This window comes from Oceanobacillus aidingensis, from assembly GCF_042654105.1.
Taxonomy (GTDB): domain Bacteria; phylum Bacillota; class Bacilli; order Bacillales; family Amphibacillaceae; genus Oceanobacillus; species Oceanobacillus oncorhynchi.
The window spans coordinates 230,260-284,664 of the sequence record NZ_JBHSFT010000020.1; the positions used below are offsets into that span (position 1 = coordinate 230,260).

General features: G+C 38.0%; 49 protein-coding genes and 2 pseudogenes (1 of these 51 only partly in view). 5 read left to right on the top strand and 46 right to left on the bottom strand.

Annotated features, from left to right (window positions below; all coding sequences use genetic code 11):
• The 13 genes from csrA to ACFO3P_RS14310 all read right to left on the bottom strand — a co-directional run.
• Positions 1-93, bottom strand: partial view of a carbon storage regulator CsrA gene (csrA, locus tag ACFO3P_RS14250; RefSeq protein ID WP_040978816.1) — the start only. 132 nt of this gene lie to the left of the window's left edge; only the first 93 of its 225 coding nucleotides appear in the window; the start codon lies at positions 91-93; its stop codon lies beyond the left edge, outside the window.
• Positions 93-539 (bottom strand): flagellar assembly protein FliW, encoded by a 447-nt coding sequence (gene fliW, locus ACFO3P_RS14255; RefSeq protein ID WP_379542455.1) that lies wholly within the window; start codon positions 537-539, stop codon positions 93-95. Before fliW ends, csrA begins: the two co-directional genes overlap by 1 nt.
• A gap of 12 nt (positions 540-551) precedes the next feature.
• A complete protein-coding gene (locus ACFO3P_RS14260) occupies positions 552-1,115 on the bottom strand; it encodes a DUF6470 family protein (protein ID WP_368901344.1) in 564 nt (187 codons plus the stop codon).
• Between the two features lie 178 nt (positions 1,116-1,293).
• Complete coding sequence (gene flgL / locus ACFO3P_RS14265; protein ID WP_042530181.1) at positions 1,294-2,175, bottom strand: flagellar hook-associated protein FlgL; 882 nt, start codon at positions 2,173-2,175, stop codon at positions 1,294-1,296.
• Positions 2,176-2,184: 9 nt separating this feature from the next.
• Complete coding sequence (gene flgK / locus ACFO3P_RS14270) at positions 2,185-3,663, bottom strand: flagellar hook-associated protein FlgK (protein WP_379542456.1); 1,479 nt, start codon at positions 3,661-3,663, stop codon at positions 2,185-2,187.
• Between the two features lie 18 nt (positions 3,664-3,681).
• Positions 3,682-4,164 carry a flagellar protein FlgN gene (locus ACFO3P_RS14275; RefSeq protein ID WP_379542457.1) on the bottom strand — a complete coding sequence of 161 codons (483 nt, stop codon included), beginning with the start codon at positions 4,162-4,164 and terminating at the stop codon, positions 3,682-3,684.
• Positions 4,165-4,191: 27 nt separating this feature from the next.
• Entirely contained in the window at positions 4,192-4,455 is a 264-nt protein-coding gene (gene flgM, locus ACFO3P_RS14280) for a flagellar biosynthesis anti-sigma factor FlgM (protein WP_042530177.1), read from the bottom strand.
• Between the two features lie 74 nt (positions 4,456-4,529).
• A complete protein-coding gene (locus tag ACFO3P_RS14285; protein WP_339233993.1) occupies positions 4,530-4,952 on the bottom strand; it encodes a TIGR03826 family flagellar region protein in 423 nt (140 codons plus the stop codon).
• A 218-nt stretch (positions 4,953-5,170) separates the two neighbouring features.
• Entirely contained in the window at positions 5,171-5,848 is a 678-nt protein-coding gene (locus tag ACFO3P_RS14290) for a ComF family protein (protein ID WP_379542458.1), read from the bottom strand.
• Positions 5,845-7,254, bottom strand: coding sequence for an ATP-dependent helicase ComFA (locus ACFO3P_RS14295; RefSeq protein ID WP_379542459.1), 1,410 nt, complete (start codon positions 7,252-7,254; stop codon positions 5,845-5,847). Before ACFO3P_RS14295 ends, ACFO3P_RS14290 begins: the two co-directional genes overlap by 4 nt.
• A gap of 96 nt (positions 7,255-7,350) precedes the next feature.
• Positions 7,351-8,193 carry a DegV family protein gene (locus ACFO3P_RS14300; protein ID WP_042530170.1) on the bottom strand — a complete coding sequence of 281 codons (843 nt, stop codon included), beginning with the start codon at positions 8,191-8,193 and terminating at the stop codon, positions 7,351-7,353.
• Positions 8,194-8,423: 230 nt separating this feature from the next.
• Positions 8,424-9,116: a response regulator gene (locus ACFO3P_RS14305; protein WP_042530169.1), complete on the bottom strand. Its 693-nt coding sequence runs from the start codon at positions 9,114-9,116 to the stop codon at positions 8,424-8,426.
• Between the two features lie 256 nt (positions 9,117-9,372).
• On the bottom strand, positions 9,373-10,512 hold the full coding sequence (locus tag ACFO3P_RS14310; RefSeq protein WP_042530167.1) for a sensor histidine kinase: 1,140 nt from the start codon (positions 10,510-10,512) through the stop codon (positions 9,373-9,375).
• Between the two features lie 224 nt (positions 10,513-10,736).
• Here ACFO3P_RS14310 and ACFO3P_RS14315 point away from each other — a divergent pair, with 224 nt between their 5' ends.
• On the top strand, positions 10,737-11,387 hold the full coding sequence (locus ACFO3P_RS14315) for a YigZ family protein (RefSeq protein ID WP_042530165.1): 651 nt from the start codon (positions 10,737-10,739) through the stop codon (positions 11,385-11,387).
• Between the two features lie 46 nt (positions 11,388-11,433).
• Here ACFO3P_RS14315 and ACFO3P_RS14320 read toward each other — a convergent pair whose 3' ends face one another.
• Positions 11,434-11,586: a hypothetical protein gene (locus ACFO3P_RS14320; protein WP_175297007.1), complete on the bottom strand. Its 153-nt coding sequence runs from the start codon at positions 11,584-11,586 to the stop codon at positions 11,434-11,436.
• A gap of 411 nt (positions 11,587-11,997) precedes the next feature.
• Between ACFO3P_RS14320 and ACFO3P_RS14325 the strand changes: the two genes are divergently transcribed.
• Together ACFO3P_RS14325 and ACFO3P_RS14330 are read left to right on the top strand one after the other, a co-directional pair.
• Positions 11,998-12,957, top strand: a complete 960-nt coding sequence (locus ACFO3P_RS14325; RefSeq protein ID WP_445376001.1) for an LCP family glycopolymer transferase — start codon at positions 11,998-12,000, stop codon at positions 12,955-12,957.
• A 245-nt stretch (positions 12,958-13,202) separates the two neighbouring features.
• On the top strand, positions 13,203-15,197 hold the full coding sequence (locus ACFO3P_RS14330; RefSeq protein WP_212928327.1) for a penicillin-binding transpeptidase domain-containing protein: 1,995 nt from the start codon (positions 13,203-13,205) through the stop codon (positions 15,195-15,197).
• A gap of 123 nt (positions 15,198-15,320) precedes the next feature.
• Here the strand turns inward: ACFO3P_RS14330 and ACFO3P_RS14335 are convergent, their stop codons facing one another.
• The 15 genes and pseudogenes from ACFO3P_RS14335 to ACFO3P_RS14405 form a co-directional block, all read right to left on the bottom strand.
• Positions 15,321-15,773 (bottom strand): IDEAL domain-containing protein, encoded by a 453-nt coding sequence (locus tag ACFO3P_RS14335; RefSeq protein WP_193064272.1) that lies wholly within the window; start codon positions 15,771-15,773, stop codon positions 15,321-15,323.
• A gap of 127 nt (positions 15,774-15,900) precedes the next feature.
• On the bottom strand, positions 15,901-16,266 hold the full coding sequence (locus ACFO3P_RS14340) for a DUF779 domain-containing protein (RefSeq protein WP_193064271.1): 366 nt from the start codon (positions 16,264-16,266) through the stop codon (positions 15,901-15,903).
• Between the two features lie 113 nt (positions 16,267-16,379).
• A complete protein-coding gene (exaC, locus tag ACFO3P_RS14345; RefSeq protein WP_042530156.1) occupies positions 16,380-17,900 on the bottom strand; it encodes an acetaldehyde dehydrogenase ExaC in 1,521 nt (506 codons plus the stop codon).
• A 303-nt stretch (positions 17,901-18,203) separates the two neighbouring features.
• Positions 18,204-18,386 carry a cold-shock protein gene (locus tag ACFO3P_RS14350; RefSeq protein WP_040978795.1) on the bottom strand — a complete coding sequence of 61 codons (183 nt, stop codon included), beginning with the start codon at positions 18,384-18,386 and terminating at the stop codon, positions 18,204-18,206.
• Positions 18,387-18,704: 318 nt separating this feature from the next.
• Complete coding sequence (locus ACFO3P_RS14355) at positions 18,705-19,442, bottom strand: Cof-type HAD-IIB family hydrolase (protein ID WP_052484911.1); 738 nt, start codon at positions 19,440-19,442, stop codon at positions 18,705-18,707.
• A gap of 265 nt (positions 19,443-19,707) precedes the next feature.
• Positions 19,708-20,076 (bottom strand): annotated as a pseudogene (locus tag ACFO3P_RS14360) (helix-turn-helix domain-containing protein); the annotation flags it as partial.
• A 317-nt stretch (positions 20,077-20,393) separates the two neighbouring features.
• Positions 20,394-20,882, bottom strand: a complete 489-nt coding sequence (locus ACFO3P_RS14365) for a chemotaxis protein CheW (RefSeq protein ID WP_042530151.1) — start codon at positions 20,880-20,882, stop codon at positions 20,394-20,396.
• A 28-nt stretch (positions 20,883-20,910) separates the two neighbouring features.
• Positions 20,911-23,001: a chemotaxis protein CheA gene (locus tag ACFO3P_RS14370; protein WP_379542460.1), complete on the bottom strand. Its 2,091-nt coding sequence runs from the start codon at positions 22,999-23,001 to the stop codon at positions 20,911-20,913.
• 17 nt (positions 23,002-23,018) lie between these two features.
• Positions 23,019-23,846: a flagellar motor protein MotB gene (gene motB, locus ACFO3P_RS14375; protein ID WP_042530147.1), complete on the bottom strand. Its 828-nt coding sequence runs from the start codon at positions 23,844-23,846 to the stop codon at positions 23,019-23,021.
• A complete protein-coding gene (gene motA, locus ACFO3P_RS14380; RefSeq protein WP_042530145.1) occupies positions 23,839-24,624 on the bottom strand; it encodes a flagellar motor stator protein MotA in 786 nt (261 codons plus the stop codon). Before motA ends, motB begins: the two co-directional genes overlap by 8 nt.
• A 166-nt stretch (positions 24,625-24,790) precedes the next feature.
• Positions 24,791-26,446, bottom strand: coding sequence for a glycoside hydrolase family 13 protein (locus tag ACFO3P_RS14385; protein WP_379542461.1), 1,656 nt, complete (start codon positions 26,444-26,446; stop codon positions 24,791-24,793).
• Positions 26,447-26,901: 455 nt separating this feature from the next.
• On the bottom strand, positions 26,902-27,921 hold the full coding sequence (locus ACFO3P_RS14390; protein ID WP_379542467.1) for a LacI family DNA-binding transcriptional regulator: 1,020 nt from the start codon (positions 27,919-27,921) through the stop codon (positions 26,902-26,904).
• 86 nt (positions 27,922-28,007) lie between these two features.
• Positions 28,008-28,847, bottom strand: coding sequence for a sugar ABC transporter permease (locus ACFO3P_RS14395; RefSeq protein WP_193064268.1), 840 nt, complete (start codon positions 28,845-28,847; stop codon positions 28,008-28,010).
• Positions 28,847-30,154 (bottom strand): sugar ABC transporter permease, encoded by a 1,308-nt coding sequence (locus tag ACFO3P_RS14400; protein WP_042530140.1) that lies wholly within the window; start codon positions 30,152-30,154, stop codon positions 28,847-28,849. Before ACFO3P_RS14400 ends, ACFO3P_RS14395 begins: the two co-directional genes overlap by 1 nt.
• Before the next feature lie 98 nt (positions 30,155-30,252).
• The gene (locus ACFO3P_RS14405; protein ID WP_256704991.1) at positions 30,253-31,521 is read right to left on the bottom strand and encodes a sugar ABC transporter substrate-binding protein; all 1,269 of its coding nucleotides are present in this window, start codon (positions 31,519-31,521) and stop codon (positions 30,253-30,255) included.
• Between the two features lie 326 nt (positions 31,522-31,847).
• Here ACFO3P_RS14405 and ACFO3P_RS14410 point away from each other — a divergent pair, with 326 nt between their 5' ends.
• Positions 31,848-33,608 carry a glycoside hydrolase family 13 protein gene (locus ACFO3P_RS14410; protein WP_379542462.1) on the top strand — a complete coding sequence of 587 codons (1,761 nt, stop codon included), beginning with the start codon at positions 31,848-31,850 and terminating at the stop codon, positions 33,606-33,608.
• 283 nt (positions 33,609-33,891) lie between these two features.
• On the opposite strand, the gene ACFO3P_RS14415 is transcribed toward ACFO3P_RS14410, so the two are convergent.
• Genes ACFO3P_RS14415 through ACFO3P_RS14430 form a run of 4 tightly spaced genes read right to left on the bottom strand, consistent with a single transcriptional unit; the run spans position 33,892 to position 37,681 of the window.
• Positions 33,892-34,860 (bottom strand): sugar phosphate isomerase/epimerase family protein, encoded by a 969-nt coding sequence (locus tag ACFO3P_RS14415; protein WP_042530134.1) that lies wholly within the window; start codon positions 34,858-34,860, stop codon positions 33,892-33,894.
• A gap of 16 nt (positions 34,861-34,876) precedes the next feature.
• Positions 34,877-35,911, bottom strand: a complete 1,035-nt coding sequence (locus ACFO3P_RS14420) for a Gfo/Idh/MocA family protein (RefSeq protein WP_042530131.1) — start codon at positions 35,909-35,911, stop codon at positions 34,877-34,879.
• Positions 35,912-35,917: 6 nt separating this feature from the next.
• Positions 35,918-36,946: a Gfo/Idh/MocA family protein gene (locus ACFO3P_RS14425; protein WP_368901338.1), complete on the bottom strand. Its 1,029-nt coding sequence runs from the start codon at positions 36,944-36,946 to the stop codon at positions 35,918-35,920.
• A gap of 27 nt (positions 36,947-36,973) precedes the next feature.
• Positions 36,974-37,681, bottom strand: coding sequence for a ThuA domain-containing protein (locus tag ACFO3P_RS14430; protein WP_042530128.1), 708 nt, complete (start codon positions 37,679-37,681; stop codon positions 36,974-36,976).
• A 192-nt stretch (positions 37,682-37,873) separates the two neighbouring features.
• Here ACFO3P_RS14430 and ACFO3P_RS14435 point away from each other — a divergent pair, with 192 nt between their 5' ends.
• Positions 37,874-38,647, top strand: a complete 774-nt coding sequence (locus tag ACFO3P_RS14435) for an AraC family transcriptional regulator (protein WP_042530125.1) — start codon at positions 37,874-37,876, stop codon at positions 38,645-38,647.
• Between the two features lie 334 nt (positions 38,648-38,981).
• On the opposite strand, the gene ACFO3P_RS14440 is transcribed toward ACFO3P_RS14435, so the two are convergent.
• The 13 genes and pseudogenes from ACFO3P_RS14440 to ACFO3P_RS14500 all read right to left on the bottom strand — a co-directional run bounded on the left by ACFO3P_RS14440 (position 38,982) and on the right by ACFO3P_RS14500 (position 54,297).
• Positions 38,982-40,100 carry a glycoside hydrolase family 172 protein gene (locus tag ACFO3P_RS14440; RefSeq protein WP_256704995.1) on the bottom strand — a complete coding sequence of 373 codons (1,119 nt, stop codon included), beginning with the start codon at positions 40,098-40,100 and terminating at the stop codon, positions 38,982-38,984.
• 27 nt (positions 40,101-40,127) lie between these two features.
• Positions 40,128-40,952 carry a carbohydrate ABC transporter permease gene (locus ACFO3P_RS14445; protein ID WP_042530121.1) on the bottom strand — a complete coding sequence of 275 codons (825 nt, stop codon included), beginning with the start codon at positions 40,950-40,952 and terminating at the stop codon, positions 40,128-40,130.
• 3 nt (positions 40,953-40,955) lie between these two features.
• On the bottom strand, positions 40,956-41,888 hold the full coding sequence (locus ACFO3P_RS14450; RefSeq protein ID WP_332094399.1) for a carbohydrate ABC transporter permease: 933 nt from the start codon (positions 41,886-41,888) through the stop codon (positions 40,956-40,958).
• Positions 41,889-41,909: 21 nt separating this feature from the next.
• On the bottom strand, positions 41,910-43,208 hold the full coding sequence (locus ACFO3P_RS14455) for an ABC transporter substrate-binding protein (RefSeq protein ID WP_379542463.1): 1,299 nt from the start codon (positions 43,206-43,208) through the stop codon (positions 41,910-41,912).
• A gap of 74 nt (positions 43,209-43,282) precedes the next feature.
• Positions 43,283-44,290, bottom strand: coding sequence for a substrate-binding domain-containing protein (locus ACFO3P_RS14460; RefSeq protein ID WP_379542464.1), 1,008 nt, complete (start codon positions 44,288-44,290; stop codon positions 43,283-43,285).
• 470 nt (positions 44,291-44,760) lie between these two features.
• Entirely contained in the window at positions 44,761-45,384 is a 624-nt protein-coding gene (locus ACFO3P_RS14465) for a YesL family protein (RefSeq protein ID WP_379542465.1), read from the bottom strand.
• Between the two features lie 23 nt (positions 45,385-45,407).
• Positions 45,408-46,301: a carbohydrate ABC transporter permease gene (locus ACFO3P_RS14470; protein WP_339179511.1), complete on the bottom strand. Its 894-nt coding sequence runs from the start codon at positions 46,299-46,301 to the stop codon at positions 45,408-45,410.
• Between the two features lie 12 nt (positions 46,302-46,313).
• On the bottom strand, positions 46,314-47,168 hold the full coding sequence (locus ACFO3P_RS14475; protein ID WP_084613013.1) for an ABC transporter permease: 855 nt from the start codon (positions 47,166-47,168) through the stop codon (positions 46,314-46,316).
• A 310-nt stretch (positions 47,169-47,478) separates the two neighbouring features.
• Positions 47,479-49,155, bottom strand: coding sequence for an extracellular solute-binding protein (locus tag ACFO3P_RS14480; RefSeq protein WP_332094402.1), 1,677 nt, complete (start codon positions 49,153-49,155; stop codon positions 47,479-47,481).
• Positions 49,156-49,351: 196 nt separating this feature from the next.
• Positions 49,352-51,088, bottom strand: coding sequence for a cache domain-containing sensor histidine kinase (locus tag ACFO3P_RS14485; RefSeq protein WP_226894996.1), 1,737 nt, complete (start codon positions 51,086-51,088; stop codon positions 49,352-49,354).
• A 16-nt stretch (positions 51,089-51,104) separates the two neighbouring features.
• Positions 51,105-52,640 carry a response regulator gene (locus tag ACFO3P_RS14490; protein WP_368901335.1) on the bottom strand — a complete coding sequence of 512 codons (1,536 nt, stop codon included), beginning with the start codon at positions 52,638-52,640 and terminating at the stop codon, positions 51,105-51,107.
• A 280-nt stretch (positions 52,641-52,920) separates the two neighbouring features.
• Positions 52,921-53,046, bottom strand: a pseudogene (locus tag ACFO3P_RS14495) (LacI family DNA-binding transcriptional regulator); the annotation flags it as partial.
• A 438-nt stretch (positions 53,047-53,484) separates the two neighbouring features.
• Positions 53,485-54,297: an SDR family oxidoreductase gene (locus ACFO3P_RS14500; protein WP_379542466.1), complete on the bottom strand. Its 813-nt coding sequence runs from the start codon at positions 54,295-54,297 to the stop codon at positions 53,485-53,487.
• Between the last annotated feature and the right edge of the window lie 108 nt (positions 54,298-54,405).

The following is a 54,405-nucleotide window of genomic DNA, read 5'->3' on the forward strand; positions in this document are numbered from 1 at the left end:
CTTGACCTGATCCCCTTCAATCGCAATTACTTCTACTTCAATATCGTCACCGATTTGGATAGCTTCATTTCTTTTTCTGGAAAGTACAAGCATTATTTTTCCTCCTTTTCATTGGAAGGCCGGTTGATTGGCGTTCTGGATGAATACGCATCCGTTTGAAGGACGACCTGTTTTGCCAAGTTTTCTTTAACGTGAATCACAATTGGCGCTTTCAGGTTAATGGTGCTGTCCGTAAAAGGTTTATTTACAGTGACAATCGTATAGATAGCTACATCATTGCGATCTTTTATTTTTAACAGGTCAATAGTAGAGGGTTCCAGTTCAAACACATAATCCTGATACAGATAATAGGGGTCGGTAATGATAAAAGCTAATTGCGCATTATCTGCCGATTGTAAAATATGAAACATCTGGTTATCTGGAAATTCCAGTAATACAAATTGTTTGGACTCTGAAAATCCGGGTATTCCGGATGGAAATGTAATTATTTTTGACTCATCGACTTCGATTTCACCTAAGTACGCTGATGTCATCTTCATGGTGCACACTCCTTATATTTTTGTATTGATTACTTCAATTGTTAACTCCGGACGCTGGGCGAGGGAGGATTCTATGCTTCCAGGTGTATATTGCATGATTGGTTTATTTGCTCTTCCTTCAATCACCGGCTGATGTGTTTGCACCTGAATATCTAAATCTGCCGGTTCATAGGAAGTTTTTACAGCAAAGGTAGAAGGTATAAATGTAATCCCCAATCTTTTTTGCTCTGAAAATGCGTTTTCCATCGCCTGTGCCTTGATGGTATCTGCACTATTTTCAATGCGCATTAATGCATTGCCCTGCCGTGCTCTTCTGGCAGTCCCTTGAGCAGCCGCCTGTTCCCCGGCCTGCGCATTTTTGGCGATGCTTTTTTTCGCACTTAATAAATTCATGTCCTCCCATGCCTGGCTCTGATCGATGTTTAGCTTTCCTTGTTTCGTACGCATGGAGATTTCTGCTTTGGGCTGTCTGATGATTAAATCACCAGACGGTTGTGACATATGTAATTGTGCCGGCTCTGTTTGAATTTGTATTTTTGCCGGCTGTGAATGCATTCTAATTTGTGGAATCTCCATCTCTTTTCCCTCTCCATCGCATGATTTAGAAAACATTGGCTTGGCTAAGCCTTTGAGTGAATAACATGCTCACATCCGTCTTATAAAAAAACTGTCCTATTTGCTAAAAACACCCTGCTCCAAACAACGTAGTGGGCAGGGTGTTTTAAACGTAACAAACTTTCACGTGAACTTGTCCTTATCGTAAAAAGTCAACCAGAGAAGGCTGGATAATACGAGAACCTGCTGAAAGTGCTGCCCGATGTAGACTCTCTTGTGTAATCAGGTTCGTAATTGCCTCTGCAAAATCGACGTCTTCATTATCAGATAACGTTTTTGTCGTGACGATTTTTTGATCGGCTAAGCGGTTTTCGACAAGCTCTACCCGATTCATACGGGCACCGATTTCTGCACGTGAATCAAGAACGCCGCCAATCGACGCTTCTAATTCGCCAATGCTTTCTTCGATACCTTCTCCGTCTACAAGGCGTGAAATAAAGCTATCTACCGTTGCAAATAAATCTCCATTCTCGCCAAAAACGGTAGATCCATCTGTATTTGCTTTTACGGTAATCCCGCTTGAAACTTCGATAACCACATCATCATCTGCAAAATCAACCGTCAGTTCTCCATCTTCGCCTATTGTTACTGGTTGTACATCCGAATTTGTACCGTTAAAAATATATTTTCCATTCACACTCGTATTCGCTATATCTACTAAATGCTCTTTTAATTGCTTTGCTTCTTCTACAATACTCTGGTATTCATCACTGCTGTTTGTCCCATTGCTTGCCTTTACTGCCAGCTCTTTTAACCGCTGCATCGCATGATTGGTCTGGTCAATGGCAGCATCTGTATTATCCAGCCAGCTGTTCACTTCAGAGGTATTCCGTTCAAACTGTTCGATTCGTGCTAATTCGGAACGGTAAGAAACGCCCTTCATCGCAATCATCGGATCATCAGAAGGCTTGGATATCTTTTTCCCCGTGTACAGCTGATCCATATATTTATTCATTTGCGTACTGTTATGTGATAAATTACGTAATAAGTTATTGGAAAGCATACTTTGAGTGACACGCATTTTTCTAACCTACCTTCCTACTAATCCCATTCGGTTGATAATTGTATCTATTAATTCATCCATCGCTGTCATTCCGCGGGCAGCTGCATTGTATGCATGCTGGAATTTAATCATGTTCGTCATTTCTTCATCCAGAGAAACTGCACTGATCGATTGACGCTGGTTATTGACCTGGTGCTGTAATGTCGCTGTATTATCCAGCATGGTGATGGCATGGTTAGCATCCACGCCGACTTCACCGATAATGGATTCCAGATAACCGTTCACAGAGACACCATCTAAATCCTCATTAGCACTTGTAAAAACATTCGACAAATCTCTTGCCAGGTCTCCTGAATTTCCTTCTCTTGACACATTAACTTCGGAACGGTCTTTTAAAGCAACTGCCATTTTCCCGGCAGCCCCCCGTGCATCAGTTAATTCTTCAAAAAATGGCAGCCCGGAATCCCCTTCTTGATGCAGTTCATTGATGCTGGTCACAATTGCATATGCCAGATTATCCAGCTTTTCAAGCATTTCCGGGAAATCGCCTTTTGCTACCGCGTTATCCCCTTCGCCCTCCGCATATCCGGAAGCATGTACATAGCTTTGGATAGTGCCTCTGGAGGATGTAATATCCACATCGCCTACATTAATGCTTTCAAAAACTTTCATTCCATTAATTTCTGTATAAACCGGGTCATCGATCTGCCGGGTTTCTCCTGTCACCCCATTTACGATATTCACCGGCGGCTCACCGTCTGCAACAATGATATTCACAATGGCGACACCATCCCCCTGCTTCCCGCCCGGAATATGGTCTTTATTGTATGTCACATCAATATTCACAATTTCTGAAAGCTCATCCAAAATATTATCGCGTCGATCATATAAATCATTGGCAGTATACCCATGCGTTTCGAGCTTTTTAATTTGGGAATTGATATCTTTCAGGTTTTCAATCATACTATTTGCCTGATCAATTGTATTCTCTGTCTCCGTTTGTAAATCCGTACGAATCGTATTCATCGAAGACGACAGATGATTGAACGTATCAGCCAGCGCTTCCCCTCTGCTCAGGATGACTGCACGTCCCCCATTTTCGCCCGGGGTGGTAGATGCAGTCTGCAACGCACTCCAGAAATCACTCATTGCTGCTTCGATGCCTGAATCGCTCGGTTCATTCAATAAATTTTCCATTCTTGAAAGTGCCTCTGTCCGTTGAGACCAATAGCCTACAGAAGCATTCTCCGATCGAAATTGTGTATCTAAAAATTGATTGCGGATACGCTGTACAGACCCGGCTTCTACTCCGGTCCCCATCTGGCCAGGCAGATGCGGACTGTTCATCCCCGGCGTCGGGTAAGGATTCATCGCCTGCATATTAACGCGCTGTCTGGAGTATCCAGGTGTATTGGCATTGGAAATATTATGCCCGGTTGTATATAAAGCACTTTGCTGTGTACTCAGTGCCTGACGTGCCATTTCTAATCCTCGGAACGTGCTCATGCCTTCTTCTCTCCTTTTCTACGCTTTCGAATCAAATAAAGAACGGTTGGACATCTTATCAGAGGATGCAGTTCCGTAATTCATTGAGTTGATGGAAGGATTAACTAATTCCATCGAAAGCTGAACAAACTTCATCGATTCTTCCAGTAATGCTTTATTTAATTGCTCTTGTCTTTTTAGCTCTGTCATTGTATCCGTTAGTGCAGCCGCTGCATCTGCTGCCATTTTCTGCTCTTCTCCATCCAGCCTGTCCAAGATTTCTGTAATGGTCAGTGATGCTGCGGCATCAGGCTGTTCTTGATTCCATGCTTCTGCGGCTTCCTGTCTTTGTTGTTCCTGTTTCTCCAGTTGACGGATAAGCTTCTGCTCTTCTAAAAGCAATGCCTGAAATTCATCCAGCTGATTATTCGTCAAAGCTTCTGTCTTTCGCTTGGATAATCCCAGTAAATCTTTGTGTGTTGCGGTTAAATCATTCATTGCGTGAATCAGCTGTATGCCCACACCGTTTCCTCCTTTGACGGTATTCCCTTACTTACCAGTCCAAAAATCATGCATTTTCTGAGCAACCTTCTCATAATTTATTTCATATTGATTGCTCTCGATTTTTTGTTTTATCTCATTGACATACGCTGCCCGCGTTTCATTGGGCTGCTCCTGCTTCTGCAGCTTTTTCGCTTCCGGCGATATCTCAATACTGTCCTTCTTATATGCTTCAGACTCGACTGCCTGTTTATCCTTAAATGCCTGTTTATATGGATTAAAGTTGGTTGGATTTGGTCCATGTATTTTCAATTTCTGCACCCCTTCCAGTAATGCGTGATTTCTTTGGATACTGCATTACTCTTTCTTTGTTCGATTCTGGTATATTAATCTTTCTTCCATTCTCCTTTTGCATAATACGTTGTTTCACTTTCTTCTTTCAGCGCTTTTTCCTGAATGGATTCCACTGCATCATGCCGCTCCAGTTCTTCCTTCAGCTCTGTCTGGCAAGCATCACATAAAGTCCCTTCTGTAATAGGCCGCTGGCACCTTTCACAAGGATAGGACAAATTAGGGAAGTGAGAAGGCTGGAGCCTTTTTTCCCGGATAAATTTATGAAGAATACTTTCATCTACATCTGTCGCCTCTACAATCTGCCCAATTGTAGCCATCCGGTTTTCCCGTTTTCTTAAAAAGTTATATACCATTCTAAAATCTTCTTCTTCTTTTTTATAGCATTCGTTGCATATTTCTCTAAATTGCTTCACAAACACACGATTACATCGTTCGCAGTTTGCCAGTTCTCCCATTGCCGTTTCTCCTCTCTGCTCTGCATATTGCCAGGAAGGAATTTATCATTTCATATTTTATTTTCACGAAATACTTTTGCCTACTTATATCATCGTCACTATTGCCGCTATTGTTAATAGTAAATTCGATTTATTTTACGTTCGTTACATTTATTATAACAAATCGTTTCGCAGTTTTGGGAGCAGTTCTATTATTCATCCTGTGCAGGCCTGCCCTTCTAACTTCGTGCTACTGTTAAGGAATACACTGCCGGGCAGCCGTGAAGCTTCAGCTGCTGTGCTGCCTGCCGGACAGTTGTACCAGTTGTATAAATATCATCTACAATCAAAGCTGGCTGCTGGAGGGCCTCTGTGATAAAAAAAGGATTCCCTCTTTTTAAACGCGACTTCCGATTTTTCTTTGCCTGCTTTTCCCCGCTGTTTCTTCCCAATGCATGCTTTACTGGAATATCCAGCATTTCTGCCAGAGCTAATGATTGATTAAACCCCCGCTCCTGCATTCGATTTTTACTTAATGGAATAGGCACGGCCGCTATGGATGGCGTAATCGAAGCAAATTGTTTTTCAAAAGCACGCTGCAGGTCCTTCCGAAAAACCTCTCTTAATACATAATCTCCCCGGAATTTCCATTGGGTAATCAGGTCACGCATCGTTTCATTATAATAGTAAATAGAATAATTCCCTTCTATATTTTCTCCTAATTGCCTCCACTGCTGACAATCAGAACAAATGGCGCCGTTCCACGCCCGGCTGCATACCCTACACCGCTTTCCAGAAATTATTTTGAGTTTTGCGGCACATGTTTCACAAAGAACCGAATTCGCTTCTATCGTCAGCCAATTCGACCATGTCAGGGGCTTTTCTAAGGGGGCATAGCAGTATAAACAAATATTCAACGCTTTCTCCCCCTTGCATTCATATCTAAAATCATCTGCCTGGCTTTTTCCATGGCATATGTTTTCCCATCATGGAAAAAGATAACCTCTCCCGATGGGTCATCCGCACTTCTTCCGGCACGTCCAGCAATTTGCACCAGTGCAGCTTCATTAAATACTTCATGGCCGGCACCCAGCACAACTACATCCACAGAGGGAAAGGTCACTCCCCTTTCCAGGATTGTTGTTGTAATCAAGGCGTGTAATTTCTTTTCCCGGAACTGGTTGATTTTTTCTTCTCGATTCTGATCCGCCGCAAAAACGATTTCTAATTCTTCTGCGGCTGCTATCGTATTGGTTTCAAGCAGGCAAGTGGAAATGACTTCCTTTAATTCCTTTGCCATGACGATTTCCGGCACGAATAACAGCAGCTGCCGCTTCGGATTTTTTCTCTGCGTAAGCCATTTTAATAAGACATGGGGAAGCTTTTTATTTGTCAGCTGACTGGTAAGGTAAAAGGAAAATTTAAATTTGGGGACAGGTAAAAGATGTCCATGGTAACGCAAAGGCACAAAAACATGCGGGAGTTTTCCAAGCTTCATTTGCAGCCTGAAGTTTTTACGAGGGGTGGCTGTGAGGTATAATGTCGTAGCCTGCTTCTTAACAGCTTGCTTGGCAGCATACATCAGGCTTCTATCTAAATAATAGGGAAAAGCATCTACCTCATCAATGATTAATACATCAAATGCCTGATAATAGCGCAGCAGTTGATGCGTAGTGGCTAAAATCAATTGGGACCTGCCAGTACGTTGCTCACTGCCGCCATAAAGAGCTTCTATGGTGATGTTTTGAAAAGCCTGTCTCATTCTGGGGAGTAATTCCCGGATAACATCGACGCGTGGAGAAGCCAGAGCAACACGATCCCCGCGCTTCAATGCCGCAGTAATTGCCGGGAACAGCATTTCTGTTTTGCCGGCACCGCAGACAGCCCAGCATAGATAGGATGGAATTATTTCGTTAACGGCTTGCTCCAGGTGCGCCGCAGCCCTGCTTTGAGCTGGCGTTAACTGTCCTTCCCAGGTTAACGGATTGGCATGCACCGGCCACCGTGCCTCTGCGCCATTCCAACTATACAACGGCTTGCATTCGCTGATCCTTCCCATTTGGATACAGTTCCGGCAATATAAATGGGTTTTCTGGCAAATTCCACAAGAGTATTCGGAAAAATAATGCATGGCTGTATTGCCGCAGCGAGTACATTTTGCTGCTCCTTTATTATTTTCAATTGCAGGAATTGGAATGAGCTGCTTCGTAGATCGGAGTACTTGAAAACAGGCTTGAGGTATGGGGACTTCATCTTCTAATAATCGTTTTCCGGATAAAGCCTGAGCGAGGAGTGCAGGGGTTAGGGGAATCTGTTTGTCCATACGTAATATAACACCTCCGTAAATTGTGGGGAAAAGCATCTATTTAGCAGAAAACTTCATTCAGTGCGCTTTTCTGCTGCTGAATGAAGTTTTATTCTATTTTTTATACCAAGCGACGCCAACAGCGCCTTGTCCGAGATGCGTACCAATAACAGGTCCAAAATAACTGATAGATGTTTCGATTTCCGAATGTTTTTCTTTAAAATCCGCTTCGAGCTTCTCGGCATAAGAACGGTCATTTCCATGAATAAACACTACGCGCAGTTCCTTGCCTCCGTCAACCTCTTCTTCCAGCATGGCAAGGATGCGGGATATCGCTTTTTTCTTCGTGCGGATTTTTTCAAAAGGAACAATCAGCTTATCCTCAAAATGAAGAATCGGCTTGATTTGTAACAGACTTCCTAATATCGCTTGGGCATTCGATAATCTTCCGCCTTTTTGGAGGTTCGTTAAATCATCCACCATAAAATAAGCGCGGGCTGATTTTTTTATTTCATCCAATCTCGCTAAAATAGCCTCTGCGGATGCTCCATTTTGAGCCATTGCCGCAGCTTCAAGCACATAAAAGCCCTGCAGCATACAGCTGATTTCCGAATCGTAGGCATACACATCGATTCCTTCCACCATGTCACCTGTACTTACCATGGTCTGATAGGTTCCGCTTATTCCGCTCGATAAATGAACCGAAATAACAGCGTCATAGTCTTCTGCTAATGCTTCTAATTTTTTCGTCATCTCGCCGACAGACGGCTGTGAGGTACTTGGCAATTCTTTGGCGTCAGCAAGCTTCCGGTAAAACTCCTCCGTGGTAATATCTAATTCTTCACGATAGGATCCATCCGGGAAATTGACACTTAACGGAACCATATGAATATTATATTTCTCCCGTTCTTCCGGCGTAATATATGCTGTACTATCTGTCATAACAGCAACTTTCATAGGCAATTACCCCTTTTCTTTTCTGTTACTATACTGTCTTGTTTCTGTATATCCTCATAGAAAACGGCTTACTTGACATTATTCTACACGAAACGGCTGTAAAAATCGAATGCTTTCCGGCAAGATGAACGTCTCTCCTCACCATTATGAAGAAATGAGAGATTCTGCTTGCCCAGAGGGAAAAAAGCGCCCTGACAGACTCAATCAGGACGCTTTTTTGTTTATTATAATTAAATAACCTCTACCCAGCCTTTTCGTATAGCACACACAACAGCCTGCGTACGATCATTCACATTCATTTTTTGAAGAATATTACTTACATGGTTTTTTACTGTTTTTTCACTGATATAAAGCGACTCTGCTACAGCACGGTTGCTTTTCCCCTCTGCCAGCAGCTGCAGCACCTGACATTCACGTCTTGTCAATAAATGAAGCGGCTTGCGGTGCTCTACATGTCTGTTTGCCAGACTGGAAGTATTTTCCCGTGCCAGACGTCGATACTCTTTTACTAAATTATGTGTAATGCGCGGATGTAAATAAGAACCGCCCTCGCTAACTACTTTAATTGCTTCAACAAGTGCTTCTGCATCCATCTCTTTTAGCAGATAGCCTTGCGCCCCCGTTTTCAAAGCATGTGTCACATAATTTTCATCATCATGGATAGATAGAATGATTATTTTTGTATGCGGAAATTGTCTCAGTAAGTCAGCAGTTGCCTGTACCCCGTTAATTTTAGGCATATTGATATCCATTAACACAACATCCGGATTATTATCTCTTACAAGATTAGCTGCATCCGTTCCGTCATCCGCTTCTGCAACTACCTTAAATGCCGGTTCGAATTCTAAAATTCGTTTGACACCTTCGCGAAATAATTTGTGGTCATCAATTAATACGATATTTACTTCTTTTTGTGCGTCCATATATATATCTCCTTTTCTACTAAATGATACTAATTGAACTGTCATGTTGTCTTCATCATTAATAGATAGATAGTTTTCTCTAGATTAAATAAGTCTATTGTAGTATATTTCATCATTATTGTCTCATTTCAGCTCAAACTATTTTTAACAGCTTATTTATTTATGAATGATGACACCCCTATGAAAAAATCCAGATACTTTCTACTTTTCTGCAAAAAGCTCTTTTTTTCTACAATATCTCTTTTTCATTATATACTTAAGTTAACGAATATGGAACATTAATTGTAACCGTTGTTCCTTTTCCTTCCCCTGTCACGATTTCCAGCTTGCCGTCAAGCATCTCCACGCGTTCTTTCATCCCGATTAATCCAAAGGAATTATCACTTTTTTCTTCCGGATTAAACCCTTTCCCGTTATCGGCTACAATCAGAATCAATCTATCTTTTAAAATTTCTAATTTCACTTTGATTGTTGTTGCTTCACTATGCTTTATCACATTCTGCGCAGCCTCCTGCATTAGCCGGAACAAAGCAACCTCATATTTGGAATCTAATCTTTTTTCTTTCCCAAATACAATAAAATCTACATGAATATTATGATATTCGGTCAATCTGTCAACATATTTCCGGATTGTCGGGATAAGTCCCAAATCATCCAAGGCCATTGGACGCAGGTCATAGATAATTCTCCGCACCTCCTGTAAAGAAGCACGAACATTTTTTCGCAGCGATTTAATTTCTTTGCTCACTTCTTCTGGCGACCCTTTTTTTATGACATAGTCCAAAATATCGGACCGTAACAAGACATTAGCCAGCATTTGAGCCGGTCCATCGTGGATTTCCCGGGAAAGCTTCTTCCTTTCCTCTTCTTGTGCTTCAATGATTTTCAAACCAAATTCCTGTTTTTCTCTGGCATCTTCAATCATCTCATTGACCTGTTTCATGTCATCCATCATAAAATTAAAAATAACCGTCATTTTAGCGGTAAGCTCTTCTCCGCGTTGCAATATATGTGTAAGATTTGTCAATCTGAGCTCTATCTCATCACGCCGCTTCCTTAACAGTTTTTCCTCTTCGCGCATAATGACTAATTTTGTTTGCAGATCATGTGTTTTTTCATAAACCTTCCGCACTTCTTCCTCAGAGTATTTCATAAAGTCTCTGCTGACTGCAGCAAGCTTCTTACGGTGATTTTTGACTTCGTTCTCTAACTGATCACCGTTTTTGATATATTCCTTTACTTTCTTTTTCGTTGATTCTAATTCCCCAGAAAGGTATTCATACTCTTTTCTGCCTTCCTCGGTCATTTCAAATACTTCATCCTTACTCTGGTTTACCATCTGCATTACATTCTCTACAATGTTATCTATCGCTTGACTGCTTAATCTTATTGTCATAAGAAACTCACCAACCTATGTTATAATTATTCGTAGCTTTCCTTGGTTTTATAAGGTTATTTAAAAATTAATTTCACCAAAATCCGGTATATATCTGTTAAATTAAATATGAAGCGAAGATAACAGCTGCTCAAGCGGACTTAAACGGCATTCCCAAAAGACACAGCTGGTTACAATGCCTTAGGGATGTTATGTAATACTTAAAATAATGAGGTGAAAATAAAATGCTATCAACTTATTATACCGTAAATAAACAGGGTACAGACGAAATAACCATTCAAAAGTCACGTTTTATCGCAAATGTTAAAAGGGTGGAATCAGAAGAGGAAGCACAGGAATTTATTCAATCTATTAAAAAGGAACACCGGGATGCGACACATAATTGCTCCGCATATATTATCGGGGAAACCGATTATATCCAAAAAGCGAATGATGACGGTGAACCAAGCGGAACAGCTGGTGTCCCAATGTTAGAAGTATTGAAGAAAAAAGGATTAAAGGATACTGCTGTGGTCGTGACAAGATATTTTGGAGGAATCAAACTGGGAGCCGGCGGGCTTATCCGTGCTTATGGCTCAGCAACCACACAAGGCATCCAAACGACCGGAATCGTCCGCAGAGAACTGATGCAAGGTGTTTCCGTCACTGTCGAATATACACTGCTCGGCAAGCTGGAAAACGAAATTCGTCAGCAGTCCAAATATCTTTTGGAGGACATTCATTATCTTGAGAATGTCGCATTTATTATTTATGTCAAAACGGAAGAAACCGATACTTTCCAAGATTGGATAACGGAAATGACAAATGCGCAAGCAGCATTCGAACTGCTCGGCCAGAAATATGTCGACATCGATGTAGAGGATACGCCTTCATAATAAAAAAACTCTGTCAGATTGCTCGATAATCCGACAGAGTTTTTATTTAATAACTTCTTTTTATGTTTGTGGTCGTATTTAATGATAATTCCTTAATAAGTAATTGAATGATTTCATCCATTGAATTTACTTTTTGATTTTCCGTATCATGAATAACCCGTTTCAATATCTTCTGATACTGTTCTTGCTCTCTGCCCATTCATCTACCGCCTTTAAATATTTTTTCTAAAAGTCGTTAACCTATACTCTACATGCAAATATGTAATATTGCACTCTAAGATGAATTTTCTTACTAAACGTAATTCTATATAAAAATAGAAGCGTTGTCTACTAATTTCGATAAATTTTTTAACTCTTTTGATAGATTCATAAATGACAGCGATTTCATCTATTCAAAGGCGTAACCCCCCCGTCAAAACTCCTCTTTACAGCTAATTCAAATCTCACAGCGAATCAAAAGTCCTACCCTCAGGAGAAATAGTACGCACAAAATTTGTTTTAAACATAGACGATTTATCTAATTTTCGATATAATCTATTACAGATTTATTTTTCCTGACAATTAGTAAAAATTTGTTTAAATTAAGGAAAGAATAGAGGAGAATATATTGGTGTCCAGATTAAATGATAGAAGTCGTAAAAGAAAAAAATGGCCATTTATTGTTGGTGGAATCATACTGTTTTTCATTTTAGTCGTCGGCGGCGGGGCCTTTTTTGTGTGGAATCAGGTTGGCAAGGTTGTTGAATCGATGCATAGTCCATTAGAAAGAGATAATGACCCTGAACGGCAGGATGAAATCAACCGGCTCTATAGCGATTCAGATGCAGTTAACATTCTGCTTCTGGGAGTAGATGAACGGGATGGCGATGTCGGACGTTCGGATACGATGATACTGCTTTCCTTAAATCCAAGAACCGACTCCATGCTTATGTTAAGTATTCCTCGTGATACCTATGTAAATATCCCGGATCGGGGAATGGATAAAATCAACCATGCGTATGCATTTGGTGAAGCTGCTCAAACAGGAGGCGGTACTGAATTATCTGTGGAAACAGTAGAAGAAGCCTTTGATTTGCCTATCCACTCCTATGTACGTGTGAATATGGAAGGTTTCCAGCAAGGTATTGATGCATTAGGCGGCGTTACTGTTCAAAACAGCACAGCTTTTTCTCAAGACGGGCATGATTTCAGCGAAGGAAATCTCACTTTAAATGGCGAGGAAGCTCTTTCTTATATCCGCATGAGAAAAGAAGACAGCCGCGGTGATATGGGAAGAAATGAACGCCAACGTAATGTTATCGTTGCTGCAATGGATGAAGCAGCCAGCTTTTCAAGCATTACCAAAGCAGGCAACATCCTGGACATCTTAGGAAATAATGTCCAAACGGATTTAGATATGAAACGGTTGCAAACATTATTTACAGACTATAGCGGAACAAGAAATAATGTCGAAACAATGGAAATAGAAGGAGACGGTCAAACCATCGGCGGAGTTTGGTATTATGTGGTACCTGATGATGAATTTAACCGTATCCGCTCAACGATTACCGACCATATGGAACAAAAATAAAGAAATGTGTCATTACTGAAACTTTTTTCATAGATTTCAGAACTGCAGACAGCTGATTCCAATTGGAAAACAAAACGTCACCTGGTAAATATACAGCGTGACGTTTTTTCACACAGTCTCTTCCTTTTTCTGATTGGATCAATATACTTTTAAAAATTTCATGTCATTCTATCTATTTTTCTAAAAAAAATGTAGAACGTGGTATACTTTTACGTAAAGAGATATTTTTTAATGGGGGTTAGAAAATGTGGAAAAAAAGTTTATGGATGATTCTTTTTATCGCCCTGTTAGCCGGGTGCTCTGAAGAACAAACCGACCCGACAAATACGTTAAATCAATATGCAGAAGCAGTAGAAGAAGGAGACTATGAATCTCTGTATCATCTTTTTTCTCAGGAAACAAAAGATACATATAGCGAAGAAGAGTCCGCTCTGCGCTTAGGAAAATTATATGATGATATTGCTGCTACGGATATTGAAATAAATATACAGCAATTAGAGGAAAGAGAAGTCGCTAACGCATATGACGACGGCATAGCAACGATTCCCTTCACTGTTAGCATGAACACAATCGCCGGTGAAATTTCATTTGATTACCAGGCAGAACTGACTTTAATCGAAAAGGAAGATGAAGAAGACAGCTGGCTGATCAATTGGGATTCCGGCTTTATCTTCCCTGATCTTGCAGATGGCGGAGAAATCCGCATTTCTACCAACGAGCCGGAAAGAGGAGAAATCCTTGACAAAAATCAGATGCCACTGGCAATCAATGATACCGTATACGAATTTGGAGTTATCCCGAGTGAATTGGGAGAAAATGAAGCAAAGCGCGAAGAAATAGCCCGTTTACTCGGAATGTCTGTCGACTCTATTAATTCCAGTATCGAAGCAGAATGGGTGGAAGATGATTTATTTGTTCCGCTGAAAACCATCCTCCCAGATGATTCAGATACCGTACAGGAGTTAAATGCAATCGATGGCGTTTCCTATCGTGAAATAAACGGCAGGGTTTATCCAGAAGGCGAAATAACTGCTCACTTAGTAGGTTATCTCCGCTCCGTAAATGCAGAGGATTTGGAAGAGCTAGACCCGACAGAATACACTTCTTCTGACAGAATCGGAGCACGGGGATTAGAAAGTTTATTTGAAGAAGAGCTTCGCGGTAAAAAAGGAGCGACGATTCAAGTAACAAAAGATGACGGAGAAGATGTGACTTTAGCTGAAACAGAAGCAGTAGACGGAGAGAATATTACAGTAACAATTGATATCAATATTCAGGATGATGTTTTTCAAGGATTTGATGAGGAGCCTGGCAATGCAGCTGTCATCGATCCAAAAACGGGGGAAACATTAGCCTTAGTCAGCAGCCCGTCTTTTGATCCAAACGATATTCTTTATGGCACTGCCCCAAATTATTGGGCAGATATGGAAGAGGATGAGTTACAGCCTATGCTGAATCGTTCTTCCTCCACGTTTGCGCCTGGTTCTGTTATTAAACCGGTCACTGGCGCAATCGGGCTGAAAAACGGTACGATTGAATACGATAAAGGCATTGAAATTGATGGATTGCAATGGGAGGATTACAATGTAACACGTGTATCGACCTCCGACGGACCTGTGGATTTAGATGATGCCCTGGTTCGTTCAGATAATATTTACTTTGCAATGAAAGCCGTTGAAATGGGCGGAGATGCTTTTGTTGAAGGGCTGCATGAATTTGGAGTTGGAGAAGAATTCCCATACACCTATCCGGTTTCAGATTCTACCATTTCTAATTCAGGTGAGTTAGACGACAATTATTTACTGGCACACACAAGCTATGGACAAGGTGAAATTGAAATGAGCGCGCTGCATCTGGCAACTACTTATTCCGCCTTCTTGAATAATGGAGATATGATACAGCCGACATTATTAACAGATGAAGAAACCGGGCAGTTTTGGAAAGAAGGCTTAGTTACGGAAGAACAAGCGAATCAAATCCAAGAGTCCCTTCGTAATGTGGTCACAGAAGGAACTGGTAAACCTGCTGAAGAAGCCGATTTTCCTATCTCAGGTAAAACAGGTACCGCCGAATTAAAATTAACCGGAGAAGACAGCGGAGATGAAAATAGCTGGTTTGTCGGCTACCCGACAGATGACCAGGATCTCATGATCGCCATCATGGTGGAAGGAACCAAAAACAATGACCGCAGCTCCGGAGTGGAGAAAGCTACAGAAATATTAATGGATATTAAAGAGTAGAGCTTCTATAGCAAAAAGGGTTTGAGCAACAATACCAGTGCTCAAACCCTTTTTTTATAAGCAAAAGAAAGCCATTTAACAGAATAGCATCTGTCAAACAGCTGAAATAGAAATATAGTCATTTTATTGATTGTTTAAGGCACTTGTTAATTCTAAGAATGTTTCTTTGTCATCGTTATCAATCGCTTTATCAATCAGCCTTCTGACATTTTCATACTCCATTTCTGCTATCAGCTGGTCTAAAGCCTTTTGCTGTTCGGAAACCTCCTGCGAATCTTCAGGTAAATAATAGGATTCTGCAATACGGTGAAGCATTTCCAAAAAGCCGGGAATCGAAATCAATTGTGACATGGAGATAGTGAGTACTTCTTTCCCTTTTTGAAAAGCAAAGACATCATCGACATTCTCAATTTTTTTCGTCTTGCGATTAATACGAACTTCCGTAGATTTTACAGGGATAAATTGATATACCTTCTTATTCATGATAATGGAGAAGTATTGATATGCTAAAATAATCCGGATATATTTCTCTTCTGTCTTTACATAATAAGGCTTTAACATTTTAACAGTAACCATCTTATCCCCCCTATTTAGGACACACTCTAAATTTTCTGTTAATTTATTCTACCGGATATAGCTGAAAAAATCAAGCAGAGATTTTTAATTGTTTAGAAAACTTGGTTTTTATTAAAAATTGAAATGATCATGGGCTTCCATTTAACGCTTCTGCTTCTTCCTCTGAAAAAACTCTCGAACGAGTTAAAAATCTTTTTCCTTCAGGTCCTTCTAACGAGAACATCCCGCCCCTTCCATTAACAACATCAATAATAAGCTGCGTATGCTTCCAATACTCAAATTGATCTCTAGATATATAAAATGGGATATCGCCTGGCAGTTTTCCTAATAAGACATCCGACTCGCCGGTTTTTAGCTCTCCAAGCGGATAACACATGGGCGAGCTTCCGTCACAGCAGCCTCCTGACTGATGAAACATAAGCGGGCCATGAATGTCTTTCAGCTTCTCCATCAAGTTCTGCGCATCCTGCGTTGCAACCACTCTGTCTACCATGGAAAATACCTCCTTATTTAAGTAACTGCAGACAAGAGAATCCGTATGTTTCGGCAGGCATACGTATCTAACCTATGCCTGCCATTTTGCTGTTCCTATAACCTTTTTTTATTTTAAAATAAACCAGCCGGGCCTTCGCTGTAGCTGACCAGTAAGTTCTTTGTCTGTTGATAATGATCCAGCATCATTAAATGATTTTCTCTGCCGATTCCTGATTTTTTATATCCTCCAAATGCGGCATGCGCAGGGTACTGATGATAACAATTGGTCCATACACGCCCGGCCTGAATGCCGCGTCCAAAACGATACGCTGTGTTCATATCACGTGTCCAGATACCAGAACCTAGACCATATAGTGTATCATTTGCGATTTCCAGCGCCTCTTCCTTATCCTTGAATGTAGTTACGGATAATACCGGGCCGAAAATCTCCTCCTGGAAAATACGCATCTTATTATTCCCTTTAAAAATTGTCGGCTGCACATAATACCCGGAAGCCAGTTCCCCGTCAAGCTTATTAACATCCCCACCGACAAGAACTTCTGCACCTTCCTGCTTGCCAATATCGAGATAAGACTTAATTTTTTCAAATTGTTCTTCCGAGGCTTGGGCTCCCATCATCGTCTCTGTATCAAGCGGGTGACCAATTTTAATTTGATTGACACGTTCAATTGCTTTTTCCATAAACCGGTCGTAGATTGATTCATGCACAAGGGCGCGGGACGGACATGTACAAACTTCCCCCTGGTTCAGGGCAAACATGACCATTCCTTCAATTGCTTTATCTACAAAGCTGTCATCCTTATCTAATATGTCTTCAAAAAATATATTCGGTGATTTGCCTCCCAGCTCCAAGGTTACTGGAATTATATTTTCAGACGCATATTGCATAATGAGACGGCCAGTCGTAGTTTCGCCTGTAAATGCAATTTTCGCGATACGGCTGTTTGTGGCAAGCGGCTTCCCTGCTTCTACTCCAAAACCGTTGACAATATTCACCACACCGTCTGGTAACAAGTCCTTGATTAAATCCAACAGCACATGAATCGAAGCCGGTGTCTGTTCAGCAGGCTTCAATACAACGCAGTTTCCGGCAGCCAATGCTGGGGCAAGCTTCCAGGTTGCCATTAATATTGGAAAGTTCCAAGGAATAATTTGACCGACGACTCCTAACGGCTCATGAAAATGGTAAGCAACCGTATCATTATCAATTTGGCTCAGCGTCCCCTCTTGCGCACGAATCGTCCCTGCAAAATAACGGAAATGATCGATTGCCAATGGAATATCTGCTGCCAAGGTCTCCCGGACTGCTTTCCCGTTCTCCCAGCTTTCTGCTACGGCCAGCTTTTCTAAATTCTCTTCCATCCGGTCAGCAATACGATTTAAAATCAGTGCCCGTTCTGCGACAGATGTTTGACCCCACGCATCTTTCGCCTCATATGCTGCATCAATCGCCGCATCCACGTCTTCCTTTGTGGAACGGGCGATTTCACAAAACACTTCACCTGTAATCGGAGTTGTATTCTCAAAGTAGTTTCCCTTTAGCGGCGGCTGATACTTTCCCCCAATGTAATTATCATAACGCTTTTCATAGTTTACAATAGCACCTTCTGTGTTCGGATTAGCATACCTCATTTAAACTCCTCCTTATTGTAAGCGATTACATTTTGATGTGAATAATATATTAATTTGTTATTACAGTATAGCAAATATTATCTTACATTTACAATAATTTCAACTATTAAATTTTTTATGTATGAAAATCCTTTATATTTCGTTTGCAAACTGCTCAGCTATAGGTATTTAAACTTGACTATACCACCATATTGAAAATATGCTTTCTATTTCCTGTTTAACGAACGCGAAGATGCAGCGGATCAAAATCAACCCGCTGCATCTTCGCTTCGTTCTATCCTCAGTAAATTATAGAGATACTATTTACTTCAATTCAGGAATTACTCGAACTTCTTTTGCCATTTCAGATTGGCATAAAGGGCAGCTCGGCTCAGCTTCAAAACTAAACGATTCTCTCATCCATCCTTGACAATCTTCTTGAGTGCATGACCAGACGTTTGTTTCCACCTCTGGCACTGGTTCCTTAGGTCCACGCGAAAAAGACATTATAGCATCTCCCTTCCTTATATACAGTATACGCTAAAACTTGAAAGAGTGAAACTTTTGAGCATAACAACTTTTCATACTTTTTTCAAATATTGTACCTTTATTTCCATAAATTCATGTGTCAGCTTCTTCTTATAGCTTGTACTACTTTCCATTTTGATATACTGTTTAAAAGCGAAATGCTCTATTTTTATTATATGCGCTGAATAGCTATATATGATAAAAAGATTCATATATACAAAAAAGAATCAGACAGCTTTTTGTATACTGCCCAATTCCTTTTGTATTCCCATACATGAAACATATGGATATCATCAATTATTTCAATGCAAATTTTTCAATTGCTTTACCGACACCGTCTTCCAGATTACTGTCTGTTACAGCATTAGCTGCTTCTTTTATTTTTTCTTGCGCATTGCCCATCGCAACACCTACACCTACTTGCTGAATCATTTTCAAATCGTTCAGACTGTCACCGACTGCCATAATTTCTTCCATGGAAATCCCGGTACGATCGCAAAGAAAGGATAATGCATTTGCTTTGCTTACACCTTCAGGGTTAATTTCAATATTTGTCGGCAAAGAGTTTGTTATTTCTAAACCCTCCAGCTCCTTTAACCTATCTTTAACTTCCTGCAGTCTATCCAGATCCTCTGAAGCACATCCGAATTTAAGCCATTGATAATCTTGTATATTTACTGTTTCATCCCCTTGAAATACTCCTTCCGTAGAAATCATCCATCTGTGTACCCCTGCTTCTTCGGTATATTGCTGCAGTTTTTCTACTGTTTCATTAGCCAACAGTTTCTGCTGGAGCAATTCTTTTTCCATTGTCCACACCTGGCCGCCGTTAGCTGTAATCATAAATGTCTGTAATTTTAACTCTTCTGCATAAGGATAGCATGTATCAATTCCCCGTCCAGTACTTAGTACCACTTGGATACCTTGACGCAATGCCTCCTGGATGGCTTCCTTATTACGCTTTGATACCTCAAGCGCCGGATTTAACAATGTTCCATCCATATCCAAGGCAATTAACTTCACCGATTTTGTCATTTTATTCATACCTCATTTCTCTGTTATCTTGTTTAAGTATACTGGAAACCCGGATGCTTTTACTACTAAAACGCAGCTTGGCGCATCCATTAGATTTTGAACTACCCCCGCTTATCCACCTTATAAGTTGCTTGAAGTGGGAGATTCCTAAGAACACCAACCTACCGGTCAGTTATGGATTAGGCTATCCCCGCAGTCCCTGCGGTTAATCGCAATGCTTCTTTACGAAGATTCCTGCTTGCGTTCCTATCTCTTTGGTGATGGCATTGACATGTTTCGTGGTATAGGATTGAACAGAATTCTTTTTTGATTTAAAACGAGGTGCCTTATTCTGTTTCTTATAATAGCGCGGATAGGAATCATTCACGTTTTCCACCGCTTTTTGAAGGGCAATACTATCGACTTCTTTGAAGAAGGGATAGGTTTTCTTTAATTCCCGAACTGCTTTGATTGCCTTATTTTTATTGAAAAATTCGCTCTTCCAATTATTTTGAAGAAGCTGTCCGTGTTGTATCATTTCATTCACCGTATGCCAATAGTGGTCTTTTTGTTTTCCTGTAAAATAGTTGTAGACAAAGCGGGAGCAGCCGATTGTCTTATGGATGAAGGTGATTTGTTTTTTGTTCGGATAGATACGAAAACAAAATGCTTTTTTACTTTCATAGCTTCTTACCTCTCCTGTCTATTATATCAGAAAAAGGATGTTTTTTTGGAACGTTTGTTCGATTCCATATTGGACAGTTTAGACACTCAAAAGCAATCTTTTGTGCATGGGAGATTCGTCTCCCCCTTACCTCTACGCGCTTGAAGAGGGAGTTTTCTCTCGTTTTTTTATAAAAAACTGCTGTTTCTACAAATTATCCTATTATATTTCCCAGGAAATACTCTGTTTCTCGTTTTCAAAAAGAAAACACCTAATCAGATATTTCTAATTAAGTGCTTTCTAAACAGCTAGCTTTCGATAGTTTTCCCAGATTCATCTATATCATTGATGATTTCCTGAAGCTGATTTTTTTCGGTGAATTGAATAATCTGCTCCAAATCTAACAGTAAAATAAGTTCATCGTCAATCGTTGCTACACCTAATAAAAAGGTATCTTTTATCTCACCGACAAGCTTAGGGGCAGACTTAATGAAGGAAGCTGGTATATCCTTTACCTCTGTCGCCTGATCCACAACCATCCCAATTTGCATCTCATCAACTTGTACAACGAGCGTTCTGGTCTGGTCTGTGATATCAACACCGCCTAGATTCAATCTTTCCCGTAAATCAATAATAGGGGTCATTACTCCCCGCATTTCCGTAACACCTTTCATAAAACCAGGAGTACGAGGTATTTCTGTTAGAGATAATGCCCGCTCTATGGAAACGATTTGCTGCACATGAACAGCAAAGGTCTGTTCTTTTAATCTGAATATAATATGTTTCTCTGTATCCATTTACTTTCCCCCTTTCTTTAAATGCACTTTAATCAATCAGCGCATTAGGATCAATAATCAAAGCGACCTCACCATCACCTAATATGGTTGCTCCTGATACGGCAAATACTTCTCCAAGATAATTCCCTAGCGATTTTAATACAACTTCCTGCTGACCAATCAGTTCATCGACAATTAATCCCAGCAGTTTTTCTCCCTTTTTGATGATTACAGTAGAATAACGATCTGCTTCCGTATCATAATCAGGAACCTTTAGTACCTTACCTAAAGACAAGACAGGTATAATTTTGCCACGATAATCGATAACATCTGCTCCTTGCGCACACATAATCTTTTCTTTAGGAAGCATAATCGTCTCTAAAATAGAAGTTAATGGAATCGCTAATGTTTCCTTCTTAACATGGACAAGCATGGTAGTAATAATCGATAAGGTCAAAGGCAGCTGGATGGAAAAGGTGCTTCCTTTCCCTGTCATAGTTGTTACGGAAATTTTACCGCCTAATGCTTCGATTTTATTTTTTACAACATCTAAGCCAACACCGCGTCCCGATACATCGGAAATCGTATCAGCTGTACTGAATCCTGAACTCATAATTAACGCTGCAACTTGATCATCGGTTAACTCTTCGGCTTCCTGTGGTGTAATAATATTGTTTTCAATCGCTTTTTCCGATACTTTTTCGCGGTTGATTCCCGCACCATCATCTTCTATTTCGACAAAAACATGATTTCCGCTGTGGTAAGCACGTAATACGAGCTTGCCTTCCTCCGGCTTATTGTTCGCAATCCGCTTCTCCGGCCTTTCAATTCCATGATCACAAGAATTACGAATCAGATGGACCAGCGGATCCCCAATTTCGTCAATGACCGTGCGATCTACTTCTGTTTCTGCACCTTTTATTTCCAGGGCAATTTTTTTATTTAAATCTTTGGATAATTGACGGATCATTCTTGGAAAACGGTTGAAAACCTGCTCGATTGGAACCATTCGCATCGCCAGAATCAGCGATTGCATATCCGAACTTACTCTGCTTAAATGCTCTACAGTCTCTCTTAAATCACTATTGTCTATTGAGGAAACAAGCACCTCAAGTCGGCTTCTATCAATCACAACCTCTTCAAATAAGTTTAAAAGATTATCAATCTTATCGAGATTTACCCGGATATTCTTAGAAGCAGTTTTCTTTCCGTTATTTTGTGCAGCCTCTTTATTTTTCGACACTTCTGCCTTTGTTTCAGACTTCTTCGCTGGTACCTCTGTCACCTTTTCACTGACCGTTTTTTTATTTGCTTGCACGATTTCTTTCTCTGCTGTTTTTTCCTCTGTCTGTTCCTCCGTATCCGAAGCCGTTTCATCCGTTTCGATCACATGTGCTTCAACCGTTTCCACTTCTGATACATTTTTCACTGCTTCCACCAAGGCGTCCGGCTCTTGGTCTGTCAAAAATAAAAGTGTAAATCCTGAATCAAATGTCCCTTCCTCAATCTCTTCTACAGTCGGGGAAGTACGGATAATTTCTCCCAAGTTCTCTAATACTTCAAACACCATAAATGCCCGGGCGCCTTTTAAAATACAGCTCGCTTCAAACGTTACTTTTAAATCATAGGGGGGCATCCCTTGTTCTTTGGCCTGCTGAACAACCGTGAACTGAAATTCATCTAAATCGGATGCTTTGAAATAATTTCCTGTATCTTTCTTTTCTTCCACTGCTGCTGCAGCTGCTGATTCAGAAATACCTTCTCCTTTTTCAATTGCTTCCAGTTTTTTCACATGTTCACTGACATCTTTTTTACCGTCTCCTCCGTTTCGCACAGAATCAACCATATCTTCCAAATCATCAATAGACATAAATAACGTATCGATGATTTCCGTGTTTGTCATTAATTCTTCATTACGAATCAGGTCCAGAACGTTCTCCATTTTATGCGTCAGAGAGGCAATATCTTCATACCCCATTGTTGCTGCCATCCCTTTTAGCGTATGGGCAGAGCGGAATATCTCATGTACATATTCCAAGTTAGAAGGATCTTCTTCTAATTTCAATATAAAATCATTGATTGACTGTAAATGCTCCTGGCTTTCATCTAAGAAAATATCCAAATATTGTTGCGTATCCATAAGATTTCCCCTCTATTCTAATCTTCATTTGTTTCATCCGGAACATTGATCTCATAATTAGGTAAAACCAGAACTTCTACACGTCTGTTCCTTGCTCTGTCTTCTTCTGTATCATTAGGAAAAGCCGGTTCAAATTCTCCATACCCCTTCACGCTAAACAGTGTCGGATCAAGATCATCATTTTGCATCAAAATCTGCATAAAATTCATTGCCCGTGTCACGCTCAATTCCCAATTTGATTCAAAATCTGCGTTATGAATTGGAACATCATCGGCATGGCCGCTGATAACGACCTGATGCGGAGGCTCTGTATGCAGGATTTGAGAAACATCTTCTGCAACCTGTATTCCTTCTTGTTTGACCACTGCACTTCCAGAATCAAACAGAATATCATTGCGCATGGTCACCAGCAGCCCTTCTCCTGTTAAAGTTGTTCCAAATTCTTCAGTAAGACCTGCTTCTTCAATATATATATTAATTTCTTCCTCGACCTGTCTAAGCCTGAGAAGCTCCTGTTCTCCTTCTATATCAGCTTCGTCAGCTGTCTCCTCTTCGCTTCCTTCTTCATCATCTGTGCCCTCTTCCATATAATCTCCTTCGTCCCGACCTTCTTTCATACTGGGCGGAATTGGTTCCGACTCGTAATCTAACAGTCCTGTCCCTGATCCGGATGATAATTCATCACGAAAGACATTAGCAAGCTGGAAATATCTTTCCACATTGACATCACTGGAAGCAAATAAAACTATAAATAAGGCTACTAATAAGGTTAATAAATCAGAATAAGGAAGCAGCCAAGATTCATCTACATGTGATTGTTTTTTCTTTCTTTTTCTTCTAGCCATCGCTATCCCTCTTCTGCAGTTCTGCCAGCTCTTTGGAAGAAAGTAAAGATCCTAATTTTTCCTGCACAATTAAACGGGAATCGCCTGTTGTAATAGACAAGACGCCTTCCACAATTAATTCTTTTTGCAGTACTTCCCGCTTCGATTTTTCACGCAATTTATTAGCGAATGGGTGCCATAAAACATAACCTGTGAAAATCCCCAGCAAGGTCGCCACAAAGGCTGCTGAAATGGCATGTCCCAATGCGTCAATGTCAGACATATCAGCGAGTGCTGCAATCAATCCGATTACTGCACCAAGTACTCCCAGTGTCGGAGCATATGTACCAGCTTGTGAAAATATAGCAGCACCTTCTTCATGCCGCTGCTCCATCGCTTCTATCTTTTCAATCATGACATCTTTGATAAAATCCGGTGATTGTCCATCAATGGCTAATTGCAAACCAGACGAAAGAAAGGGGTCATCTACTTCATTTACTTGGTTCTCTAAAGAAAGAAGCCCTTCTTTACGCGTTTGATCTGCCCAATCCATGAATAAGACAATAAGCTCTTTTGAATCAGTTTGTTTCTCTTCAAAAAATAATTTCTTAAATAATGCCGGGACTTTCTTCAGCGCACTTCCCGGGAAGGCAATCGTAACTGCTGCAACTGTCCCTAACAGAATGATAAGAAATGCTGCCGGCTCAAGCAATGCAGCTAAGTCTGCTCCTTTTAATACCATCCCTACGCCGATAGCAATTAGTCCTAATATTAATCCTATGACTGATGATTTATCCATATGTATCCTCCCGTTTTCCATTGTACCTACTTTTAATATCGGTAAAATTCATAAATTATGAAGTCCCTTGGAAGGTAAATTTCGCATGAATCGACAAGTATTTTACAAATGATTGATTAATCTAAAGAAAAACAGGCTGTGCAAATCAGCACAAACCTGTTTTTCTTTAGTCTACTTGATAGATGACAGCTTGATAAGGTTTGAGTTTTCCCAGCGCTGCCTCTTCGTAATTGTTGATTAGCAATTTTAAGTTTTTATCCTTTAATTTCTCCGGTAATTCATATTCCGTTGCTTTCCCAAAGACATTCACCAAAATAATCCACTTATCTTCTTGATATGTTCGCGTATATGCATATATATCCGGATGTTCCGCTATCATTAGATTATAATTTCCATAGATGAGTCCCTGCTCTTGTTTCCGTAATGCAATCAGCCGTTTATAAAAATTCAAAATTGAATCGGCACGGTCTTGCTGTTCCTCTACATTGATAGCTGTATAATTTGGGTTTACTTTCATCCACGGTGCTCCTGTTGTAAAACCGCCATTTGCTTCATTGTTCCACTGCATTGGTGTACGGGAATGGTCTCGGCTTGTCTTAGCTAATGCAGCCAATATTTGCTCTTTCGGAACGCCTTTTTCCAGCTGCTCCTTATAAAAATTCTTTGAATCAACGGCATCATATTCCTCGATTGATTCAAATGGCGCATTCGTCATTCCAATTTCCTGTCCCTGATAAATAAATGGCGTTCCCTGCATCATAAAATATAGTACAGCGAAAGCTTTTGCCGAAGCTGCATGATACTTTTCCGGGTCTCCCCAGCTGGAAACAGAACGCGGCTGATCATGATTTTCTAAAAATAATGCATTCCAACCGACTTTCTCCAGACCCTTCTGCCATGTGGTAAACACATCCTTCAGTTCTTCTAAATCAAGCCCTTCCCCTGTTTCACGTCCCCAAAGATTGAGATGGTCAAATTGGAAAATCATATCAAATACCCCATGCTTTTCACCAACCCAGTCATCTGCCTGTGAAAGTTTCACGCCGTTAGCTTCCCCAACAGTCATAATGTCATAGTGATCCAGCGTTGCTTTTTTAAACTCCTGAAGGAATTCATGGATGCCCTCCTGATTCATATGTCCTTTAAAGGAAGGAACGTATTTTTTCTTTTTCGGGTTCGGCATATCTGGAAAGCTGGGTTTCTTTTTAATATGCGAGATTGCATCCACACGAAAGCCGTCAATTCCTTTATCCAGCCACCAGTTGACCATTTTGTATAAATCATTCCGGACTGCTTCATTTTCCCAATTTAAATCGGGCTGTTTTTTAGAAAAGATATGCATAAAGTATTCTTTTGTCTGCTCATCATATTTCCAGGCTGAGCCTCCAAAAATAGATTCCCAGTTATTTGGTTCTTCTCCATTCTTTTTCCCTGGATGCCAAATATAATAATCGCGGTATGGATTATTCTTCGATGACCTCGACTCGATAAACCAAGGATGTTCGTCAGAGGTATGATTAATCACTAAATCCATAATCAGACGCATGCCTTTTTGATGTGTTTTTTCAAGAAGCTCGTCAAAGTCCGCCATTGTCCCAAACTCTTTGGCAATCGCTTGATAATTGCTGATATCATAGCCATTATCATCATTAGGAGATTGATAGACAGGGCTTACCCAGATAACATCGATCCCTAAGTCCTTTAAATAATCTAATTTAGAGATAATGCCTTGAATATCGCCGATTCCATCTCCATTAGAATCCATAAAGCTTCTTGGGTAAATTTGATACGCTGTTGCTTCTTTCCACCATTTTTTATTCATTTTTCGACTTCCTTTCTTCGATCGCTGTGTAGGTTATTCGCTTAAACTAAAATAAGTCTATAGTGTTATAATAACATTAATAAACATATAAAAAGACTCTATAAAACAGAAAAATCAAACTCATCAAAAAAAATAACGATTACACTTATCATAATCGTTATTAATCGGAAAAACAGCCAAATACTATATATAGCGACACCTATTTAATTGGCAATACTAATTAATATTCAATTAAGACATGAATAAAATAGTATAGGTTCTATTTGATACTATTTTATTTGATATTTTGTCCATAAATTTAATCAGATATATTAAAAGATAATTTCATTTATTTTTTAAACTGGTTTTCACACTCAAAATAAACACTTTTCATCTGTTCAAATCGTTATAATAACAATATAAAGCATATTTACAAAGAAATGAAAAGTTCTATTAAAATTAAAATTTATATTTTTTCACTTTTTTAAACGAACAGATTCACGGTAAACAATATCGTGTGGAATTATAATCCTTTTTTTAGTTAGCTTCTGATTCATGCACATCTTAATAATTGCTTTTGCTGACTCTACACCTAGCTGATAAATTTGAATATCAACAGTTGTCAACGCTGGTTTTATAATCTCTGAAAAATAAATATTATTGAAACTAGCCAACGAGATATCTTCAGGAACTTTAAGTCCATATTCCTCTAACATGCTAATAACACCAACACTAATTAAGTCATCACTTACAACTATTGCATCCGGCTTAACTTCAAGTTTTAAAATTTGTTCCACAGCTTCTCTGCCGCCAGACTTTAAAAATTCTGTATGAAGCGCATATTCTTTTAGTACAGGAATCGCAGCTTCCTTCAAAGCCATTTCATAACCCTTTTGCCGATCAATAGTTACAACAAGATCAGCTGCTCCTCCAATAAAGGAAATACGTCTGTGCCCATTTTCTATTAAATACGCGGTAATATCTTTTCCTGCTTTTATGTTGTCGTTATCTACATGAACAATTTCATTTTTATACTCTAAAGGTTTTCCTACTATCACAAACGGAAAATCTTTCTCTTTTAAGAAATCTATAATTGGATCATTTAAACGGGAATAAAGTAAAATTATTCCGTCCACATACTTCCCTAAAACCATTCTTTCAACTTCTTTAAACTTTTCTTGCTCTGTTTGGCCAGTTGATAAAAGTATTGAAAATTGTTCTTGATGAAAGTAAGAACCTATTCCTCTTAAAACCTCTGCAAAAAATGGATTTTGCAGAGATTTATCTGCGGAGGAAGGCATAATGACACCAATTGTCTTTGTAGACTGTACAACTAAATTTCTTGCGGTTAGGTTAGGATGATAACCTAAATCTTGCATTGCTTTTCTAACTTTTTGCTTTGTCTTCTCGCTAATCCTCGAATTATTTGCAATCACTCTTGATACGGTGGATGGAGAACATCCGGTAGCCTTTGCTATATCCTTAATAGTAACAATTTTTATCACCCTCTAATTAGCTGGTTTATACAAATTTAGATTAAAACATTATATATAATATCCTTTCTTATATTTTAACCTATACCCTAGCCTTTTGTACCGCCTGAAGCCAAACCAGAAATTAAGAATCGTTGCAAGAACAAATAAATTGTTGCAATTGGTACAGCAATTAATACAGAACCTGCTGCAAATCTAGTAAAATTATTAGCAAACTGATCATTAATAAAATTATACAACCCTACAGCTAATGTATAATTCTCTTCACTGGATAACACAATAGAAGGAAGTAAGAAATCAAATAATGGAGCCATAAAATTAAATAAAGCAACCACTGCTAGAATTGGTTTTGCTAGTGGTAAAAGAATACTCCAAAAAATCCTAATAGGTCCTGCTCCATCGATTTTAGCGGCTTCATCCAATTCCTTTGGAATCGTATCAAAATACCCTTTTACAAGCCAGGCATTAAATGGTATTTGTCCTCCTAAATAAATTAAAATTAACCCTGTTAAAGAATCTAATAATCCAATCATATTTAAGAAAATGTATAGTGCTACCATCGCCATCATTACAGGGAACATTTGTAAAAGCAAAAAGATGTATAGCCCATTTTTACGTCCTACAAATTTAAACCTTGAAAAAGCATAAGCAACAAATGCTGTCAAAACAACACTTCCAATAGCGTTGGCAAAAGCAACAATTAACGAATTTTTATACCATAATAGATAATCACTTTCCGGACTGAATAGCCATTGATAATGTTCCAATGAAAAATTATCTGGAATAATACTAGAAGAATACAGACTTGTACCCTGATTCAGTGACATACCAATTGTCCAAAGAAGCGGATAAAAAATAACAACGGCAACAACTGCCAATATGAGATAAATAGCAGTTAATTCTAGCTTCGATTTTAATTTTGAATTCATTAAATGTCACCTTCTTCTTTAAAGGATCTTGTTCTACGGAATTGGTAAAAAGCAAATCCCGATACAATCAATCCCATAATAATTGAAATAACAGCTGCCATTGAGTAATTATTTGTATCAAAAGTTAATTTATATACCCAAGATATCAGAATATCCGTTCCACCAGCATTCTGTCCTCGTACAGCAGGACCGCCTTCATTAAATAAATAAATGACGTTAAAATTATTAAAGTTTTGAGCATATTGCATGATCAATAATGGCGCAGTTGCAAACATAACATGAGGAAACGTAATATTTTTGAATTTTTGAATCCGTGAAGCCCCATCAATATCTGCTGCTTCGTACCAATCTTTTGAAATACTTTGTAGTATCCCTGTAAATAGTGCAAAAATAAATGGAAAACCGAGCCATGTTTGTACCATAATAATAGCTACCCGACTATAGAGCGGGTCACTCAGCCAAGCCACCCCATCCCCGCCAAATAAAGGAATAATAATATCTCGGTTAATCGCTCCAAAATCATCATTAAACATCGCAGCAAATACAAGAATGGTCACAAACGCTGGAACAGCCCATGGCAAAATTAAAATTGTCCTAATTAATTTTTTAAATTTTAGTCTTTCATCATTTACCAATACTGCTAGAAAGAAACCTAAAGCAATCTGTAACGTTGTAGCAACTACCGTCCAGACAATGGTCCAGACAAATACACTGAAAAAGGTTTCTTGCCAAATTGGAACAGTAAATAAGTTTTTGAAGTTATCCAAACCGACCCAGTCTACTAAGTTCCGTGGCGGGGAATGGTATAAATCATAATTTGTGAATGCTAATAACAGAGAAAACAATAAAGGAAAAATAACAACAAAAATCATTAAGAATAAACCTGGAAAAGTAATAATATAAGGGAACGAATAGTCATAAACTTCTTTAATAACTTGTTTAAAACTTAATGGTACCCATCCCCTTTTTATTTTTTGGGCTTGTTTTCTGGCATCGAGCACATTAAACACATAAAGTGTAATTGCTATCACTGTAACAATTAAAGACAATACTCCTAATACCAGTAATCGAATGGAATGGTCAACCCCTGGGATAGTACCTAATGTACGTAAACCCCAAAGGCCGTAATTTATCGCCTCTAAAAATGCAAATAGAAATGCTCCTTCGATAACAATAAAGATAGCTCCTTTAATGTATCTGCGGTTATATAACTGACCTAACCCTGCAAATAATATGGAAAGTATAGTAGCAATAGCAGGGTTATGTTTTTGAAAATTCTTTTTTGGCTTTTTTTCTGGAGTAGTCAACCTTCCCCCTCCTTCAACTTTAAGTTAATGTACATAATAAAACCTCTTTTACATGCAGTTTGTTTAAATTAAAAAGAGGAGCTTATCTCCTCTTTTAATTATTCTCCTCCGCCTGCAGATTGTATATTATTATTAATCTGATCTACAGCTTCTTCTAACACTTCTTGGGCATCTTGCCCTTCAGCCAGGAATTGTAATGCATTTTGCATCGGTTCCCACACTTGAGCCATTTCTGGGGAACTCGGCATTGGGACGCCAAACTCGATTTGTTCAGCAAAGTCTGCATACATCGGATCTTCGATATTATTTAAAGCCTCTTCATTCGGAGGTAACTCTCCTGCAATATCATAATAAGTTTGTTGGTTCTCTTCATTTGTAATAAACATTGCTAAATCTTGAGCCCAATCCTTATTATCTGAATAATATGAAACCATCCAAGATTTAACACCTACAAATGTGGCGCTTGGCTCATTATTTATTTGTGGAAAAGGAGCAAATCCTAAATCATCACCTAAAGCGTTTTCATAAACTGGAATACTCCATGGTCCATTTATAACTGCACCTATTTTCCCTTCCGTAAACAATCCGTCAATTACATCTGCATTTGTACCTGCGGGGATTTTCCCAGATCCAAAAAATTCTTGATAAAATTCTCCGCCTTCAATTGCACCATCATTTGCTAAACCTACATCTGTCACATCATAGTCACCAGCTTCTCCACCAAAGATATAACCGCCATAGTTTACTAAGAATGGATAAGCAAAATAGAAATCATTTGGTCTCATCAAAAATCCGTATTCGTCATTAGAAGCATCCGTATGTTCTTCAAGAATGTCTAACACATCTTCCATTGTTTCTGGAGCTTCACCCACTATACTTGTATTATAAAAAATACCATATGTTTCAATAACTGCAGGTAATCCATATATATCTGTTTCATCATCATAAGTATAAGTTACAGCGTCTACTGCTGCATCTACATATCTATTTAATTCATCATCGGTAACATCAAGAGGTTCTGCTAGTCCTTGCGCAACAATATTTCCAATTTGGTCATGCGGTTGATAGAACAAATCTGGCCCATTCCCTTCAGGTCCAGCTAATGATAACTGCTGTAATTGCTCAACCATTGGTTGTCCTTCTACCCTAACTGAAATGCCTTCCTGCTCTTCGTACCTCTCTACAATCTCATTAATGGCTTCCATTTGCTCATCTTGATCATTCATCCAAATCACTAGTTCTTCTGGTTTTTCTTCTTCTCCGCCAGCACTTTCTTCTCCAGGTTCTTCTCTGTCAGGTGCACATGCTCCTAAAATTAGAACAAACAAAAAAGAAACTAATGCAAAGAAACGAACTTTCCCTCTCATATTCCCAACTCCTTTTTTTATTCCACATTTGCGCAAACGTTTGCACAAATATTCTAGAGTTAATACTAATCTATTATTTATTTTTTTGCAAGGGGTTTCAAAAAATATTTTTTTGTTGAATGGAGAAGTGTTAGAAAAATAGTCATTTTTTCCAATAGAAAAATTTCTATTATATTTTCCTCTTGACTTATGACAGACTTTTTGCCAATAATAGATTTAACTACTTCATGTTTCACTAAAAATTTAAGGGCAATGCTTTGTCATAACAACAACCCCTGTTTTCTTAACCAGAAAGCAGGGGTTGTTTATTTTTAAGGAGGAGTTCCATGTTAAAAGAAGCCATATATCATAGACCGAAAGGGAATTTTGCTTACGCTTACAAAGAGAAAACATTGCATATTCGGCTGAAGACGAAGAAAAAAGATGCAAACAAAGTAAGCTTGATTTACGGTGATCCCTATGATTGGAAGAAGAAAAAATGGACTTATAAGAAAAAGCCGATGTCTATTTCCGCTTCAGATGACTTATTTGATTACTGGTTCATTGAACTTGATGTGCCTACGAGACGCTTAAGATATGGTTTTGAAATAAGCGATGGGAAGAATACATTAATTTATACAGAAAAAGGGTTTTATCCAAATATAGAAACTGACGATATATCCTACTATTTTTGTTTTCCATTCATCAATCCAATTGATATTTTTAAAACACCTGATTGGGTGAAAGAGACAGTGTGGTATCAAATTTTCCCGGACCGGTTTGCAAATGGAAATAAGAAAAATGATCCGGAGAAGGTTTTGCCCTGGGCTAGTGAAGCACCTGCCTTAGACAACTTTTTTGGCGGGGATTTTGAAGGTATCATTAACAATTTGGATTACTTAACTGATTTGGGAATAAACGGGATCTATCTGACTCCTATTTTTAAAGCATATTCCAACCACAAATACGATACCATTGACTATATGGAAATTGATCCGCAATTCGGAGACAAAGAAACGTTTAAAAAGCTTGTGGATGAATGTCATCAAAGAGGAATACGTGTGATGCTGGATGCTGTTTTTAATCATAGCGGTCTGTACTTTGGTCCTTTTCAGGATGTGCTGGAAAATCAGGAGAAATCGAAATACAAAGATTGGTTTCATCTGCATGAATTCCCGGTAAAGGATGTCTATCCACCTAACTATGATACATTCGGATATGTTGAAACGATGCCAAAACTAAACACAGAGAACCCGGAAGTCCGTTCTTACTTTTTAGATGTTGCCGCATACTGGATTGAAGAATTTGATATTGACGGCTGGCGTCTGGATGTAGCAAATGAAGTAGATCATTCCTTCTGGAAAGCATTCCGCAAGAAAGTTAAATCAATTAAACCTGACTTATATATTCTTGGAGAAATATGGCATGATGCACTCCCATGGTTGGAAGGAGACCAGTTTGATGCAGTCATGAACTATCCGTTTACCTTGGCAGGTTTAGATTATATTGCCAAAGAAAAGATTGACACTAAACAATTTGCTGACCGATTATCCAAATCTTATGCTTCTTATATGGAAAACAGTAATGAAGTGGCCTTTAACTTGCTCGACAGTCATGATACTCCTAGAGTTTTGACAGAATGCGGCGGGGATGTTAAAAAGGTTCGTCTATTGTATGCTCTGTTATTCTCTTTCCCTGGCACACCTTGTGTGTATTATGGCGATGAAATTGGTATGACTGGAGGAGAAGATCCCGAATGCAGAAAATGCATGGTATGGGATGAGGAGAATCAAAATACCTCTCTAAAAAACTTTATTAAACAATTTATTCAACTGCGCTTTACTGAAAAAGCATTTACACAAGGGAAGCTATCTATTATTCAGCCAAAAAAAGATGACTATTATTTTCATTTTATCCGAACGGTTGAAGACAGCTCTATTCACTTTTTTATAAACTCTGCGAATCAACCGACTGAGGTATCACTTGACTGTACTTCTACTAATCACGTTTTTAATCTATGGAATCAAAAGAAAATGCCAATTGAAAATAATAGTTTACGCATAGAAGTGCCAGCTAATGATTTCCTTATTTTAAAATTACAAAATTAGTATTATCTAATGATAGAATATATTTTTTAATTTCTTTCACCGGGTGTTATTTAAAATAAATAGTAAAAATAAGGGCTTAAATTTTTTTCATTACGAAATTATATAGAGTAAAAGTAACTGAAAGATATCTGTAATGAAAATGGAAATGTATTAGGATTTGCATTAATGACAATAGACCGCAGAAGGCATATTATTTTTATAAGATATAAAAAAGGAATTTCACATAACATGCGAAATTCCTTTTTTTCTATTTTTAGCTAGTTATATTCTCAGTGTTTTTGTCTTAAGCCCACCACATAGAAGCTGGAGGCTCCACGATATTCACCTGTTTTAAGTTCTTCACTGCAGCTTGAAAACCTTCTTCAACCGACATAATCGGATCTTCATGCTCTATACTAATCACATAATCATAGCCATATGTCCGAAGCGCACTCACAATATTCGACCATTCCTGAATACTATGGCCATACCCTACGGAACGAAAAGTCCAGGCACGTGTCTGCACTTCTCCATAAGGCTGCATATCAGTCAGCCCGTACATATTCACATTATCCTGGTCAATATACGTATCCTTAGCATGGAAATGATGAATGGCACCAGCTTTTCCAAGAATCTTGATTGCTGCTACCGGATCAATTCCCTGCCACCATAAATGACTCGGATCCAGGTTCGCCCCAATGGCATTATTTGTTGCTTCCCGCAGTTTTAGCATCGTATGCGGTGTATGGACGAGAAAACCGGCATGCAGCTCCAATCCTACTTTGACACCATGGTCTTCTGCAAATTGTCCCTGCTCTTTCCAATACGGAATCAATTTTTCTTCCCATTGCCATTTTAAGATATCGGCGTATTCCGTCGGCCAAGGGGTTACCGGCCAATTAGGATATTTCGAATCTTCATGGGAGCCCGGTGTACCTGAAAATGTATTAACAACCGGAACATCCAGCATCTCTGCCAAACGCACTGTTTTGATGAATGTATCATGGCTGGCTTTTGCCTGAGCTTTATTTGGAGAAACAGGATTATCATGACAGCTGAATGCGCTGATGGTTAATCCGCGTGATTCAATCTTATCTTTAAATTCTTTTCGCTTCTCACTGCTTTCCAATAATTCATCGATTTGACAATGCGCTGTACCGGGATTACCGCCTGTCCCTATTTCTACCGTATCCAGTCCAGCACCTTTCACATAATCAAGCATGTCTTCCAGCTTTTTATCTGCAAATAAAACCGTAAATACACCTAATTTCATTTTTCTCAGCCTCCCTTTAATTAATCGAGATACTTTTTCCCTGTTCACTGCTTTCATAAATGGCATCAATGACCTTCGTTACCTGCAGCGCATCCTCTGGACTGCTTTTCAATGTATCTTTCCCCAAGCAGGCATCGACAAAATTCTGTGCCTGTAAAAGGGCCGCTTCCTGTTGATCTTCCTTCGTATCGGCATGTGTCTCCACCATTCTATGATACTTCGGCTGATAGAATTCATAAGGAAAGACATTTACCCCTCCATTTTCGCCGGATATCGAGATATGTGTTTTATCCGCTTTGATATTTGCGGCCCAGGAGCATTCAAATAGCAGGGTGCTTCCATCATCAAAACGGATGTAGGCACTCACATGGTCATCGACGTCAATCGCTTCATGATCATAGCTTCCCCAGTCGTTAACCTGATCTGGCTGCTTACTTAAACACTGATAGGTTTGAGCATTGACCTCTATTGGTTTCGAAGGGGAAACAAGCCAAAGGGCTGTATCAAGTAAATGGCATCCCCAGTCAATTAAGCTTCCTCCGCCTTGAAGCTGTTTGTTTATAAATACACCCCAGCCTGGGACCTTTCTTTGCCGCATGGCTTGCACGCGCGTAACAATAGGTGCTCCCACTTCCGGCATCGACTCTTTTGCCAGCATCACAGAATCTACAAAACGATAATGATATCCAACCATTAATAGTTTATTATTTGCTTCTGCCGCTTCCAGCATGCGCTTTCCTTCATCTGCATTCATTGCCATTGGTTTCTCACATAAAACATGAACCCCTTGATTTAAGGCAGCAACTGCTATTGATTCATGAAATTTATTTGGTGTGCAGATGGTCACCGCATCTACGTGCTTGAACATGTCCAAATAATTTTCATATACATGAGGAATCGCATATTTTTCCGCTACTTCCTTCGCGCGGACCAAGTTAACATCCTGTACACCTGTTATTTCTACTTTATCACTTAATGACTGATAAACAGGGATATGGCGGTTTTCCGCTATTCCCCCTGCTCCAATCAGTCCCATTTTCAAACGCTTCATGATTTGTCACTTCTCCAAGGAATAGATTCTTTTTGTTTCAACGGATTCTAATGCTGCTAAAATAATAGCGAGCGATTTCTTTCCTTCTTCACCGTCGATCAAAGGTGTTGTATCATTTTGAATGGAATCAATAAAATGATCAATGACATGTGTCGTTGTCTGGCCGCCTTCATCATTGGACTGAATGGCGCCCAGCTCGTATTTTACTGTTTCGCCATTCGTATATTGAACAACTAAAGAGTACGTCGGGTCATCTTCTAAACGTAATGTAGCTTTCTCTCCGTAAATAATGGTGGAATTATCTTCTTTCGCTGTATAAGCCCAGCTGGCAGCTAATGTCCCAATCGTGCCTTTTTCTGATTTAAGTATCAGCGTCGCGTTATCATCTACATCTGCATTTTCTTTCGCACTGGTTTCCACGAACGCACCAACTTCTACAAATTCATCCTGTAATAAATAACGGACTAAATCAGCTTTATGCACGCCTAAATCTCCCATTGCCCCAATAAATGCTTCGTCTTTTTTAAAGAACCAGCTATCTTTGCCATCTGCACTCCATCCTTCTGGTCCGCCATGTCCAAATGTGGTACGGAAGCTGTAAACCTTGCCAACCGCTCCAGATGCAATCAGTTCTCTGGCTTTTTGATGCGAGTTGACAAAACGCTGATTATGTCCGATCATTAATTTCTTTCCACTTTGCTGTGCCGCTTCAATCATCTGATCTGCCTCTTCTGCAGAGGTTGCCATCGGCTTTTCACAAAGCACATGCTTTCCGGCATTCAGTGCATCCACACTGACAGGTGCATGTAAGTAATTTGGCAGACAAACGCTGACAGCATCAATGTCATCTTGTTTCAACAGTTCCTTATAATCTGTATATGCCTTTGCTTCATATTTAACCGCTGCTTCTTCTGCCCGTTCCCCGACGATATCGCACACTGCCGTGATTTCCACATGTTTATTTGCTGCATATTCCGGCAGATGGCGATGCTTTGCTATACTTCCGCATCCGATAACCGCTATTTTCAAACTCATTTTACCGCTTCCTCTCTCTATCTTGATTTATTTTTCAATCGGCTGATAATTGCCATACGTATGCTTTGGAGTATCTTGATTCTTAGCCCATTCTACTGCATTTTTGATTACTTGCTGGACCTCAGCCTGATGATACGTCGGATAGGTTTCATGGCCAGGACGGAAATAGAATATCTTCCCTCTGCCGCGTTTAAATGTTGCTCCGCTGCGGAAGACCTCTCCGCCGGTAAACCAACTGACAAAAACCAATTCATCTGGAGCAGGAATATCAAAATGCTCTCCATACATTTCTTCTTTTTCAATTTCAAAATATTCGCCGATTCCTTTGGCAATGGGATGAGATGGATCTACATTCCATACACGCTCTGTATCATCCGATTCACGCCATTTTAAATCACAGCCTGTCCCCATCAGTGATTTAAAGATTTTAGAGAAATGGCCGGAGTGAAGAACAATTAATCCCATTCCTTCTAATACACGCTGTTTTACGCGTTCCACAATGTCATCCTGTACTTCCCCATGCGCCATATGCCCCCACCAAACCAGGACTTCTGTGTTATTCAGCACTTCTTCTGTTAATCCATGCTCTGGTTCGTCTAATGTCGCTGTTGTTACGTCATGCCCTGCTTCTGTTAAAAAGCCGGCGATTGCGCCATGGATACCTTTTGGGTAAATGGATGCAACGGTTTCATTTGTTTTTTCGTGACGATTTTCATTCCATACAGTTATATTCATTCCTGTACCTCCTAGTTGTCTTATTTGCGTAAAGTAACGATTAATAAATCCAATAGAGAGAAAAACAGATCACAAGGATATAATCGCTTTCATTTACAGATAATCTAATTATTATCATAAAGGATATTCTATCAATTTAACATAAATGATATAATGAAAACATGAACTATTTAATTATAAAAGGAGAAAAATATGAGAGTCAGCTTTTGCGGTTATTCCTATCATAACCAATTATTTCACACGATGCATAAATCTCGTTACGCCTCTTATCTGTTTCGATTACAGATCGAAGGTAAAGCGAAAATTAAAGTAAACAATGAAACACATCATATTGAAAAAGGCGATTTATTAATTGTCAAACCCGGGGAAACCTATGAACTGCATGTAGCAGAAGGCCAACAAAGCGGTGACTATTGCTTATATTGTGAAGGCGAAGAAGTTGACCAGCTTTTTCGCCACAGGCCAGTACTTTCCAAAATTACGATGGATCACACCGTCTTAAATTTATGGCAATCCCTCTTTATTGAAGAAAGAAGACCGGAAAAAGAAAAGAATAGTAAATTAACTCACTACTTGCTAAGTGCACTTTGTGTTTCTCTAGAACGCTCACTGGATAAAAAATCAACAGACATTAACAGACCTTATATTGTTACAAAGATGATGCGCTATATTGAAGAAAATGCAACCAAACAAGACTTCAAAATAAATGATATTGCAAATTATTGTAATATGAGTGTGTCAAGATGTGTTCACCTTTTCAAGGAATATATTGGACAAACAATGGTGGAATATGCACAATCGATTCGGATTTCTACCGCAATCAATCAGATGAAATATACAACAATGACATTAGAAAATATTGCCCAAAACTGCGGCTTTGGCTCTTATTCGTATTTTCACCGTGTTTTCAAGAAATTTCATCTTGTTTCTCCAAGGGAATATCGTGAGAAAATGTTTGAATCTTAATGGTTGAATAAGCAAGTCAGTAAATTAAAAATTCCAGTGAACCATCCAAAGCTAAATAGAATTTATACCTTTAAACAGCTATATCTGAATTACTTATAACTCTATACCCCTTTGTTGGCTTATAGCAATAGTACCTTTAAGTATTGCAGCCCAGGAAGTCAAAAATTAATAGTTACTTTTAATGAACTATGCTGAAGTTCTATTTTAATGGCAATTAGCAAATCTCTTATCAAAATAATTTCAGTTATGCCGTGAGAGATTAGATTAGAAAACTCTCAATAAAGAGAAACTTCCTTGTTTTGTGCTAAGAAGTTTCTCTTTTTATCCCTGTATCTTATCTTGGTCGTCTCTCTTTTGTTTCTGGGAATTTAGGAAACGGCTGATGCGGCATTGTTTGATACCAATATGCAACTGATGAAATATCATCTGCACGTTCAAACAATTTAATATCATCATTACCTATTTGTTGAAGCGTCACTGTCAATTTTTCATCAAAACGTATTGGATCCGGTAAATGCCAACGATACAGTCCATGCATTGGCAACGCATCTCTTCCGAATCCATGCGTCGGAATACTATCTTTAGTTGGAAAATTATCCCTTGTATGATCCTCCGTAGATTGAAAAGCATAACCTAAAAACGGTGTATTATAAGTGGATGATCGAATAACTCCATCTTTATGTTTTTTATGAAAAGCCCAAGCTCCGCCAAAATAATCTTCGGTACCTGTGCCGCAAATAGTCGGATATTTTTCATCATCATCAATATAGAATTTAAATTCTCCTTCGCCCCACCAATAACGCTCCAGTGCAGTTAAAGCAAGATAGGTTCCAACATAATGCCCCTTTCCTTCAATATTCCTGACTACCGTATAATCTTTTGCTTCCTTCGTATATTTTTCTCGACGCCATTGTGCATGAAAATATGCTGTATCATCGTCTATTTCGTCTTCTACGGTATAATTAATAGTGTAGAAGAAAGCATCAATATCTCCCTCGTGTTCATTTGTTATTTCGATACGTGCTTTTTTCCTAAATGGCATTGGAAAATAACAATTCATTGCTCCGGATGGATTAACTACGATAGGCATAGAATTAATATCACATCGTGTTCCAAAGCCATTACAGAAGAAGTCTCCCAATGGAGTTTCAACAGATGGTGTTTCTTCATTATCCCAATACATCCGCAATACAAGATCTCTTAGTACAAAGCTTCCGTGTATGGTTGCATCTGTCACTGTCATCCAAATATGACGAATAGTTCCCGGCCCCTCTATTTCTGCCAATGTCAAGGTTTCCCCACTCTTTATTTGGATCATCGGGCTCCCTTTTCTGCTTGGTCCTAAATCACTTCCTTCTTTACCACCTTCTCCGGCTGCTCCAGTAGGATTCTCTGGATTAATAGACCTGCTTTTATTCTTTTTTAACTTTTCAATTCCTTCTAGTGTAAACATTTCAAAACTCCCTTTCTATATTATAATTTATCCTTTTATTGCTCCTCCGGTTAGACCGGAAATAATTCCTTTTCTGAATATAACTGTTAATATAACAATTGGTAGCATTGCAATGATTGAACCGGCAAATATGGTGCCGTATGGAATGGAATATGGACCACTGAATAGTGCAATACCAACCGAAACCGTCCGCATTGACGGATCTGAATTTATAATTAATGCCAGGAAGAATTCAATCCATGTTGCAATATAAGTGAAAATCGCTGCTGTAAATAACCCAGGCTTAATTAAGGGAAGGTATATTTTGTAAAAAATAGTAAATACATTTGCTCCATCAACTCTTGCGCTTTCTAGCAACGAAGTCGGAATCTGTACAAAATAATTTCGTAACAACCAAACTGCGAATGGCAAATTAAAAGCTATATAAGGGATTACCAGTCCAGTATATGTGTTCAACAAACCTAAATTATTCAGCATAATATAGACGGCCGGCGCAACGGTAACTGGAGGAAACATCGATAAAATCAACAGTCCAACCATCATTGGATATTTATTCGGTAATGGCAGTTTTGCTATAGCAAAGGCTGCCATACTTGAAAATATTAGTACAATAATTGTTGCAGATACAGATACAATCATACTGTTGAATAAATTTTCTAAAAAACCAAAATCAACTAATGCTTCCCGATAATGATCTAGTGTCCATGTTTCCGGAATTAAACTGGGCGGATAATCCCCCAATTCAGATGCCGGTTTTAAAGACGTAATAACTATCCAATAGAATGGGGCTATAATAATAGCCAAAAAACTAATCAAAACGGCATAACGGCCAGCAGTGGATAATCGTCGCATAGGTTAAGACTCTCCTTTCACAACAGAGCGAATCAGCGGATAAAATGTAATTGACAACATAATAATGAAAAATACAACGCTTACAGAAATCGCTGAACCTAGACCAAAATTCAAATTCTGAAACAATGATTTTTGTGCTAACATTGCAACTGGTTGGGTAGCGTTACCCGGTCCGCCACCTGTTAATACAAACGGTAAATCAAATACCCCAAAAGCTTGTAATAAGCGAAAAATAATAGAAACTGCAATACTACCTTTAATAGCTGGCAACGTAATCTTCCAAAATTGTTGCCAAACATTTGCTCCATCCATGGAGGCAGCTTCATATTGATCCTTTGGAACCATTTGTAATCCTGCTAATAATATAATGACAACAAATGGGGTGGTCTTCCATATTTCTGCAATCATCATGCTGATAACAGCTGTATCGGGAGTCGCCAGCCAAGCAATTGGGCTGTCAATCAGATGTAGTGTTTCCAAAACATAGTTTAATACGCCATAGACAGCATTGTAGATGTATGACCACATCTGACCGGATACGACAGTGATTAACGCCCATGGGATTAACATAACAACCAGAGATACATTTAATAAACGCTTCACTTTATTAATCGCTAGCGCAATTAACAGTCCTAGCACAATTTCAACAGCAACCGTGACAAAAGCAAAATAGAATGTAAACCATATGCTATCCCAATAAACCGGGTTGGTGAAGATATCAATGTAATGCTGCAGCCCAATAAAATCGAATATATACCCGCTGCTTGAGATATCTACATTGCTTAAGCTCATACGAATGGTGTAAAAAATTGGATAGAACATAATCGCTGCAAGCACCAGAAAAGCAGGAAGTACCATTAAATATCCGGGCACGTTTTTTTTCCATGGTCTATGATGCAAGGGTTGTTGATTCACATTTTTAGTTCTATTTGACATGGCTAAACCTCTTTTCTTGTGTTATAATCCAGATTCATTTGCTGATTTTATTTGTTCTTCCATAACTTCCAGTATTTCCTTAACATCTCGATCTCTGACAAACATATCATTCACATTCATATATATACCTTCAGAAATAGCATTATAGTTTGGAGATTTCGGCCTTGGTGTCGGAACTGCTTCTTGATAAATTTCTAATATAGGATATTCCTGAATCATTTCAGGATCTTCCGTAATACTGATATTGGTCGGAATCATATCATGTTTTTCTACAATCAGCCTTTGAGCTTCTTCACCTGTTAAATAATCCATAAAAGCTAAAGATGCTTCTAGGTTCTCTGTATTTGGGTTGATAAACACATTCCATCCGGATTGTGTTGTGTTACTTTCTCCGCCTTCAAAGGCAGGAAGCGGTACTATTCCTACATTTTCACTTATTGCAGAGGTATCCGGATCCTGTAATTGACCATAGTAACTCATCCAATTACGTAAGAAAGCTGCTGATCCTGAACTAAACGTATTCGTTGCTTCATCTTCATGAAAAGTAGCTACTGCATTTGGTGTTGCACCGCTAGTAAACAACTCTTTTACAAAGGATAAAGCTTTTTCTGTTTCCGGTGAGTTAATCACGACATTCTCATCTTCATCTAAGACATCCCCGCCTGCTGCACGTAAATATTCTAAGAAATTTGTCGTTAACCCTTCATAAGAAGCTCCCTGCCAAACGAACCCGTAGTCCACATATCCCTCTTCTTGTAATTGTATGGAGGTTTCTTGCAATTCTTCCCATGTGCTCGGAACAGGCAACCCCGCTTCTTCTAAAATATCCTCGCGATAATAAAGAACGCCGATATTATCATAGAATGGAGCACCATAGATTCCGCCTTCATAAGTAACAGAATCAATCAATGTTTCTGGAAAACGATTCCAAAATTCCTCTGGCATTACATTTGACAAATCCATTGCAATGTTTGCATTCCCAAATTGTGCTGGCCAATTGGAATCCCCGCTGTAAATATCCGGTGTTTCGTTTTGCCCTCCAATTGTGGTCGTATAATAAGTTTGTGATTGATTTGTAGTAGACGGCGCTTCCTCCAACTCAACATTAACGTTTGGGTATTGTTCTTCAAACCCTTCTATTAATTCTTGTCTTAACCCTAATCCAGAAAGGCCTCCGCTTGACCATACAATTGTTCCTTCTGGCTCAGAATAGTCTACAGGTTCCTGCATATCCTCTTCAGAAGAAGCATTCTCATTATTACTACAACCTACTATTAATAAAAGTAGAATAATATTAGAAAAACAAATGATTTTTTTCATTTTCTTCATCCTCCATGAAAAGTTAAACGTTTAACTTTCGAGTTAAAAATTAATAAGTTTATCAAACTTATTATTTAAATTTTACTTTGAATACACCCGCATGTCTCTCCAATAATCAATTTATTCTTTAACTCCTCTGTCTTTTTATTTTCTCCGTTTTTTATATCTAATAACTTTTGTATTGCTTGCTCCCCTATTCTTTGAACAGGTTGCTCAATAATAGTGATTTGCGGATGTAAAAATTCCATCCATGGTTCTATATCAAATCCTATAACTGCAATGTCATCAGGAATTTTTTTATCTCTTTTTTTCAGCTCTCTATATGCTCCTAAAAGTAATTGGTTATTCGTAATGTAAACTGCTTCTATACGAGGATTTTGGTCCAATAATTTTTTCATTGCTTTCTGACCAGTTTCAATACTTCCGTCACCACAAGCTATAAAGTTGTCTTTTACAGAGAAACCAGCAGATTTCATTGCCTTCATATATCCCTGTTTTCGATCTTCCATAGAGGAAACTTCCGTATTTGCATAAATAATACCTATTTCTTTATAGGAATGTTCGTTGATTAGATGATTGACTGCTTCAACTGAAATTTGTTCATTATTTGTAGCTAACGTATATTCTTCCAGACCAGGCACTTTACGATCCAAAAAAACCATAGATGTGTTATTTAGATAGCGTTTTAATTTTTCCTTTGTCCATCCTTTTGTTGGTGCCATAATAATTCCTTCTGCTCTTTGTTGCATCAGAGAATCAAGAAATGACTGTTGTGCTTCTATGTCTTCCCCTGTACTTCCTACAATAATTTTCCAACCTAAGGCTTCTGCTTGAACCTGTATTCCATTAAGTACATCTGTAAAAAATGGATTATAACCAATGGTTAAAACACCAATTAATTGGCTAGAACCAGATTTAAGCTGGCGAGCGGATGCATGTGGTATATAACCTAATGTTTCAACAGATTTTAACACTTTCTCTTTCGTTTCTTTCTTTACAGATTTTGTACCATGTAATACATGCGATACTGTAGCTGTTGATAAACCGCAATGTTTACTTACATCTTTCAAAGTTACGTTCAAAAGACACCCTCTCCTAAATAAAAAAGTTAAACGTTTAATATTTAATTACATAATAAAGATATCGCTTTCAATTGTCAATAAATATCGAGATTTTTTATTCACTTATATAAGTTGAACTTAATATTTTACCTTTCGGCAACCGCTACAGAAAAACACTTCTTTTCCCATGGTAGTCTCTAGGATTTTTCTCCGCTGGTTACAGTGCTTATCCTTTAAATAAATAGTTAATTTTTAGACACAAAAGAAAGATTTATTAATTCACTTAATATTGATTGCAATAGTAAATGTCTCACTCTTCGGAGTGACACTATACAATGTTCGAATAGAATTTCTTAATAAGTTGCCTAAGTCAACTTATTAAGAAATTCAGCGAACTCTCCTGCTAAAATCTGACAGTTTATCAAAGGATTCGTTTAATATGCTAGAATTTTATTTATCTTTTACCAATACTATTTTCCAAAAATCTACTGTTAAGTCTCATACTTTTCAAATATTCTTCTAATCATAAAAGAGCTAACGTAAGCAATAAAAGAAAAACCAATAAAAATATCCATATATATTTTTACTACCAGCCATAATGGTGAGAAGAGCATTAACACTCCGGGTCCCAGTATAAAGACAATAATTAATAAAATAAAATACATATTGGCTATACTTATTTTTATTACATTTATACAAGCTTCTTTTATTGTACAGTTATAACGTGCAATATATGGAAAAATCAGTACAAGATATATACAGAAAATGGCCGAGAACATTACTAAACTCATTAAAATTATTGTTGAAAATTTTCCAGTATAAAATTGTAAAAAGAAATAGTTTAATGCTAGAATTATTCCGAATAAAGCTAAAAGCCCCCAAATAAGTGTACTTTGTTTGAAATTATTTTTGAATGCCTGCCAAAACCCGTTGATTAGCCCACCCTCTTCACCCCTAACCATTTTCAACGTAATTGAAAACATAGCAGTAACAGAAGCACCAATTGTTACAATCGGCAAACTGAAAAGGATAAACACTATATTTAGTAAAATCAATTCTACTACTCTAGATAAAAAATGATATACAGGACCGTCTATCCCTAAGATACTCCCCATGTTTTATTCCTCCCCAGTTGACACTATTCTTTAACAGATCCCACAACAATACCCGTTACAAAGTATTTTTGAAGAAAAGGATAAATCAATAATAAAGGAATCGTAGAAACTACTATTTTTGCTGCATTGAGATTCCGATTCTGTACTTCAGCAATATTCTGCAGCGCATCACTATTTGTACCAGACCTCACCAACTCAGAAATATCAATGGTAAGAGACTGAATATAGGTCATAATCGGATAGTTACTTACTTGACTCATATAAATAAGTCCTGTCATAAAATCATTCCAGTTACCTACAATACTAAACAATGCCACTGTTGCTAGAGCCGGCAAAGAAACCGGAATATAGACTTTAGTTAATATTTGCAGTGGACTGGCACCATCAATAATAGCTGCTTCTTCCAAAGATTTTGGGACACCGACAAAGAAATTCATAATTAAAATCACGCTAAAAATTGGTACTGCCCCCGGTAAGACTAAAACCCAAATGGTATCTAATAAATTCAGGTTCCTGATGATAATATAGGTCGGAATTAATCCGCCGCTAAATAACATGGCAAAAATAATGATGTTCATATAGATATTTCTACTCTTGAATTCACGTTTCGTTTTGGATAATGGGTAAGCCATTAACACAATTAATGTCAAGTTAATTACTAAAGCAAGCACCACGCGCTGTACAGATATAAAGAATGATCTCCAGAACTGTGCATCCTCCATAATCATTTCGTAAGCACCTGTTGAAAAATTGACCGGCGTAAGTCCAACTATGTTAGCCGCCACTGCTGCCCCGCTGCTGAAGGATATAGCAACGATATTCCACAAGGGTAATAGACATATTAACCCCAAAAATATAACGATAAGATAAATGATAAATTTTCCCATTTTCGTGGAGAGACTATTTCCTTGTATCATTTATACTCCCCCTTAGAATAATTTTCTTTCTGTGAATTTTTTGGCTATATTATTAGCTGACAGTATTAGAATCAAACCAATTACAGATCTAAACAAACCTACAGCTGCTCCAAAACTGTAATCACGTCCGACCAAACCTTCTCTATATACATAAGTATCAATCGTATCCCCAGTTTCATAAACCATTGGAGAATAGAGGTTATATACTTGATCAAAGCCGCCTTCTAGTACACTTGGGAGACTTAAAATGGCTAAGAGCAGGATAATCGGCAGCATCCCCGGTAAGGTAATATGCCAAACACGTTTCCACCAATTTGCTCCATCCATACTGGCAGCTTCATGCAAGCCTGGATCGATAGAAGCAATAGCAGCTAAATAAATCACGGAGTTAAAGCCAAACTCTTTCCAGACATCCGAACCAATTAATAAGGGCTGAAACCAGGTATTACTTCCAAGAAAATTAATTCTATCCAGACCGAACGAATCTAAAATTTGATTAACCGTTCCGTCCAAACTAAATAAATTGACCACAACCGTTGCCAAAACTACCCATGATAAAAAGTGAGGTAAATAAACAATAGTCTGTACAGATTTTTTAAGCAATTTCACACGAATTTCATTTAATAAAATCGCAAATGCAATTGCAAGCAGCGAACCAAAAATAATTTTCCCTAATGCAATTACAATTGTATTCCGAAACACTTTTCCAATATCAGGAAGGTTGAACATATAACTGAAATGTTCCAGTCCTACAAACTCTGAGCCAAAGAAACCTTTTGCCGGTACAAAATCCTGAAAAGCCATGATGATTCCAAACATTGGCGCAAAGCTAAATATAAGCAAAAAAATCATTCCTGGCGCTAGCATAGCGTGGTAGGTTAATTTCGCCTTTTTCACATCTTTCTTACGATCACGTGCAGGTGCAACCTGATTATTTATTGCCAACTTCTTTCCCTCCTTTAAAGAAAACTTGGTATTCGTTAAAGGGAGTCTTGAAAGCGTATTTTGCTTTCTTAGAATCCCTTATGCTCTGGAGTGCAAGCCTTTCGGCGAATGCCTTAGTTGCGCTTATACTTGGTACCTAAAAATTTTTACTACGTCGAATCACTTCTGCGCTAAAATTTTATGCTTTCCTAATGTGTAACAGAGGGGCTGTTGCTCAACCCCTCTTCACTATCTATTCTTGTTGAGTCAGCTCTTCTTCTATTTCATCCAGGATTTCGTTACCGCCTTGATTATGCCAGTTGTCAACAAACGTATCAAAATAATCAACCGGCTCTGCTCCTGTTATAATCTTAATAAAGTCTTCTTCTTCTAACTTTGTTAGATTAGCTCCTTTTTGTTCCATTGTTGGTGTGTTCACCACATAAGCTGCTTCTACCCAATTAAATCGTTCTTCTTCCGTCAGCTTGTTCATTAACCCCCACCCTACAATACGGGAATGATAGCTAGACCAGTTAGAAGTTGGTGCGTCCTCAGGATTTTCCGTATAATTTTCAATTCCATTTATACTTTGTCTAACTTGAGGATTAGTAATTTCTTCAACAGCCATCTCTTCATTCAAAACAGCTTGAACATCTTGATAATCATCCAAATATGTCTGCATTGGAAGAACTACGATGTTAAATGGTTTCGTTGAATCATCGACACCTTGTTCCAAATATTCTGCGACCTCAGGGAACGTATTTTCCATATCCTCTTCTGTTGTATTTTCAATGTCGTCATAAAATAAGTTCAACATTTCGACTGCTTTCTCTGGATGCTCATATCCTTTCCTGACAACGATAAAATTACTGCCTGTTGTTTTTTGTTCGGGTACATTTACTTTGCCCTCATCATCCGCTAATGCATAAGCTGTAAATCTTGCATCATTATCCATCTCTCTAATATTCGATAACCCCCAGTCCGGTATGTGCCAAGGGCCTGTTGCGATACCTGTTTGCCCATTTGTAAGCAAGGCCATAATGTCATCAAATGACCTCGTTCCAAATTGCGGGTCAATGATACCTTCCTCAAACCAGTCATTCATTAATTCAAGTGCTTGTTTTGTACCTTCTGATGTTGATCCATAAGAAATACTGCCATCTTCTTCTATTAAATATTTTTTAGGCTGTCCTTCATAAACCGCAGCAATAGAATTCATCGTAAATGATCCATAATCTCCTGCATTTAAATAATTTTCAAAAGGTACCCCAACCGGATTGCCAGAATCACCTGGATCATTTTCAATGAAAGATTTTGCAACTTCTTCCAATTCGTCCAAAGTAATCAGGCTGTCTCCATCTTCATCTATTGATAAATCTAATTCTTCTAACCAATCCTCACGTATCCAAACCATTTGCGGTGCTGCCAGAGACTCCGTTCCCGGAAGTGCCATAAGGCTGTCCTCAAAGGTCGCATCTTCTAAAGGCTGATTATCATAGGTGGCATAGGTTTCTTTAATATAATCACTCGCATTTTCTTCATATACATCGCTTAAATCTTCAATTAAATCATTATCGACTAAATCTTTCAGCTCCTCTCTGGAAACGATCATCATATCTGGTAAATCTCCAGAAGAAATAGCCAAAGCTACTTGCCTGTTATAGTCTTCTCCCTCTGCTTCGAATGCATTTCGAATCTCTATATCTAATACTTCTTCAGCTACACGAGTATACGCATTATCTTCAAAAGTATCCCCTTCAGGCAGTTTAGGATTGGAGCCTGTCGAACGGCCGATATTGATAATAGGCTTGCCATCTTCTGTTGTTGTTTCCCCATCATTGGAAGATTTCTGTACACATGCAGCTAATGTACTGGTTAGCATTAATAAGATTATTAGTAATTTAATATTTTTCAATGAATCCGTTTTCATTTTCTTGTAATCTCCCTTCATATTCTGTCTTTCTAGCAAAATCATGGCCATCGATTTCGTATAAATTTATTTTAATTGATGTTTGATGCATGGGAAATATCAAATAATCCGTTTTCATATACTATTTTCCGGAATATTTTATTATTTTCATGCTTGAATTAAAAAAACCCCACAACTATTTTGTGGAGTTTTTCTCCTATTCATCTACATGGTGAGACAATTGTGTCTCTCCATGAACAATTGGGATAACCAAAGTTACTTTCGTATAGTAATCCATTTCACTTTCATACTTTAAACCGTAAGAAGAACCATAAAATAATTGCACTCTATTATGGACATTTCTAACACCATATCCTTCCGTCTTGGTAGTTAAGATGGACTGTAGCTTCGTTGGTTCTATTCCTGCTCCATTATCAGTCACAGAAAATTCTAATGTATTTTCTATTCTTTTTAATTTGATCATCAATTTCCCACGCTCAGAACTTTCTTTATGGTCGATTCCATGATTAATAGCATTCTCCACTAATGGCTGTAAAAGTAAATTTAACATGGTATAGTGATAAGTTGATTTATCCAGTTCATAATGTACATCAAATGAATTGGAATGCATTAATTGTTGAATATTTATATAAGAAATCACATTTTCAAGTTCTTTCTCTACTTCTATAATACTTCTCCCTTTATTTAAAGTAGTTCGATAAAAGCTGGACAGGTGTTGAGTCATCTGGCTGATTTCTTCTTGTTCTGCCATAATAGCTTTACTATTAATCAATGAAAGGCTATTGTAGAAAAAATGCGGATTGATTTGCGCCTGTAAAGCTTTCATTTCATATTCTTGCTGGGCAATTTTACTTTTATATACCTGATTGATCATATTATTTAATTTATTGACCATATCTCCAAATTGTTTGATTAAGCTTCCAATTTCATCCGTACCGCTGTTAAAAACGGAGACTGTCAAATCTCCTTCTTCTATCTTTCGCATATTTTCCGATAGTTTTTCTAGTGGTCTAACCACTACTTTTGCCAATAAATAAATAGATAATACCATAATTAAAATACTTAATAAGATAACCAATACAACCGTTACTCTCATCGGAAGCGTAGCAGCTGAAATAATATCAGTCGGCCGATATAAATAAACAGTCCAACTATAAGAAGGTAATTCAGCTTGTTGAATGACAAAATCAGATTCAATGTTATCAACACCTTCTGCTGACTCTAATAATGAAAATTTACCTTCCAGACTTCTATCAGAAAATGTTTCATATGAATAAACAGGATTTCCGTCACTGTCCAAAATTGCGACACCATAATCCTCTTCAAATAAACTGGACATTGAGTCAAAAAATTGTTGATAATTTATTTCCATTTGAAGAATATTATTATACATTCTGCGTTCATCAAATATTGGATAAATCAGCTTAAATATTTCATCCTCCGATGAAGCTACCAGAGTTGGCCGATTCGAATCCTTAGTACTGTTAAACCAGCTATTTTGATTAATGTCTGCCAGCGGTCTCAGTAATTGATCATAAGGGTTCATTTGATTATCGGTATAAACAGTAATAGAATCAATATCCGTCTGTAAAGTTGGCGGGGTAGCCAATGTAGGAGCCAATGTATCATTATAAAACTTATACATTTCATAGTTGCTATCATACTCTGCAGTTAATCCATTTTTTATTTCTTCATTCCATACAATTTGATTAACTATGTTCAAATAATTATCGATTTTATAATCTATATTTAGAATGGACTGGTTTAATGCTTCAGAAAGATTTTCATTTTCACGGGTAACTAATGAATCTTGTATTTGGTAATACCACATACTTCCTAACGTCATAATAGGTAAGCAGCTGGCAACAATACAAATCAGTAATATTTTCTTGCGGAATTTTAAATTAATAAAGCCTTGTTTAAAAAGATTCATCTCATTCACTTCACCTCTACCTTCTTTTCATCTCCCGGTATTTTTGGGGACTGACACCTAAATGCTCTCTAAAAATTCTAATAAAATAGGAATCGTTTTTATAACCAATCACTTTACTTATAGTATTCACTTTCATATTGGTATTACTAAGCAATTCTTCTGCTTTATTCATCCTTACCTGTTTAATATATTTATTAATTCCTACCCCAGTATCCTGTTTGAACTTATCACTTAAATAACCAGGCGTTAAATATACTTTTTCCGCTAACATGTCTAAACCCAGGTCTTTTTCTATATTCTCTATAATATATTGTTTCACTATTTCAATGACATGCTTCGGTGAATTCTTTTCTTCTTCTAATCCTTTTATTACTTTCCTTTGTACTTCCAGTAAAGTCTGCTTGATGTCAGAGAAATGTTTATAAGAGTAGATTAATTCAATGTATCTATTCATGCTGTCTTTACTGTATTCCGGCATTGTCTGAAAAAATAACTGCAGCAGCCGGGCGAACAAGAAGCGAAGATAACCTTGTGCAGTATTCGTTCTTTTATCGTACTTTTGAATAATTAGACTTATCTTTTGCTCTAATTCTACTGTATCCCCTTGTTGAAGTGCTCTTTCGATTTCTTCTAATAAATATTCATCTTCTTTGTACTCTTTACTATCTGTTAATGGTGTATCAATTGGATAGATAAAGACATCTGAATAAAAAAAGCGATCTTTTAAGTAACCTTCTAACTCATTATACGTTTGAGCTATTTGGACTGGATTCTTCATATGATTACTTACAGAGAGAACACAATTGATGCCATATGTTTCTTGGATTTTTTGTTGTATTTGCATAGCAGCTTCCTTATATGTAAATGGTCTCCTTAAATTATCTTTAAATAGTAAGACGATTTGAAAAGGATTTAGATTAATTACGTCATATTTACTATCTAATGTGGCTCTCTTAATTACTTCATAAAAATATTCATTTTCTTCCTCAAACAAACTATCCAAAAAAGCAGTATCAGAATGGACAAGAATCATTCGATTATAGTCATTTAAAAAATCAAAATTTAAGAAAGGGTATTCATTTTTCAATATATCTATCGGTGTTTGATTTAATAAACGATATAGAATATGCTGTTTTATAAATAATTGATTTACTTCTCTTTTTTCTTGTTCCTCTTTACGTTTTCTAATATTCCTCATTACTTCTGTCATTGTTTGATTAAATTCTTCTGGTTTAACAGGCTTTAATATATAATTATCAGCTCTTAGCGTTAGCGCTTTCTTAACAAAATTAAAATCATCATGACCGCTAAAAAATATAATTTCTATATCATCATAGCGCTCCCTTACTTTCGTTGCTAATTCTATACCGTTTACAAAAGGCATTTGCACATCAGTAAGTAAAATATCAGCAGGGCTTCTCACTAATTCTTCAAAAGCTTCTTTCCCATTAGCCGCTTCTATTATTTCTAACTCGAAATCAAATTTTTTTAATAAAAAACGAATGACGTTTCTTTCATCTTTTTCATCATCTACAATTAGAATACGATACATCATCCGACCTCCTTTATTAAAATATAACATTCATTTAAAGATATGAACTATGTTTATTCTAAATTATCTTTTGAGAAAACTTCATAATTTACTATCATTTGACTGATGTATAACTTAAATAGGATAAATAATGCATAAAATAAATGAAAAAGAACCCGTTTCCGATAAAGTTAATAGTATCACAATTAACTACCGGAAAAGAGTTCTTATAATGGCTGCTTTATTTTTTAAATCACACTTTGTTTCAAACTAAATTAAAATTATTTAACAATCGAGAAGAACTATCCTTAATTGTCTGTTCAATCTTTTTTCTTGTTGCTTCACTGACATATCCATCATTTAAATATCTGGACACGGTGCTCTTTGCAACTCCTGCTTTTTCAGAAATATCTCGAATTGTGGCCATAATTTCTATCCTTTCAGCTCTGGTCATCTTCTATTCTTATTAGATATTATATCTGATTATCCTGCCATTTTCACTCATTGTATAATTTGCACTTGAATTATTCCTGGAATATTGCAGCCTTACAAATTCTTACCTACCACCGTATAGTCGTTGCAAATAAATAAAGCAATAAGCAATAATATAAGAAATTGCTCATTTAAGTGTTTTTAGCTTACCATTAAAGTTTATTTTAACTTTGATATGGACTAATTTTCATTTCTGTCATTTTCAAAATGACACCCAAAATACCAAATCACATTTATAGAGTGACTTGGTATTTTTAATAAATTAAATCTAATTATACTGTACGCTTAAAGATACATTAAATATAGGAATTAAGTAGATATTCATTATCAAATCTAAAACCAATTAAATAAATTAAACAACACTCCCCCCTCTTTAAGTCCTCCATCGTGCAAATCCGCCTTCTGAATTTATCACCTGCCCTGTAATCCAGGACGCTTCGTCAGTTAACAGCCAGCTTATGAGATTAGCCGTATCACTAGGTTCCCCAAAACGATTAAATGGGAATTTACTTCTTACCTCTTTCCATTTACTTTCTGTTAAATAACCTGTGTCTACTGGACCAGGATTCACTGTATTAATTGTAATATTTTTATCAGCTAATTCATCAGCTAACGTAAGGACGATTTCTGCTAATCCGCCTTTTGCAGTAGCATAAGCCACTTTTCCGGGCATCGGACCTTGCTGCTGTCCGGAAGTCATAAAAATAATCTTCCCAATATTTTTTTCGGATGAATGCTGTTTCATAAATGATTGGGCAAGCAGCAGCGAAGAACGTGTATTTATAATATAGTGTTTGTCAATCATCTCTGCCGTTAGTTCTTCTAAAGGTCCATCGGAACCACTCAAGGCATGATTACAAACTAGAGCATCTACATGTCCGCAGTGCTTTTTAATTTCTTTAAATAATTCCTTAGGAGCAGAAGCATCCATAAAGTTGCCTTTGAACTCATGAAATGTTGCGTCTTCTACAAGCTCTGCTTTCACTCCCTCTATCACAGCATCTAAGTCGTCAGCTCCCCAATCCTGCTCTCGATCATGTGCTTGATAATGGTGAATAATAACAGTAGCCCCAAAAGCAGCTGCTTTTCTGGCTATAGCATATCCTATTCCAGCCCGTCTGCTGACCCCTGTAATCAAGATTTTTCTACCTTTTAAAGGATATTGTTTCCTTGTTAATTCGCTCATGACTTTCTCCTTGTATATTATATTTAGAGTTTTTATCTTCCGATTTTTAATAGGAAACTCTATGAACCAAAGTAATTTAGTTAGATATTAACTCAGTTTTTCTGAGAT

Bases quoted from the DNA above. Each gene is read 5' to 3' on its own strand.
- fliW (WP_379542455.1), bottom strand. From the start codon at position 539: ATGAAGATGACATCAGCGTACTTAGGTGAAATCGAAGTCGATGAGTCA.
- ACFO3P_RS14260 (WP_368901344.1), bottom strand. From the start codon at position 1,115: ATGGAGATTCCACAAATTAGAATGCATTCACAGCCGGCAAAAATACAA.
- flgL (WP_042530181.1), bottom strand. From the start codon at position 2,175: ATGCGTGTCACTCAAAGTATGCTTTCCAATAACTTATTACGTAATTTA.
- flgK (WP_379542456.1), bottom strand. From the start codon at position 3,663: ATGAGCACGTTCCGAGGATTAGAAATGGCACGTCAGGCACTGAGTACA.
- ACFO3P_RS14285 (WP_339233993.1), bottom strand. From the start codon at position 4,952: ATGGGAGAACTGGCAAACTGCGAACGATGTAATCGTGTGTTTGTGAAG.
- ACFO3P_RS14295 (WP_379542459.1), bottom strand. From the start codon at position 7,254: ATGGACAAACAGATTCCCCTAACCCCTGCACTCCTCGCTCAGGCTTTA.
- ACFO3P_RS14300 (WP_042530170.1), bottom strand. From the start codon at position 8,193: ATGAAAGTTGCTGTTATGACAGATAGTACAGCATATATTACGCCGGAA.
- ACFO3P_RS14305 (WP_042530169.1), bottom strand. From the start codon at position 9,116: ATGGACGCACAAAAAGAAGTAAATATCGTATTAATTGATGACCACAAA.
- ACFO3P_RS14310 (WP_042530167.1), bottom strand. From the start codon at position 10,512: ATGACAATAAGATTAAGCAGTCAAGCGATAGATAACATTGTAGAGAAT.
- ACFO3P_RS14315 (WP_042530165.1), top strand. From the start codon at position 10,737: ATGCTATCAACTTATTATACCGTAAATAAACAGGGTACAGACGAAATA.
- ACFO3P_RS14320 (WP_175297007.1), bottom strand. From the start codon at position 11,586: ATGGGCAGAGAGCAAGAACAGTATCAGAAGATATTGAAACGGGTTATT.
- ACFO3P_RS14330 (WP_212928327.1), top strand. From the start codon at position 13,203: ATGTGGAAAAAAAGTTTATGGATGATTCTTTTTATCGCCCTGTTAGCC.
- ACFO3P_RS14335 (WP_193064272.1), bottom strand. From the start codon at position 15,773: ATGGTTACTGTTAAAATGTTAAAGCCTTATTATGTAAAGACAGAAGAG.
- ACFO3P_RS14340 (WP_193064271.1), bottom strand. From the start codon at position 16,266: ATGGTAGACAGAGTGGTTGCAACGCAGGATGCGCAGAACTTGATGGAG.
- exaC (WP_042530156.1), bottom strand. From the start codon at position 17,900: ATGAGGTATGCTAATCCGAACACAGAAGGTGCTATTGTAAACTATGAA.
- ACFO3P_RS14350 (WP_040978795.1), bottom strand. From the start codon at position 18,386: ATGTCTTTTTCGCGTGGACCTAAGGAACCAGTGCCAGAGGTGGAAACA.
- ACFO3P_RS14355 (WP_052484911.1), bottom strand. From the start codon at position 19,442: ATGACAAAATCGGTGAAGTTAATTGCCTTGGATATGGATGGAACATTG.
- ACFO3P_RS14365 (WP_042530151.1), bottom strand. From the start codon at position 20,882: ATGGATACAGAGAAACATATTATATTCAGATTAAAAGAACAGACCTTT.
- ACFO3P_RS14370 (WP_379542460.1), bottom strand. From the start codon at position 23,001: ATGGATACGCAACAATATTTGGATATTTTCTTAGATGAAAGCCAGGAG.
- motB (WP_042530147.1), bottom strand. From the start codon at position 23,846: ATGGCTAGAAGAAAAAGAAAGAAAAAACAATCACATGTAGATGAATCT.
- motA (WP_042530145.1), bottom strand. From the start codon at position 24,624: ATGGATAAATCATCAGTCATAGGATTAATATTAGGACTAATTGCTATC.
- ACFO3P_RS14385 (WP_379542461.1), bottom strand. From the start codon at position 26,446: ATGAATAAAAAATGGTGGAAAGAAGCAACAGCGTATCAAATTTACCCA.
- ACFO3P_RS14395 (WP_193064268.1), bottom strand. From the start codon at position 28,847: ATGAATTCAAAATTAAAATCGAAGCTAGAATTAACTGCTATTTATCTC.
- ACFO3P_RS14405 (WP_256704991.1), bottom strand. From the start codon at position 31,521: ATGAGAGGGAAAGTTCGTTTCTTTGCATTAGTTTCTTTTTTGTTTGTT.
- ACFO3P_RS14410 (WP_379542462.1), top strand. From the start codon at position 31,848: ATGTTAAAAGAAGCCATATATCATAGACCGAAAGGGAATTTTGCTTAC.
- ACFO3P_RS14415 (WP_042530134.1), bottom strand. From the start codon at position 34,860: ATGAAATTAGGTGTATTTACGGTTTTATTTGCAGATAAAAAGCTGGAA.
- ACFO3P_RS14420 (WP_042530131.1), bottom strand. From the start codon at position 35,911: ATGAAGCGTTTGAAAATGGGACTGATTGGAGCAGGGGGAATAGCGGAA.
- ACFO3P_RS14425 (WP_368901338.1), bottom strand. From the start codon at position 36,946: ATGAGTTTGAAAATAGCGGTTATCGGATGCGGAAGTATAGCAAAGCAT.
- ACFO3P_RS14430 (WP_042530128.1), bottom strand. From the start codon at position 37,681: ATGAATATAACTGTATGGAATGAAAATCGTCACGAAAAAACAAATGAA.
- ACFO3P_RS14435 (WP_042530125.1), top strand. From the start codon at position 37,874: ATGAGAGTCAGCTTTTGCGGTTATTCCTATCATAACCAATTATTTCAC.
- ACFO3P_RS14440 (WP_256704995.1), bottom strand. From the start codon at position 40,100: ATGTTTACACTAGAAGGAATTGAAAAGTTAAAAAAGAATAAAAGCAGG.
- ACFO3P_RS14445 (WP_042530121.1), bottom strand. From the start codon at position 40,952: ATGCGACGATTATCCACTGCTGGCCGTTATGCCGTTTTGATTAGTTTT.
- ACFO3P_RS14450 (WP_332094399.1), bottom strand. From the start codon at position 41,888: ATGTCAAATAGAACTAAAAATGTGAATCAACAACCCTTGCATCATAGA.
- ACFO3P_RS14455 (WP_379542463.1), bottom strand. From the start codon at position 43,208: ATGAAAAAAATCATTTGTTTTTCTAATATTATTCTACTTTTATTAATA.
- ACFO3P_RS14465 (WP_379542465.1), bottom strand. From the start codon at position 45,384: ATGGGGAGTATCTTAGGGATAGACGGTCCTGTATATCATTTTTTATCT.
- ACFO3P_RS14470 (WP_339179511.1), bottom strand. From the start codon at position 46,301: ATGATACAAGGAAATAGTCTCTCCACGAAAATGGGAAAATTTATCATT.
- ACFO3P_RS14475 (WP_084613013.1), bottom strand. From the start codon at position 47,168: ATGCTAGCGCCAGGAATGATTTTTTTGCTTATATTTAGCTTTGCGCCA.
- ACFO3P_RS14480 (WP_332094402.1), bottom strand. From the start codon at position 49,155: ATGAAAACGGATTCATTGAAAAATATTAAATTACTAATAATCTTATTA.
- ACFO3P_RS14485 (WP_226894996.1), bottom strand. From the start codon at position 51,088: ATGAATCTTTTTAAACAAGGCTTTATTAATTTAAAATTCCGCAAGAAA.
- ACFO3P_RS14490 (WP_368901335.1), bottom strand. From the start codon at position 52,640: ATGTATCGTATTCTAATTGTAGATGATGAAAAAGATGAAAGAAACGTC.
- ACFO3P_RS14500 (WP_379542466.1), bottom strand. From the start codon at position 54,297: ATGAGCGAATTAACAAGGAAACAATATCCTTTAAAAGGTAGAAAAATC.